The sequence below is a fragment of the Streptacidiphilus sp. EB129 genome (assembly GCF_041262645.1).
Lineage (GTDB): Bacteria > Actinomycetota > Actinomycetes > Streptomycetales > Streptomycetaceae > Streptacidiphilus.
Genome location: NZ_JBGCCS010000029.1, coordinates 1 through 56327 on the forward strand (window position 1 = coordinate 1; position 56327 = coordinate 56327).

Annotated in this window: 55 protein-coding genes and 1 pseudogene (1 of these 56 running past the window's edge); 31 read left to right on the forward strand and 25 right to left on the reverse strand. The window is 70.4% G+C overall.

All coding sequences use genetic code 11. The features are described from left to right. Positions 1-120: 120 nt before the first annotated feature. Positions 121-804: an MBL fold metallo-hydrolase gene (locus tag ABH925_RS28050; RefSeq protein ID WP_370152118.1), complete on the forward strand. Its 684-nt coding sequence runs from the start codon at positions 121-123 to the stop codon at positions 802-804. An 87-nt stretch (positions 805-891) separates the two neighbouring features. On the opposite strand, the gene ABH925_RS28055 is transcribed toward ABH925_RS28050, so the two are convergent. The 6 genes from ABH925_RS28055 to ABH925_RS28080 form a co-directional block, all read right to left on the reverse strand. Continuing rightward, a complete protein-coding gene (locus tag ABH925_RS28055; RefSeq protein ID WP_370152121.1) occupies positions 892-1212 on the reverse strand; it encodes a DUF4387 domain-containing protein in 321 nt (106 codons plus the stop codon). Continuing rightward, a complete protein-coding gene (locus ABH925_RS28060; RefSeq protein ID WP_370152123.1) occupies positions 1209-2579 on the reverse strand; it encodes an acyclic terpene utilization AtuA family protein in 1371 nt (456 codons plus the stop codon). Before ABH925_RS28060 ends, ABH925_RS28055 begins: the two co-directional genes overlap by 4 nt. 77 nt (positions 2580-2656) lie before the next feature. Continuing rightward, entirely contained in the window at positions 2657-3367 is a 711-nt protein-coding gene (locus ABH925_RS28065) for a GntR family transcriptional regulator (protein ID WP_370152125.1), read from the reverse strand. 31 nt (positions 3368-3398) lie between these two features. Then, positions 3399-4580: an ABC transporter ATP-binding protein gene (locus tag ABH925_RS28070; RefSeq protein ID WP_370152128.1), complete on the reverse strand. Its 1182-nt coding sequence runs from the start codon at positions 4578-4580 to the stop codon at positions 3399-3401. A 47-nt stretch (positions 4581-4627) separates the two neighbouring features. Beyond that, a complete protein-coding gene (locus tag ABH925_RS28075) occupies positions 4628-6370 on the reverse strand; it encodes an ABC transporter permease (protein ID WP_370152130.1) in 1743 nt (580 codons plus the stop codon). Positions 6371-6375: 5 nt separating this feature from the next. Continuing rightward, the gene (locus ABH925_RS28080; RefSeq protein ID WP_370152133.1) at positions 6376-7503 is read right to left on the reverse strand and encodes an ABC transporter substrate-binding protein; all 1128 of its coding nucleotides are present in this window, start codon (positions 7501-7503) and stop codon (positions 6376-6378) included. Between the two features lie 350 nt (positions 7504-7853). Between ABH925_RS28080 and ABH925_RS28085 the strand changes: the two genes are divergently transcribed. Both ABH925_RS28085 and ABH925_RS28090 read left to right on the forward strand, forming a co-directional pair. Further along, positions 7854-8531, forward strand: a complete 678-nt coding sequence (locus tag ABH925_RS28085; protein ID WP_370152136.1) for a response regulator transcription factor — start codon at positions 7854-7856, stop codon at positions 8529-8531. Beyond that, positions 8512-9960, forward strand: a complete 1449-nt coding sequence (locus ABH925_RS28090; RefSeq protein WP_370152138.1) for a sensor histidine kinase — start codon at positions 8512-8514, stop codon at positions 9958-9960. Before ABH925_RS28085 ends, ABH925_RS28090 begins: the two co-directional genes overlap by 20 nt. 18 nt (positions 9961-9978) lie before the next feature. On the opposite strand, the gene ABH925_RS28095 is transcribed toward ABH925_RS28090, so the two are convergent. Next, complete coding sequence (locus tag ABH925_RS28095; RefSeq protein ID WP_370152140.1) at positions 9979-10902, reverse strand: helix-turn-helix domain-containing protein; 924 nt, start codon at positions 10900-10902, stop codon at positions 9979-9981. A 164-nt stretch (positions 10903-11066) separates the two neighbouring features. On the opposite strand from ABH925_RS28095, the gene ABH925_RS28100 reads away from it, so the two are divergent. The 4 genes from ABH925_RS28100 (at position 11067) to ABH925_RS28115 (ending at position 15132) form a co-directional block, all read left to right on the forward strand. Then, on the forward strand, positions 11067-11843 hold the full coding sequence (locus ABH925_RS28100) for an SDR family NAD(P)-dependent oxidoreductase (protein ID WP_370152142.1): 777 nt from the start codon (positions 11067-11069) through the stop codon (positions 11841-11843). 182 nt (positions 11844-12025) lie between these two features. Then, positions 12026-12832, forward strand: a complete 807-nt coding sequence (locus ABH925_RS28105; RefSeq protein WP_370152145.1) for an alpha/beta fold hydrolase — start codon at positions 12026-12028, stop codon at positions 12830-12832. A gap of 45 nt (positions 12833-12877) precedes the next feature. Then, positions 12878-13624 carry an MBL fold metallo-hydrolase gene (locus ABH925_RS28110; RefSeq protein ID WP_370152148.1) on the forward strand — a complete coding sequence of 249 codons (747 nt, stop codon included), beginning with the start codon at positions 12878-12880 and terminating at the stop codon, positions 13622-13624. Between the two features lie 2 nt (positions 13625-13626). Beyond that, a complete protein-coding gene (locus ABH925_RS28115) occupies positions 13627-15132 on the forward strand; it encodes an MFS transporter (protein WP_370152151.1) in 1506 nt (501 codons plus the stop codon). A gap of 156 nt (positions 15133-15288) precedes the next feature. Here ABH925_RS28115 and ABH925_RS28120 read toward each other — a convergent pair whose 3' ends face one another. After that, on the reverse strand, positions 15289-15894 hold the full coding sequence (locus tag ABH925_RS28120; protein ID WP_370152153.1) for a TetR/AcrR family transcriptional regulator: 606 nt from the start codon (positions 15892-15894) through the stop codon (positions 15289-15291). Between the two features lie 201 nt (positions 15895-16095). Beyond that, positions 16096-16842, reverse strand: coding sequence for an SDR family NAD(P)-dependent oxidoreductase (locus ABH925_RS28125; protein ID WP_370152156.1), 747 nt, complete (start codon positions 16840-16842; stop codon positions 16096-16098). Between the two features lie 212 nt (positions 16843-17054). Here ABH925_RS28125 and ABH925_RS28130 point away from each other — a divergent pair, with 212 nt between their 5' ends. The 4 genes and pseudogenes from ABH925_RS28130 (at position 17055) to ABH925_RS28145 (ending at position 19298) form a co-directional block, all read left to right on the forward strand. Then, on the forward strand, positions 17055-17447 hold the full coding sequence (locus ABH925_RS28130) for a DUF427 domain-containing protein (RefSeq protein ID WP_370152159.1): 393 nt from the start codon (positions 17055-17057) through the stop codon (positions 17445-17447). Between the two features lie 151 nt (positions 17448-17598). Then, positions 17599-18381: a maleylpyruvate isomerase family mycothiol-dependent enzyme gene (locus ABH925_RS28135; RefSeq protein ID WP_370152162.1), complete on the forward strand. Its 783-nt coding sequence runs from the start codon at positions 17599-17601 to the stop codon at positions 18379-18381. A 6-nt stretch (positions 18382-18387) separates the two neighbouring features. Further along, positions 18388-18585: pseudogene (locus tag ABH925_RS28140) on the forward strand (MOSC domain-containing protein); the annotation flags it as partial. Between the two features lie 68 nt (positions 18586-18653). Further along, complete coding sequence (locus ABH925_RS28145) at positions 18654-19298, forward strand: LysE family translocator (RefSeq protein WP_370152164.1); 645 nt, start codon at positions 18654-18656, stop codon at positions 19296-19298. A 50-nt stretch (positions 19299-19348) separates the two neighbouring features. Here ABH925_RS28145 and ABH925_RS28150 read toward each other — a convergent pair whose 3' ends face one another. Next, complete coding sequence (locus tag ABH925_RS28150) at positions 19349-19825, reverse strand: DUF6069 family protein (protein ID WP_370152167.1); 477 nt, start codon at positions 19823-19825, stop codon at positions 19349-19351. A gap of 198 nt (positions 19826-20023) precedes the next feature. Between ABH925_RS28150 and ABH925_RS28155 the strand changes: the two genes are divergently transcribed. From ABH925_RS28155 to ABH925_RS28165, 3 genes are all read left to right on the forward strand, one after another. After that, positions 20024-20386 carry a YciI family protein gene (locus ABH925_RS28155; protein ID WP_370152170.1) on the forward strand — a complete coding sequence of 121 codons (363 nt, stop codon included), beginning with the start codon at positions 20024-20026 and terminating at the stop codon, positions 20384-20386. Between the two features lie 18 nt (positions 20387-20404). Then, positions 20405-21670 (forward strand): RNA polymerase sigma factor, encoded by a 1266-nt coding sequence (locus ABH925_RS28160; protein WP_370152172.1) that lies wholly within the window; start codon positions 20405-20407, stop codon positions 21668-21670. A 222-nt stretch (positions 21671-21892) separates the two neighbouring features. Beyond that, positions 21893-24433 carry a collagenase gene (locus tag ABH925_RS28165; RefSeq protein WP_370152175.1) on the forward strand — a complete coding sequence of 847 codons (2541 nt, stop codon included), beginning with the start codon at positions 21893-21895 and terminating at the stop codon, positions 24431-24433. Positions 24434-24535: 102 nt separating this feature from the next. On the opposite strand, the gene ABH925_RS28170 is transcribed toward ABH925_RS28165, so the two are convergent. Continuing rightward, positions 24536-24958 carry a DUF3291 domain-containing protein gene (locus ABH925_RS28170; RefSeq protein WP_370152177.1) on the reverse strand — a complete coding sequence of 141 codons (423 nt, stop codon included), beginning with the start codon at positions 24956-24958 and terminating at the stop codon, positions 24536-24538. Between the two features lie 226 nt (positions 24959-25184). On the opposite strand from ABH925_RS28170, the gene ABH925_RS28175 reads away from it, so the two are divergent. Together ABH925_RS28175 and ABH925_RS28180 are read left to right on the forward strand one after the other, a co-directional pair. Further along, positions 25185-25805, forward strand: coding sequence for a MerR family transcriptional regulator (locus ABH925_RS28175; RefSeq protein ID WP_370152180.1), 621 nt, complete (start codon positions 25185-25187; stop codon positions 25803-25805). 173 nt (positions 25806-25978) lie between these two features. Next, positions 25979-26404 (forward strand): hypothetical protein, encoded by a 426-nt coding sequence (locus ABH925_RS28180; RefSeq protein ID WP_370152183.1) that lies wholly within the window; start codon positions 25979-25981, stop codon positions 26402-26404. A gap of 112 nt (positions 26405-26516) precedes the next feature. On the opposite strand, the gene ABH925_RS28185 is transcribed toward ABH925_RS28180, so the two are convergent. Then, on the reverse strand, positions 26517-27119 hold the full coding sequence (locus ABH925_RS28185; RefSeq protein ID WP_370152186.1) for a TetR family transcriptional regulator: 603 nt from the start codon (positions 27117-27119) through the stop codon (positions 26517-26519). A gap of 120 nt (positions 27120-27239) precedes the next feature. On the opposite strand from ABH925_RS28185, the gene ABH925_RS28190 reads away from it, so the two are divergent. Next, positions 27240-27674 carry a nuclear transport factor 2 family protein gene (locus ABH925_RS28190; protein WP_370152189.1) on the forward strand — a complete coding sequence of 145 codons (435 nt, stop codon included), beginning with the start codon at positions 27240-27242 and terminating at the stop codon, positions 27672-27674. A gap of 16 nt (positions 27675-27690) precedes the next feature. Here the strand turns inward: ABH925_RS28190 and ABH925_RS28195 are convergent, their stop codons facing one another. The 4 genes from ABH925_RS28195 to ABH925_RS28210 all read right to left on the reverse strand — a co-directional run bounded on the left by ABH925_RS28195 (position 27691) and on the right by ABH925_RS28210 (position 31649). Further along, on the reverse strand, positions 27691-28302 hold the full coding sequence (locus tag ABH925_RS28195) for a TetR/AcrR family transcriptional regulator (protein WP_370152192.1): 612 nt from the start codon (positions 28300-28302) through the stop codon (positions 27691-27693). A gap of 92 nt (positions 28303-28394) precedes the next feature. Then, positions 28395-29192, reverse strand: a complete 798-nt coding sequence (locus ABH925_RS28200; protein WP_370152195.1) for an alpha/beta hydrolase — start codon at positions 29190-29192, stop codon at positions 28395-28397. Between the two features lie 163 nt (positions 29193-29355). Then, positions 29356-30606: a M24 family metallopeptidase gene (locus ABH925_RS28205; RefSeq protein WP_370152198.1), complete on the reverse strand. Its 1251-nt coding sequence runs from the start codon at positions 30604-30606 to the stop codon at positions 29356-29358. Positions 30607-30617: 11 nt separating this feature from the next. Further along, complete coding sequence (locus ABH925_RS28210) at positions 30618-31649, reverse strand: NAD-dependent epimerase/dehydratase family protein (protein ID WP_370152202.1); 1032 nt, start codon at positions 31647-31649, stop codon at positions 30618-30620. A gap of 56 nt (positions 31650-31705) precedes the next feature. On the opposite strand from ABH925_RS28210, the gene ABH925_RS28215 reads away from it, so the two are divergent. Continuing rightward, a complete protein-coding gene (locus ABH925_RS28215; RefSeq protein ID WP_370152204.1) occupies positions 31706-32173 on the forward strand; it encodes a MarR family winged helix-turn-helix transcriptional regulator in 468 nt (155 codons plus the stop codon). A gap of 147 nt (positions 32174-32320) precedes the next feature. On the opposite strand, the gene ABH925_RS28220 is transcribed toward ABH925_RS28215, so the two are convergent. The 4 genes from ABH925_RS28220 to ABH925_RS28235 form a co-directional block, all read right to left on the reverse strand. Then, positions 32321-32740, reverse strand: a complete 420-nt coding sequence (locus ABH925_RS28220) for an SSI family serine proteinase inhibitor (protein WP_370152206.1) — start codon at positions 32738-32740, stop codon at positions 32321-32323. A 350-nt stretch (positions 32741-33090) separates the two neighbouring features. Beyond that, a complete protein-coding gene (locus ABH925_RS28225) occupies positions 33091-33756 on the reverse strand; it encodes a DUF4097 family beta strand repeat-containing protein (protein WP_370152208.1) in 666 nt (221 codons plus the stop codon). A 407-nt stretch (positions 33757-34163) separates the two neighbouring features. Beyond that, on the reverse strand, positions 34164-36572 hold the full coding sequence (locus tag ABH925_RS28230) for a putative Ig domain-containing protein (RefSeq protein ID WP_370152210.1): 2409 nt from the start codon (positions 36570-36572) through the stop codon (positions 34164-34166). Positions 36573-36822: 250 nt separating this feature from the next. Further along, the gene (locus ABH925_RS28235) at positions 36823-37014 is read right to left on the reverse strand and encodes a hypothetical protein (RefSeq protein ID WP_370152213.1); all 192 of its coding nucleotides are present in this window, start codon (positions 37012-37014) and stop codon (positions 36823-36825) included. Between the two features lie 276 nt (positions 37015-37290). Here ABH925_RS28235 and ABH925_RS28240 point away from each other — a divergent pair, with 276 nt between their 5' ends. The 3 genes from ABH925_RS28240 (at position 37291) to ABH925_RS28250 (ending at position 38943) form a co-directional block, all read left to right on the forward strand. Beyond that, entirely contained in the window at positions 37291-37815 is a 525-nt protein-coding gene (locus tag ABH925_RS28240) for a SigE family RNA polymerase sigma factor (protein ID WP_370152373.1), read from the forward strand. 173 nt (positions 37816-37988) lie between these two features. Then, positions 37989-38621, forward strand: coding sequence for a hypothetical protein (locus ABH925_RS28245; RefSeq protein WP_370152215.1), 633 nt, complete (start codon positions 37989-37991; stop codon positions 38619-38621). Between the two features lie 16 nt (positions 38622-38637). Beyond that, entirely contained in the window at positions 38638-38943 is a 306-nt protein-coding gene (locus ABH925_RS28250) for a hypothetical protein (protein WP_370152217.1), read from the forward strand. Between the two features lie 58 nt (positions 38944-39001). Here the strand turns inward: ABH925_RS28250 and ABH925_RS28255 are convergent, their stop codons facing one another. Beyond that, positions 39002-40225: a DMT family transporter gene (locus ABH925_RS28255; protein WP_370152220.1), complete on the reverse strand. Its 1224-nt coding sequence runs from the start codon at positions 40223-40225 to the stop codon at positions 39002-39004. 237 nt (positions 40226-40462) lie between these two features. Here ABH925_RS28255 and ABH925_RS28260 point away from each other — a divergent pair, with 237 nt between their 5' ends. The 3 genes from ABH925_RS28260 (at position 40463) to ABH925_RS28270 (ending at position 43821) form a co-directional block, all read left to right on the forward strand. Further along, positions 40463-41383 carry a helix-turn-helix transcriptional regulator gene (locus ABH925_RS28260; RefSeq protein WP_370152223.1) on the forward strand — a complete coding sequence of 307 codons (921 nt, stop codon included), beginning with the start codon at positions 40463-40465 and terminating at the stop codon, positions 41381-41383. A 243-nt stretch (positions 41384-41626) separates the two neighbouring features. Beyond that, positions 41627-42322, forward strand: coding sequence for an MBL fold metallo-hydrolase (locus tag ABH925_RS28265; RefSeq protein WP_370152225.1), 696 nt, complete (start codon positions 41627-41629; stop codon positions 42320-42322). Then, positions 42319-43821, forward strand: a complete 1503-nt coding sequence (locus ABH925_RS28270) for a carboxylesterase/lipase family protein (protein ID WP_370152228.1) — start codon at positions 42319-42321, stop codon at positions 43819-43821. The genes ABH925_RS28265 and ABH925_RS28270 overlap by 4 nt, the downstream gene beginning before the upstream one ends. Positions 43822-43836: 15 nt before the next feature. Here ABH925_RS28270 and ABH925_RS28275 read toward each other — a convergent pair whose 3' ends face one another. Then, complete coding sequence (locus tag ABH925_RS28275; RefSeq protein WP_370152230.1) at positions 43837-44208, reverse strand: winged helix-turn-helix transcriptional regulator; 372 nt, start codon at positions 44206-44208, stop codon at positions 43837-43839. Between the two features lie 90 nt (positions 44209-44298). Between ABH925_RS28275 and ABH925_RS28280 the strand changes: the two genes are divergently transcribed. Continuing rightward, positions 44299-45138, forward strand: coding sequence for an SDR family oxidoreductase (locus tag ABH925_RS28280; RefSeq protein ID WP_370152376.1), 840 nt, complete (start codon positions 44299-44301; stop codon positions 45136-45138). A gap of 341 nt (positions 45139-45479) precedes the next feature. Further along, positions 45480-47546: an alpha-galactosidase gene (locus tag ABH925_RS28285; protein ID WP_370152233.1), complete on the forward strand. Its 2067-nt coding sequence runs from the start codon at positions 45480-45482 to the stop codon at positions 47544-47546. Positions 47547-47636: 90 nt separating this feature from the next. Here ABH925_RS28285 and ABH925_RS28290 read toward each other — a convergent pair whose 3' ends face one another. Beyond that, entirely contained in the window at positions 47637-48212 is a 576-nt protein-coding gene (locus tag ABH925_RS28290; RefSeq protein WP_370152236.1) for a winged helix-turn-helix transcriptional regulator, read from the reverse strand. A gap of 93 nt (positions 48213-48305) precedes the next feature. On the opposite strand from ABH925_RS28290, the gene ABH925_RS28295 reads away from it, so the two are divergent. Beyond that, positions 48306-49697 carry an MFS transporter gene (locus tag ABH925_RS28295; RefSeq protein WP_370152239.1) on the forward strand — a complete coding sequence of 464 codons (1392 nt, stop codon included), beginning with the start codon at positions 48306-48308 and terminating at the stop codon, positions 49695-49697. 269 nt (positions 49698-49966) lie between these two features. Beyond that, on the forward strand, positions 49967-51469 hold the full coding sequence (locus tag ABH925_RS28300; protein ID WP_370152241.1) for a hypothetical protein: 1503 nt from the start codon (positions 49967-49969) through the stop codon (positions 51467-51469). 324 nt (positions 51470-51793) lie between these two features. Here the strand turns inward: ABH925_RS28300 and ABH925_RS28305 are convergent, their stop codons facing one another. Beyond that, positions 51794-52297 (reverse strand): hypothetical protein, encoded by a 504-nt coding sequence (locus ABH925_RS28305; protein ID WP_370152244.1) that lies wholly within the window; start codon positions 52295-52297, stop codon positions 51794-51796. A gap of 205 nt (positions 52298-52502) precedes the next feature. Between ABH925_RS28305 and ABH925_RS28310 the strand changes: the two genes are divergently transcribed. Together ABH925_RS28310 and ABH925_RS28315 are read left to right on the forward strand one after the other, a co-directional pair. After that, a complete protein-coding gene (locus ABH925_RS28310; RefSeq protein WP_370152379.1) occupies positions 52503-53813 on the forward strand; it encodes a sensor domain-containing protein in 1311 nt (436 codons plus the stop codon). A gap of 53 nt (positions 53814-53866) precedes the next feature. Then, positions 53867-54511, forward strand: a complete 645-nt coding sequence (locus tag ABH925_RS28315) for a response regulator (RefSeq protein WP_370152382.1) — start codon at positions 53867-53869, stop codon at positions 54509-54511. A gap of 12 nt (positions 54512-54523) precedes the next feature. Here the strand turns inward: ABH925_RS28315 and ABH925_RS28320 are convergent, their stop codons facing one another. Further along, the gene (locus tag ABH925_RS28320) at positions 54524-55330 is read right to left on the reverse strand and encodes a hypothetical protein (RefSeq protein ID WP_370152247.1); all 807 of its coding nucleotides are present in this window, start codon (positions 55328-55330) and stop codon (positions 54524-54526) included. Between the two features lie 253 nt (positions 55331-55583). On the opposite strand from ABH925_RS28320, the gene ABH925_RS28325 reads away from it, so the two are divergent. Beyond that, positions 55584-56327, forward strand: partial view of a cytochrome P450 gene (locus ABH925_RS28325; protein ID WP_370152250.1) — the 5' portion only. It continues 633 nt past the right edge of the window; only the first 744 of its 1377 coding nucleotides appear in the window; its start codon is at positions 55584-55586; its stop codon lies beyond the right edge, outside the window.

The following is a 56327-nucleotide window of genomic DNA, read 5'->3' on the forward strand; positions in this document are numbered from 1 at the left end:
CTTCCGCACACCCACCGACATCGCGGCGTTCCTCAACCCTGACGCCGCCCAAAACAAGATCCAACAAGCGTGTTAATTACCTGCAAGCCCTAACTCCCTCGAACCTCCAGGAATCCAGTCATGCCCATGCTCGCCCCCGGCATCCAGATCGTCGCGACCACCAGGCGCGACAACGCCTTCCTCGTCGACGGCGAGGACGGCCTCACCCTCGTCGACGTCGGCTGGGCCGGCGCCCCCACCGCCCTCCTCGCCGCAGTCGCCGAACGCGGCCTGGTGCCCACGGACATCAAGCGGATCGTCCTCACCCACGCCCACCCCGACCACGTCCAAGGCGCCGCCGAACTACGGCGCCTGACCGGGGCCCAGATCCTCATCCACCACGCCGACCACGCCTGGCTCCAGGCCGGACGGGTACCCGCCCACGGGCGCTCCGGCGCCTTGGGACGCCTCATCGACCGGCTGCCCACACTCCACTGGGCCCCGCTCACGGCCGATCGGACCGTCAGCGACGGAGAACTGATCGAGGGCGCAGGCGGGCTGCGCGTCCTGCACACGCCCGGCCACACCCCCGGTCACATCGTGCTCCACCACGAGCCCAGCGGTACCGTACTGGTCGGCGACGCGCTGTTCCACCGTGGCGACCTCGCCCTCGGGCCGGCCGCACTGGCCGCCCACCCCAGCCTGCGCGCAGGCAGCCTCGCCCGCATCCCCGCCGATGTCAGTGCCGTCGGCTTCGCCCACGGCACGCCCCTCGACAGGAGCGGGGTCTCCGCGTTCCACGAGTTCGTCGGCCAACTGGCCTGACACCGAACAGTGCCGGGCGCCCGGCCGTAGCAGCCGATCCGCCAGGGCGCCCGGGGAGCTCCGCGCGACCTGGGCCGACGGCAACGGTCAACCGGGCGGCGCGGGGACCTGAAGGTCGACGAGCGGTGCGTACTGCTGGCCCCCGTAGCTGTCGGAGTCGTGGACATCGCCCTGGCGCACCGGGCGGGGGAAGGAGACCTTGACGGCCTGTGCCCGGTCGTGGTGGACCACTAGGACCTGCGCGGGGTCGGCCCCGTACAGGTCCGCGAACAGCTGGGGCGTGAGTACCTGCGCGGCGCGCAGCAGCTCGTACGCTTCCCGGTCGCGGCACATGAAATCGAAGGTCAGGACGAACGGTCCGGCGTTCTTGGACCGGATCAGGGAGCACAGGTCGAGCAGCCGGGTCACGGCGCCACCTCCTCGTGGACGGTGCGGAACATCTCGTACGGGTCGCCCGGCACGGCGACGTGGTTGAGGGTGAACTGGTACAGCGGCCCGCGATCGGTCTCCGGGGGAGAGAACGGGTAGGCGATGGTGCTGGCCAGGCCGTCGTACTGGGGGATCGGCAGATGCGCGCTGATGTGGGCGACGAACGTCGCCACCGCGTGCGCGATCGGCTGGGTGGGGGCGGTGACCGTGATCAGGACGCCGAGCTCGTGCGGAGGCCGGTCGCGGTCCGGATCGAGCGGGCCCAGGACGGCGTCCTGACCGTAGAGGCGGTAGTCGATGTCGACGTCGTCGGGGTCGACCCGGCCGCCGAACACGTCGCTGATCTTGGCGCGGAAGTAGTCCTGGGCCATCGGCAGCAGCTTGGGGAGCTGCTCGATCACGACGCGGTCGCGGATCCCGCCGACCGCGATGGTCTGGTAGCCGACCAGCCGGGCGCCCTCCAGTTTGACGGTGTAGGTGTCGCCGGGCCGGTACACGGCGCCGGTGACCCGCACCCGGCGTTCGTCCAGGGCCGTGTAGACGGCGTCGGTGGTGTCCAGGACGCCGGAGGGCTCGGTGATCAGGTACGGGTTCGCGTTCTCGTAGAGGGTGTGCGCGGCCACCGAGAGCGGGGTGAGCCTGGAGCTGGGGTCCAGGGGTTCGACGTCGAAGTGGTCCTCGCGCAGATGGACGAAGAGGCCGTCGGCGCCGGGCGGGATCGCGCACGCCGCCCCGCACTCGACGGTCTTGGCCATGTGCCAGGTCAGCCCGGGATCCGCGCCCATCGCGTGGGGGAGCGCGGCGAACAGGGCGGTGTCGCTGGCCCGGCCGGCGAGGACCACCTCCGCGCCCTGCGTCAGGGCTCGCTGGATCGGTTCGACGCCCATCATGCCGACCACCTGACTGCCGGTCAGCGTGTCGAGGTCCACGAACGGGGCCGGGTCGAGGGGGCGGATGCGGCCCTGCTCGTAGCGTTCGGTCAGGTACGCGGGGTCCTGGTCGGCGTAGACCAGGGCGAGCGCGAACCTCAGCCCCTCCTCGGCCGCGATCTCGCGGGCGATGCCGGCGACCAGGTCGACGCCCACGTCGCGGCCGCTGGTGCCGCAGGAGCCGATGATCAGCGGTACCCGCAGCGAGTCCCGGGCCTTGAGCAGCAGCCGCAGGTCCCGCTTCACGGCTTCGCGGGACAGCTTGGGCTCCCCGGTTCCCAGGTAGTAGGGGCCGCTGTCGGTGGAGCCGGCGTCGCAGGCGATCACGTGGGGAAGCATCGCCACCCCGCGCTCCAGGGATTCGGCGCGAAAGCCCGCGCCGAGGGCGCCGGTGGGCGCCAGGATCCTGATTTCCATGCTGAGTCACTCTCCGTCCTATGCTATTTGCTATGGCAGATGGGGCAAGGGCCACCCTTGGCGGGTGGAGGGGGTGGTCAGTGGTCCCAGCCGACGAGGTCGCTTGAGCCTGATGAGGCGTGGGCGCGGGCGAGTCGGTCGGCGAGATCGCCGTCGTGGTCGCGCAGCGCGTCCAGGATCTGACGGTGCTGGCCGTAGCGCTGGACCTGCCCGGGCGTGCCGCCGGCGTGGATCTGGGCGGAGGCGATCCGCAGCCGCTCGGAGCGGCTGAAGGCCCGGACCTGCTCCAGGGTGCGGGACAACTGGGCGTTGTCGGCCGTGAGTTCCACCTGGGCGTGGAAGTCCCGGACCGCGTTGAAGATCTGCTCGATCTGGTCGGGGCCCAGCTCCCGGCCCGCGTCACGGTCGGCGCGCAGCGACTCGGCGGCCTCGTCGGCCGCGTCCAGGAGGCCCTCCATCCGGTCGAGTTGTTCGGGGGTGGCCTTGTCGGCGGCCAGGCGCGCGGCGACGCCCTCCAGCGCGGCCTCGATGGTGGCGCTCTCGATGCGGGCCTGCGGGGACACCGTGACCACGCGCAGCGAGCGCGGCCCGGTGCGTTCGACCAGCTGTTCCTGCTCCAGGCGGCGCAGGGCCTCGCGGACGGGCGTCGGGCTGACCCCCAGGTCGGCGGCCAGGCCCCTTTCGGTGATCTTGTCGCCCCAGGGCAGGTCGCCGCCGACGATCGCGGCGCGCAGGGCCCGGTAGGCCTGGTCGGCCAGGGACTGGGCGCTGAGTTCGGGGAGATTCATGGCCTTATTTGATGTCTGCTACAGCAAGCTGTCAAACAGCCCGGCTGGTGGTGGACGGCTCCGGCGGTCCCGGCTCGGCGGGTACCGGACCGGTGTCCGCGAGACCGGAAGGTGCCGCGTCGTGGGGTGCCGTGTCGTCGGGTGCGGGGTCGTCGGTGACGACGGTGGCGGCGCCGGCGTCGAGGTCGACCAGCACGGCCGGGGTGGTCAGGTGCCGGGTGCCGAGGGCCTGCAGGATGTGGGGTCCCAGCTGCAGGGTGTGGAGGTAGTGGTCGCCGAGGAAGGTGGTGCGGGTGACCCGGGCGCGCCAGCCGGGGCGGGTTTCGTCCGTGTGGAGGGTGAGGGCCTCGGGGCGGACCGCCAGGGTGACGGCGCCGGGCGGCGGCGCGGTGTCGGCCCGGAAGGGGACGCCGCCGGGCAGGCCGGGGGCTTCCAGGGCGAAGGCGCCGGGGCCGGTGCGGCGGGCGGTTCCGGTCAGGAAGTTGCAGCGGCCCAGGAACTCGGCGACGAATCGGCTTCCGGGCCGGTGGTAGACCTCCTGCGGGGTGCCGGAGCGGACGATGCGGCCGCCGTTCATGACCAGGATCTGGTCGCTCATCGCCATGGCCTCGGTCTGGTCGTGGGTGACGAAGACGGTGCTGATGCCCAGGTCGCGCTGCAGCTCGCCGAGCCATTCGCGGGCGCGTTCGCGCAGCTTGGCGTCCAGGTTGGAGAACGGCTCGTCCAGCAGCAGCGCGCTGGGGCCGTGGGCCAGGGCGCGGGCCAGGGCGACGCGTTGCTGCTGGCCGCCGGAGAGTTCATGGGGGTGCGCCTTGGCCCGGTGCCCGAGCTCGACCAGGTCCAGGACCTCGGCGACCCGGCGCCTGGTCTCGGCGCGGTCGGTGCGGCGGATCCTGAGGGGGAATCCGACGTTCTGCTCGATCGTCAGGTGTGGCCACAGCGCGTAGGACTGGAACACCACCCCCAGCTCCCGCTGTTCGGCGGGGACGTTGCGCCGCCGCGCGGCGTCGAACAGGATGTGGTCGCCGTGGGCGATGGCGCCGCCCTGCGGGGTGTGGAACCCGGCGATCGACATGAGCGTGGTGGTCTTGCCGCAGCCGGACGGGCCGAGGAGGGTGACGAACCGGCCGTCGGGGACGGTGAAGCTCACCTCGTCCAGGACGCGGGTGCTGCCGAAGGTCTGGCTGAGCCGGTCGACGGAGATCTCAGGCATGTCCGTCCTCCGTGCGGAGGGCCGCGGTGAGCGGGCGGATCGGGATGTCACGCATGGTGCTGCCTCTTTCGTGCGGTCCAGCCGAGGCCCGCCGCGAGGGCGAGGGCCACCAGCAGGACCTGGATGAGGGCCAGGGCGGCCACGGGGCCGGGCAGTCCCTTGGACCAGGTCTGGAGCATGGTGGTGCCGAGCAGTTCGGTGCCGGGTTTGGAGAGGAACACGACCGGGTCGTAGTCGCTGACCAGGGTCACGAACATGAGCACCAGGGCGCTGATGATCGCCGGGCGCAGCAGTGGCACCGTGATGCGGCGCAGGGTGGTCCACCAGCCGGCGCCGGTGGAGGCGGCGGCCCTGGCCAGTTCGGGGCTGATCCGGGCGAGCGCCGGGGCGAGAATGATGTAGGAGAGGGTCATGTTGCGCACGCACAGGGCCAGCAGCTCGCCCCACAGGCTGGTGCGGAGCATGGCGCCGGGCCACGGGACGATCAGGAAGAGCCAGAAGAATCCGACGCCGAAGACGATGCCGGGGGTGGCCCGGGGGTAGACGAGCAGGGCCGGCAGGGTGCGGCGCAGCCGGAAGGTGGAGCGGCCCGCGATGACGGTCGCGACGGTGACCAGCGCGACGGTCACGACACTGCCGGCCGATGCGACGATCAGGCTGTCGGTGATCGCCCGGCGCAACGTCGGGTCGTCCCAGACCTGTTGCCAGTTGGTCGTGGTCCACAGGTGCCAGGGCGCGACCAGGGTGGTCAGGTCGGTGACGCTCGACATCAGCGCCAGTCCCAGGAGCGGGATGACGCAGGTGACGGCGACGAAGCCGGCCATGAGCGCGGCAGCCGGCCGGCGCCAGCGGCCCAGTCGCAGCAGGCGCGCGGGCGGGGTGGCCCGGGTGCCGGCGGTGTAGCGGCCGGCGTGACGCAGCAGCCTGCCGCGCACGATCAGCAGGGCGGAGGCCACGACCAGGAGCAGGATCGCCCCGGCGGAGACGATCGGCGGGTCGGGCAGGACGCTATTGGACCAGGTGTCGTACAGGTAGCTGGCGATGAAGCCGATGTTCGCGGGCCGGCCGAGGAAGAGCGGGATGCCCAGGACCTCCAGGCACAGGGTGAGGATCAGCATGCCGGAGTCGAGCAGCGCGGTGCGCAGCATCGGGACGGTGACGGTGCGCAGCACCCGCAGGGTGCCGCCGCCGGAGGCGCGGACGGCGTCCTCCAGGGTGCCGTCCGCGCCCTCCAGGACGGCCTTGCAGGTGACGTAGGCGATGGGGAGGGTGACCACGGCGCCGAGCACGGACATGCCGGGCAACGAGGTGAGGTTCCAGACGGGCAGGTGCAGGTTCTTGTGCCACAGCTGCGTCAGGTAGCCGGCCGGCCCGTACAGGGACTCCCAGCCGACGATCAGGCCGAGCGGCGGGATCAGCAGCGGGGCCAGCAGGGCCGGGCCGAGCCAGCGCCTGCCGGGCAGGTCGGTGCGGGTGACCAGGATCGCGAACGTGGCGCCGAGCAGCAGCGCCAGGGAGGTGGCGGTCAGCGCGAAGACGCCGGTGTTCAGGGCGGCCTGACGGAACGCCGGGTCGGCGAGGAGCTGCCGGTAGGCGTCGAGGCTGAACACGCCTCCCGGAAGGTAGTAGGGCTTGGACAGCAGCGAGGTGATGACCAGCGGGACCAGTGGGCCCAGGGCGAGCAGGGCGACCGCGGCCCACACCAGGTACTGGCCCGGGGCGGTCGGCAGGAGGCGGCGGCGCCGGTCGCGCGGGGCGACCGGAGCGGCGGCGAGCGTGTGCGGGGTCATGGTGCTCAGCGGCCCAGGGCCTTGTTCCAGCGGTCGGTGATGGTCTTCTGCTGGTTGACCACGTCCTGGGAGACCGGGACCAGGTACGTGGTGCCCGCGGGGACGTGCTTGGCCAGGTCGGTCAGATCGGCGGTACAGCCCGTCGCGGACTGGAAGTTGGTCATCGAGGCCTCCATACCGGCCGCGCACATCACCTGCTGCCCGGGGTTGCTGTAGACGAAGTCCAGGAACAGCTGCGCCGAGGCGGGAGAGGCGGCGCCGGCGGTCTGCGCGACCAGGCGCGGGGTGAGCGGGGTCGCGTCCTGCATGTAGCCGTACGCGGCCAGGCCCTTGTACTGCGGGATGACGGACTGCGAGAGCCCGGAGGCGAGCCAGCCGAACGAGGCGGCGCCGCCGACCAGGTGGTTCAGTCCGTCCAGCCCCTCGTCGAAGGTCTTGGTCCGCGGGCCGAGGGCGTCCAGGTCGGAGTAGGTCTGGTCCGCGCCCAGGACGTGGACCAGACCGTAGACCGCGTTGTAGCCGAGCGGGTTGGCGGGGGAGTAGCTGACCAGCGGGTACGTGGACGGGTTGGCCTTCGCGTCCGCGGCCAGCTGTGCGTAGGTGGTCGGCACCCGGGCGCCGGAGATCAGCCGGGGGTTCCAGGTCGCCAGCACCGGGTCCGGCGACATCACGTACATGCCGTGGCCCTGGTTGACGTACGCGGGGAAGTCCGCGAGACCCTGCGGGGTGACGTCGGCGATCAGCCCGCTGGTCTCCGCCTGCAGCGCCTGCGGGATCGAGTCGGAGATGAGCAGGTCCGCGGTGCGGGCGCTCTGCGCGTGCTCGGATTCGAACTTGGTGTACACCTGATTGTCCGACAGCTGCGAGTACTGCGGCCTGATCCACGGATAGGCCTTGGTGAAGCTGTCGAGCAGCGGCTTCATCACGGCGCTGGGCGTGTTGCCGTACATGATCAGTCCGGACTCGCTGTGCGACCTCGCGGTCAGGTCGGCCACGGACGCCGGGGCCGAGGGGGCGGCGGACGGGGCGGTCGTCGCCGGGACGGCGCTGGACGAACAGCCGGCCACAGCGGCACCCAGAGCCAGGGCGGTGACCGCGAGGGCGGCGGTGGAACGGGCACGTCGGGTGAGCATGTCGGGACCTCTCTCGGAGAAGTGTATTTGCTATAGCAATGCGCTCATCAAGGGAAGAAACCACCTAACCAGCCGGTAGGCATTTGCTATGGCAACACATGAGAGCATCGGCCTATCCGGATGTCAAGGGTCCAGAAACCCTCCCGTCATCTGTCACCAACGTGCACGAAACGCGGATGATCCGCGAGTCCGCGGCGTAAGCACAACGCAAGGTGGTCCCCTCTACCTTCGGGACAGCACGGCGGAGACGCGCCCGTCCCTGCATGCTTGATCCATGCCTGGCACAATCCGCCGGGAGCAGCCCTGATCCCTTCCCGCAGTGCTCCGCCACCGACACCAAGGCCTGACGCATGCGCATCCTCGTGATCGAAGACGACGAATCCCTCGGCGCATCCCTGACCTGGGGACTGCAGGCCGAGGGGTACGCCGTCCAACTGGCCGTCGACGGCAACGAAGGCCTGTGGGAAGCCACCGAGAACGCGTTCGACCTGATCATCCTCGACGTGATGCTTCCCGGCCTGGACGGCTACCAGGTCTGCTCCCGCCTGCGCGACGCCGGGAACTGGACCCCGATCCTCATGCTCACCGCCATGGACGCGGCCCTGGACCAGGCCGAGGGCCTGGACCTGGGCGCCGACGACTACCTCACCAAACCCTTCGTCTACCCCGTCCTCCTCGCCCGCATCCGCTCCCTGCTGCGCCGCACCGCACCACCGCGCCCCCCGCTGCTGCAGGCCGGCGACCTGACCATGGACCCCGCCACCCGCACCGTCCACCGCGCCGGCCAGGAGGTCACCCTGACGCCACGTGAGCTGTCCATCCTGGAGTACCTGCTGCGCGCCGACGGACGCGCGGTCTCCAAGACCGAACTGCTGGAACACTGCTGGAGCGACCACGTCCAGACCTCGCCGGCCGTGGTCGAGGTTCGCATCCACCACCTGCGCCGCAAGATCGACCAGCCCTTCCCCACCGCCCTGGTCGAGACGGTCCGAGGAACGGGGTACCGCATTGACCCGCAGCACGCCTGACCGTCCCGGACACCCGCGACCGCGCCGGTCCGGCCGCTCACTGCGCCTGCGCCTGACCGCGCTCGCCGCCCTGGCGATCACCGTGACCGTCGCACTCACCACCGCGGTCCTGGTGTTCACCCTCGTCAGCGCCGTGCGATCGAACGTGACGACCACGCTGAGCTCCTACGCCGACTCCCTGGCCCGCTCCGCCGGGACCAGCGGCTGGCCCCAGCCCCTGCCGGCCGCCCCCGGCGACGCCTCGGTGTGGGCGCAGGTCGTCGACTCCTCCGGCCGCGTCATCGCCGCCACCGCCAACGTGGCAGGCCAGCCGGCCCTGTACACCCTCCCGGCCGGCACCACCACACCCCGGCCCGCCCCCTCCTCGCCGGGCCGCGGCGACGAACGGATCGTGGCCCAGCGCTACGTCATCGGCACGACCCCGGCGGTCGTCTACGTCGGCGGCTCCACCCAACTGCTCGGCATCCTCACCAGCGACGTCCAGGGGCACCTGCTCTACGCCCTGCCGCTGGTCCTGCTCGCCGCGGTCGGCATCTCCTGGCTGCTGATCGGACGCACCCTGCGGCCGGTGGAACGCATGCGCGCCGAAGCCGCCGAGATCACCGGCAGCGACCTGCACCGCCGCATCCCCGAACCCGCCAGCGACGACGAGATCGGCCGCCTCGCCCGCACCCTGAACACGATGCTCGACCGCCTGGACGCCTCCGCCACCCGCCAGCGCCGGTTCGTCGCCGACGCCTCACACGAACTGCGCACCCCGCTCGCCGCCATCCGCACCTCCATGGAAGTCGGCCTCGCCCACCCCGACAAGGCACCCTGGCCCGAACTGGCCGAACGCACCGTCAACGAGACCACCCGCCTGCAACGCCTCGTCGAGGCGCTGCTGCTGCACGCCCGATCCGACGACGACACCCTGATCACCCGACGCGAACCCGTCGACCTCGCCGCACTCGCCCGCACCGCCATCGGTGCCGCACCCGCCCGGGTCCCGGTCGACCTCCGCACCGGCGACCACGCACCCGTCCTGGGCGACCCGGACCAGCTCACCCGCCTGATCCGCAACCTGCTCGACAACGCCGACCGCTACGCGGAACACCGCGTCGAGGTCACGGTCACCACCGACGGCCCCGCCACCGCCGTGCTCACCGTGGCCGACGACGGCCCGGGCATCCCTCCCGCCGACCGAGCGCGGGTCTTCGACCGCTTCGTCCGGCTGCAGGCATCCCGCACCCGCCACCCCGGCGATGCCACCGGCACCGGACTCGGACTCTCCATCGCCAAGGACATCGCCACCGCCCATGGCGGCACCATCACCGTCGGCCCGGCGATCCCGGACGCGGGCGACGCGGCCCAGGGCCAGGGAGCACGGTTCACCGTCCGACTGCCCGCGCACCCCCAGCCGGCCGACTTCGGCCCGGACGTCAGATGACGTAGTTCGCACCGGAGTTCAGCGTCCCGCCGACATCGTCGAGCGGGCGTACTCGGTGGGCGTCCGGCCATAGTGCTTTTTGAAGGCCCGGATGAAGTGGCTGCTGTCGGCGAACTGCCAGTGGGCGGCGAGTTCGGAGACGCTCAGCCGGCCGGAGGGTGCGGTGAGGGCGAGTCGGGCCTCTTCCAACCGCCGCCGGCGGACGTAGGAGGTCACCGACTCTCCGGCTGTGGCGAACGCGCGCTGCAGGTTGCGTACGGAGACGTTGAGTTCACGGGCCAGCATCGCCCCGGAGAGTTCCGGGTCGGCCAGACGGCTGTCCGCGAGATCCTTCGCGGCCCGGGCGAGCGCCGGTGCCAGCCGGGTCTCGGCGTCATCGACCCGACGCCTGGCAACCGCCTTGGCCAGTTCGATGAGCGTGCTGTGGGCGGCCTGCACTCCCGCCGGTCCGAGATCGGCAACGGTTTCGTAGATCATGTTCGAGTGGGCCACCAGTAGCCGCACCTCGGCGGCGTCGGCCGGCCCGCTGACGCTCTGTCGTTCCCCGAGCAGTGGTTTGAGCAGGGCGGCGGGCAGGACGAGGACTTTCGCCGTCGTGTCCGGCACCGTCTCGAAGTGCAGCGGCCGTCCGATGTGGCGGACGAGGAACTGCCCGGCCGCGATGGTCTGTTCACCCCGGGCGAGCGGGGCGCCCAGGGCCCAGGACCCGCGCTGGACCACGTACATGCGTACCTGGTCCTCGACGCCGGTGAGGGGGCCCTCGGTCCGGATGGCCGACGCGCCGTGGAGATCGGTGATCGCCACATCGCCCACGGTGGTGGCGCGGCTCCTGACCCGGAAGTCACGGGCTGTGGCCTCGCTGAAGGTCGGCAGCGGGAAGCCGTCGCCGATCTCCGTCTCCCAGCCGCTGCGAAAGGCGTCGAAGGCTCCACTGTTGTCCATCGCCGGTCGCCCCCTCGGTCGTCGCTCCGACGCCGCCTGGCGCGGACGTTCTGCCCGGATGGCGCTGAGGTTCAAGCCAGCGCTGTACCGATCTTCCTAGGCTTCCAGGGCAGGGACAACCCCCGGACAACAGCGCTTGATACCTGAGGGATTGGAGATTTCCGATGGCTGAGGACACGTTCACGGGCAAGGTCGTCATCGTCACCGGCGGTGGGTCGGGCATCGGCGCGGCCACCGCTCGCCTCTTCGCCGCCGGCGGCGCCACGGTGGTGATCATCGGCCGGACGCAGGCGAAGCTGGACGCAGTGGTGTCCGACGCGCCGGCCGGCTCGACGCTGATCGCCCGGCGTGGTGACGTCTCGGACGAGGAGGCGATCACCGGGCTGGTGGACGCCGTGGCCCACGACCACGGCCGGCTGGACGTCCTGGTCAACAACGCCGCGACGTGCGAGCCGCTGGGCTCCGTGTCCGACATCGACGCGGCGGGCTGGCGACGCGTCATGTCCACCGCCGTCGACGGGGTCTTCTTCGCTTCGAAGGCCGCGCTTCCGCATCTGCGCGTCGTGGGCGGCAGCATCGTCAATGTCGGATCGGCATCCGGGCTCGGCGGTGACTGGGGCCTGGCCGCCTACGACGCCGCCAAGGGCGCGGTGACCAATCTGACCAACGCGATGGCGCTCGACCACGGCGCGGAAGGCGTGCGGGTCAACGCCGTCCACCCCAGCATGATCTCCACGGACATGACCGCGGGATTCCTGCAGAGCGACGAGATCGTCGCCGCCGCGCTCAACCGGGTGCCGATGCGACGCTTCGGCGAGCCCGCCGAGGCGGCTTCCGTCATCACGTTCCTGGCCAGTCCGGCCGCGAGTTACGTGAACGGGGCCCACATCCGCGTCGACGGCGGGCTCGGCGCCTCGAACGGCAATCCGCACATCGCGTAACAGGCACGCCTGCGACCCGCGACCCACGTGCCAGGGGCTGCCATAGATAGTTGGCATTCATCATGAGAGTTGACTTGCATAAAGCGGGCGAGGCGCCTACTCTCATGAGAGTCAACTCCAATAACGAGATCTCTCTATACCTCCGGACCTGTCGGGACCGGTAGACGATCGAGGAGAAAGCCATGGGCACCACCACGCAGTACTCCGTCCCCCACGCCGGCATCGGCCCGGTCGAGGTGTCCGTCGCCGAATACGGGTCCGGGCAGCCGTTCCTGCTCCTGCACGGCGGGGCCGGCCCGCAGTCGGTGACCGGGTTCGCCGAGACGTTCGCCGCCACCCACGACGTGCGCGTGCTCGTCCCGACCCACCCGGGCTTCGGCGGCACCCTCCGGCCCGGGGCCCTGGACTCCGTCGCCGGTCTGGCCGCGCTCTACCAGGCACTGCTCGACCAGTTGGAGCTGAGCGACGTGACCGTCATCGGCAACTCGATCGGCGGCTGGATCACTGCCGAGATCGCGCTGCTGCAGTCGCCACGGGTCAGCGGCATCGTCCTGATCGACGCCGTCGGGATCGAGGTCCCCGGCCACCCCGTCGCCGACTTCTTCTCCCTGACCATGGATCAGGTCTTCGAGCTCAGCTTCCACAACCCCGACCCGTTCCGCTTCAACGCCGCCACCCTGCCCCCGGCGGCGCAGGCCGTCGCGGCCGGCAACCGGGACGCGATCGCCGTCTACGCGGGCGCCGCGATGACCGACCCGACCTTGGCCGCACGCCTGGGGACGCTGGAGATCCCGACCCTGGTGCTGTGGGGAGACGGCGACGGGATCGTGGACCCCGGCTACGGCCGCGCCTACGCCGCCGCGATCCCCATGGCCCGGTTCCAACTGCTGGTGGACACCGGCCACAACGCGCAGCTGGAGACGCCCGACCAGGTCGTGGACGCGATCTGGGACAGCGCGGAGACCGACTTCTCCGCCTTCGCCCGCTGAGCCGCAACCACCTGCCGACCCCCCACCGTTCAAGGAGATCCGACCATGCCCAAGACCGCAGTCACCCGCATCACCCACAGCTGCCACCTGATCGAGATCGGTGGCCGGACCTTCCTGACCGACCCGTGGTTCAGCACCCGTCCCGGCTACTACCAGGGCGAGCCGATCGCCGTAGGCATCCCCGATCTGCCCCGGCTCGACGGCGTGCTGATCAGCCACGAGCACTACGACCACTGCGACCTGGAGGCCTTCGCCTCCTACCGCGACCGTTCGGTCCCGCTGTTCGTCGCCGAGACCGTCGTCGACGCGGCGCGCAGGCACGGCTTCACCGATGTCACCCCCCTCAAGCCCTGGCAGGACCTGGAGGTCGGCGGTGTCACCATCACCGCGACCCCGGCCAAGCACGGCGTGTACGAGGTCACCTTCGTCCTGCGGGCCGGCTCCGAGGCGGTGTACTTCGCCGGGGACACCATGCTCATCCCCGAACTCGCCGAGATCCCCGACAGGTTGGGGCACATCTCGCTCGCGCTGCTGCCCACCAACGGCCTGCACATCCGGCCTGCCAACAACCTGCAGGTCGTCATGAACGCCCAGGAGGCGGCCGAGTTGACCGCGATCCTCAGGCCCGAGCTGGCCGTCCCGCACCACTACGCCTTCACCAAGGGCTTCCTGGGCGACCGGCTGATCACCCACAGCGACAAGAACCCGCAGCACTACCGAGACGCCTCCCGCGACCTGGCCCCGGAAACCAGCGTCCGCATCGTCGACCCCGGCATCAGAATCGAGCTCTGACCATGACCGACACCGAGGGCTTTCTCACGCCCACGACACCGACGGAGGGCGGCCGTCGACGGGCAGGGCTGGTTCTGGCGGTGTGCTGCCTGAGCCTGCTGATCACCGCCCTGGACACCACCGCCGTCAACGTCGCACTGCCCGCCGTCGGGCAGGACCTGCACGCCCCGGTCAGCGGTCTGCAGTGGACCGTCGACGGTTACACCCTGGCGGTTGCCGCGTTCATGCTGCTGGCCGGATCCACCGCCGACCGGATCGGGCGGCGGCGGGTGTTCCAGTTCGGACTGGCGCTGTTCACCGCCGGCTCGCTGGCCTGCTCCCTGGCCCCGACCCTGGACTGGCTGATCATTTTCCGGATCGCCCAGGGCCTGGGAGCGAGCATGCTCAACCCGGTCGCCCTGTCGATCATCACCCACGCCTTCCCCTATCCACGGGAGCGGGCCCGCGCGATCGGGCTCTGGGGTACCACGGTCGGCCTGTCCCTGGCCGCAGGACCGGTGGTCGGCGGCCTGCTGGTCGCCTCGGCCGGCTGGCGTTCGATCTTCTGGATCAACATCCCGATCGGCGTGGCGGCCCTCGTACTGGCCGCGGTGCTCGTGCCCGAGTCCAGGGCCGCGGCGGCGCGGCGGCCGGACCCGGGCGGTCAGGTGCTGGTGGTCACGATCCTGACCTCGCTGATCTTCGCGATCATCGAGGGCTCCCGCCAGGGGTACGGCAGCGCCCCCATCATCGCCCTGTTCGTCCTGGCCGCAGCCGCGACCGCGGTACTGCCCGGCTACGAACGACGCCGCGAAGAACCTCTGGTCGACCCGGTGTTCTTCCGTTCGGTCCCGTTCACCGGCGCCTTCGTCGTCGCCGTCACCGCGTTCATCGTCCTGTCCGGCTTCCTGTTCCTCAACACCCTGTACCTGCAGGAGGTGCGCGGCTACAGCGCGCTGCACGCCGGCCTGCTGACCGTGCCCATGGCCGCCGGCATCGCGATCGCCTCACCGCTGTCCGGGCGGCTGACCGCCGCGCGCGGCCCACGCCCGCCGCTGGTCGCCGCCGGGCTGCTGATCGCCGCGGCCGCGCTGATGCTGACCACGCTCACCCCGACCACGCCAGGGACGGTCCTGCTCAGCGCCTACGTGCTGCTCGGCCTCGGTTTCGGGCTCGTCAACACCCCGATCACCGACTCCGCCGTCGCCGGCATGCCGCGCGCCCAGGCCGGAGTCTCCGCCGCGATCACCACCACCGGCCGCCAGATCGGCAACAACCTCGGCGTCGCCGTCCTGGGCTCGATCGTCACCGCGCGCACCCGGGCCCCGGGCCACGCCGGATTCGCCGCCGCCAGCCACCCGGGCTGGTGGCTCCTGGCCGCAGGCGGCCTGGCCATCGCGGTCATCGGCCTGGCGACCACCACCCGCCGCGCCACCGCCACCGCCGCACGGGTCGCCACACGCTTCCCGGCCGACCCCGTGCCCACCTTGGGCGGCGCGCCCCGGCTACGCGGAGGCGCACCGGCGTGATGCGTCGTCAGGGCCGTACGGCGGCGCTGCCTGCGGGCGCCGCGCTGTCGGTGACCCTGTGCCCGTCCTCTGCGTGGCGGGAGCCGTGCAGGCCAGGCGGGCGGCGTCGGGGCTTGCTCGGACGTCGCGCTGCCGGACGATGGCTCGGGCCGGTTGCTACCTGGCGCCGGCCGCGGCCGGCTCCTTCGCTGCCGAGTCGAACAGGGCCGCGGCCGCCGCGCGGGCGGTCGTGGCCGCGGAGGGGTCGTGGTCCATGCGTGCCGACACTCCGGCGCCGTCGTAGAGCAGGTGCAGCTGCCTGGCCAGGCCTTCGGCGTCGGCGACCCCGGCCTGCCGCGCCAGGTCCGTGAACATGGCGCGCACCCACTGGCGGTACCGGTCCGCGGCGCACTCGGTGGGGCTACCGGGCTGCGCCTCCGCGCTGGCGGTCATGTGCGCACAGCCGTTGAAGCCGGGTTCGGTGAACAACTGGCCCTGCGCGTCGAAGACCCCCAGCAGGCGCTCACGCGGCGTCCGGAACCGGGTCAGGGCCCGCTCGACCTGTTCCCGGGTGTTGGCGTGCCGGGCGTCCAGGTAGGCCTGGACGAGCTGTTCCTTGCTGCCGAACAGGTTGTAGAGCGATGCCTTGGCCACGCCCGCCTGCTGCACGATGCGGTCGATGCCGACGCTCTGCACGCCCTCGCGGTAGAACAGGTCGTCCGCTGCGGCCAGCAGACGTTCACGCGCGGACGGCTTCGCGGCGGTGGTGACCTTGATCGGCATGGCTGCTTCCCTCTTCCAGACTGGCGGTACAGCCTACCGCTCCGCGTAGCGGCCTATCTGGCTGTTCACCCCACGAAACAAGCCTGGACCGATCAGTCTTCCCGGTGAAGCGCGCGGAGGCGGCCGCCGCCCTACGGTGACCGCCTCCAGCCCGCACTGCGTGCTTCTCCTTGAGCCGGCGTGCTGATGTGCGGTGGTTGATCAGCCGGCGGAGTGGCCGCCGTCCACGTTGAGGATGTGGCCGGTGACGTACGACGCCTGCTCCGAGGCGATGAAGACGATCGCGGCGGCGAGCTCCTCCGAGAGGCCGAGGCGAGCCAGCGGAACCTCCGCGGCAAGAGCGGCCTTGTTCTCCGGGGTGCCGGTGAAGCGGGTCAGCATGCCCGTGTCCGTGGGGCCGGGGGCGACGCCGTTCACCCGGATTCCCGACGCGGCGACCTCCAGGGCCACCGACTTGGTGATGCCTTCGACGGCGTGCTTGCTGCCGACGTAGACCGACGCCCCGGCCGCTCCCTCGTGCCCGTACGTCGAGGAGATGTTGACGATGCTGCCGCTGCCCTGTCCCTGCATGACCCGGACCTGGTGCTTCATGCTCAGGATCACGCCCAGGACGTTCGTGTCGAACGTCGCGTTGTAGGTCTCCGCGGTCTGGTCGGTGATCGGGCTGGGTCGGCCCTCGGTTCCGGCGTTGTTGACCGCGACGTCGAGGCGTCCGAAGCGTGCGACGGTCTGGTCGACCATGGCGCGGACGTCGTCCTCGTTGCGGACGTCGGCGTTGATGAACTCGGCCTCCGTGCCGAGCGCGCGCAGTTCCTCGGCCAGGGCCTTGCCTGCCTCGTCACGCCGCCCGGTGACGACGACGTTCGCCCCCTTCTGGGCGAAGGCGACGGCGGCGGCGCGGCCGATGCCGGTGAGCGCACCGGTGATCAGAACGACGGGCTGGTTCATTGTTGGACTCCCGGGTGGGTAGGTAGACTGGTCTGTCTAAGTTCTTCGTTCAGCTAAACAGGACGACCCTGTCTCGTCAATCGAACGCAGCCAATATGTTCAGAACAGCTTTGACTTGACGCATCCGAAGGGGCATGACTACGGTTGCAGTGGCCTTTAGACAGACTGGTCTGGCTTGCAGCTTGAATGAGAAGCAGGGAGAGGGTAGATTCATGGCGATTCGCGAACCCAAGGTCCCCGGGCCGGACCACCCGATCACGATCGAGAAGACCGGACGGCGCGTGCTGGTCCGGATCGGCGCGCGCATCGTGGCCGACACCACCGAGGCCCTGACGCTACGTGAGGCGGCCTACCCGCCCGTGCAGTACATCCCGCTGGACGACGTCGACGAGACGCTGCTGGCATCGAGCGACACCAAGACCTACTGCCCCTACAAGGGAGACGCGTCCTACTACAGCATCACCGTCCCCCAGAACCCGGACACCGAGGGCCGACTGGTGGACGCGGTGTGGACCTACCGCGAGCCCTACGAGTCGGTCGCGCCGATCGCCGGCCATGTCGCCTTCTACACCGACCGCGTCGAGGTCGTGGTCGAGGCACCCTAGAGGTGGATCGTGGGTCTGTCGCCTGAGACGCGGGGCTCGGCTCTGGCGTAGCGGAAGCCCGAGCGTGGGCTCGCCAAGGCCGGAGCGCTCCGCCGCACCGGCTGGGAAAACCGCTGTCGGGCAAGTGGATCAAGGTGGTAGAACTGCCGCTGTGCATAAGACTCTGGAGTTTCCCGATCTGCTGCGGCTGATCGACGAACGTGCGACCGCCTTCCGTGCCGCGATCGCCGCCGCGCCCAGCCTCGACCTGCCCGTGCCGACCTGCCCCGAGTGGACGCTGTCCGACCTGGTGCAGCACATCGGCGAGGGCCGCCGCCGCTGGGCCGCCACCGTCGCCGCCGGGCCGGACGCCACGTCCAGGACCCCGGCCCAGGGGGAGGCGGTCGCGCCGCAGGAGCGCGAGGCCGTGCTGGCCTGGCTGGCCGCCTCAACCGAGTTGTTGCTGGCGGCCCTGCGGGAAGCCGGTCCGGACCAGGGATGCTTCACCGGCTGGGGTAACACGCAGACGCCGCACACCGCCGGTGGCGTCGCCCGGCACCAGGTCCAGGAGATCGCGGTGCACACGTACGACGCTCAGGTCGCCGTGGGCGCCCCACAGCCGCTGCCGGCCGAGGTGGCGCTCGACGGTGTCGAGGAGAACCTGTTCATCACGGCCTTCACGACGAGCGCCTGGCCGCACAAGCCCACCGCCTTCGACTTCCACGCCACCGAGGGCCGCTCCTGGCGCCTCACGGTCGACGGCGACGGTGCACGGACCACCCGGCTGCCCGCTACCGGCGAGGACCCGGACGCGGCAGGCCTCTCCATTTGCGGCACGGCCAGTGATCTGGTCCTCTACCTGTACCAACGCATTTCGGTGGACTCCCTGCAACTCGACGGGGACCCGGAGCTGCTCGCACTGCTCCACGCCTGGGAACCGGAGGACTGGGCGTGACGACAGTATCTGCGCGTGATCGAGCCCGGTGATATCCGCGCAGCTGATCCGGTCGAGATCGTGCACCGACCCGACCACGACGTGACCGTCGCGCTCGTCTTCCGTGCGATGACCCTGGAACCGGACCTGCTGCCGCGGCTGCCGGTCGCTGAGGCGCTGCCGCTGGAGGAGAAGGAGCTGGCCCGCAAGCGCTCCATTGTGTAGGAGCGCTAAAGCGATGCCTGAAGATATGATCGCTGGTGCTTAACGCCAGTACCGTCGATGCTTGCCACATGATCGAAATGAACGCGGTCCTCGGCGTCTCGGCGGTGGCTCTGGGGATGGTGCTCACCCCCGGCCCGAACATGATGTATCTCGTCTCGCGAAGCATCACGCAGGGCCGCCGAGCGGGAGCGATCTCGCTGGCCGGTGTCGCCGTCGGCTTCCTCGTCTACCTCGGTGCGGCCAATCTCGGCCTGTCAGTGGTCTTCCTGGCAGTCCCAGGGCTGTACCTGACGGTGAAACTCGCAGGAGCCGCATACCTGGCCTGGCTTGCCTGGAAGGCGCTCAGGCCGGGCGGGATCTCCGTCTTCGATCCGCAGGTGCTGACGCCCGACTCGCCGCGGCGGCTGTTCTCCATGGGGCTGATCACGAACCTGCTGAACCCGAAGATCGCCGTCATGTACCTCTCCCTCATCCCGCAGTTCGTCGACCTCAGGGCGGGGAACGTGCTGCTCCAGGGGTTCGTCCTGGGCGGCATCCAGATCGCCGTCAGTCTGGCGGTGAACCTGGTGATTCTCCTGGCCGCGGGAACCATCGCGGCTTTCCTCACCCACCGCCCGGTATGGCTTCGGGTCCAGCGGTACCTGATGGGAACGGTGCTGGGGGCACTGGCCGTGAAACTGGCAACCGACCATGCGTCAGGGGCTCCCGCCTAGCTCTCCCGTCCAGCTCTCCCGCCGCCGCCGTCCAGGCCGGCGCAGGGCGGCTACGAGCGGGCCCGGGGGAGTCGCCTCGCGACCGTCGGGATGATGATCGCACCCGCGATCACATGGGCGAGCGCGAGGGTCAGCCTGGTTGATACGGCAGTGTCCGCCGCTGTGAGCGGCACGACGAGCGACAGGGCGAGCAGCGGCAGCGCGGTCCGGAGGTAGGTGCGCGCGGGGCGCTTCGCGACGCGGGCGATCAGGATCACGGCGAACGTGAACCAGAAGGTGACGATCATCGTCCCCATCGCGAACATCCCCACGGTGATGGACGTGGCGTGCTGCGAGCCCAGCCCGGCGGCACGCATCGGCACGCCGGCCGCGCGGGCAAGCAGCCCGCACGCCTCGACCGCGACGCACGCGGCCAGGGCGGAGAGGTAGCAGACCTGCCAGGCCGGGCGGCGCGCGAGGAGCGTCGCGGTCGGCGAGGCGTCCGATCTGGACGCGGGGGCGGACATAGAATCGGTCGGGCTGGTCATGGCGTCCTCCTGCGGTCTCGGGTGATGCCCTTACCCGGAAGACGGAGCCCGTCCGAGGTTCTCGACACCGGGGGCCCGAAGATTTCCGGGAAAGATCTCGCCGGGCGTGTCGAGAACGGCGCAGCGGCTCCGTCCCTTGGGTGGGAGCGCGTCGACCACGGCGCGCCGGGCGTGCCCTGTCGGAAAGAGGAACCCGCCATGAAGTACCTGCTCATGATCTACGGCAACCAGGAGAAGTGGGCGAGCCTCCTGGCCGAGGACTGGCCGCGCGAGATCGCCAAACAGGACGCGTACAACAAGAAGTACCAGGCCACCGGGGAGCTGCTCGGCGGGTACGGGCTGGCCGACGCCGCGGCGGCGAAGCTGGTGTCGCGCAGGAACGGGGCTCCGGTCGTCAGCGACGGTCCCTTCCTGGAGACGAAGGAGTACATGGCCTCCTTCTACCTCGTCGACGTCGAAAGCGAGGAGCGCGCCTACGAGCTCGCCGCGGAGATGCCGTGGGCGGACCAGAACCCGACCGAGGTCTGGCCGATCCTGCACGAGTCCGCCGCCGACGCCTGAGACGCAGGACTCCGCCTCATGACGGACGGCCTTCGGCGCGTCGACGACCTGCTGCGCGAGCTGGCGCCGCGGATCGTCGGCGCGCTGACGCGTCGTTACGGCAGGTTCGACGTCTGCGAGGACGCCACACAGGAAGCGCTGGTCAGGGCAGCACGGCTCTGGCCGGGGGAAGGGATTCCGGACAACCCGCGCGGCTGGTTGCTGACCGTCGCCTCACGCCTGCTGATCGACCAGTTGCGCAGCGAGGACTCGCGGCGGCGGCGAGAGGACGCGGTCTTCGCGGCGACGCCGCAGTCCGAACTGCTTGGCCGTCCCGCCGACGCGATCGCGGATCCCGATGCGGCGAGGAGCGACCGGGACGATTCCCTGAAGCTGCTGTTCCTGTGCTGTCACCCGTCGTTGTCCGTGCCCAGCCAGATCGCTCTGACGCTGCGCGCGGCCGGGGGACTGACGACGGCGCAGATCGCGGCGGCGTTTCTCGTGCCGGAAGCGACGATGGCGCAGCGGATCAGCCGCGCGAAGGCGGCGATCAGGTCGGCGGGGATACGGTTCGAGCTGCCGGAAGGCGAGGCGACGGAGCGCCTGCGCGCGGTGCGGCAGGTCCTGTACCTGGTGTTCAACGAGGGTTACACCGCCTCGTCGGGCGATGAACTCACCGCGCCGAGCATGTCGGACGAGGCGATCCGGCTCACCCGGCTGCTGCGCCGCCTGCTGCCCGACGACGGTGAGACGGCGGGGCTGCTGGCTCTGATGCTGCTGACCGACGCCCGGCGCCCGGCTCGCACGCGCCCCGACGGAGCCCTGGTCCCGTTGGCCGAGCAGGACCGGACGCTGTGGACGCAGTCGCTGATCGCCGAGGGTGTTGCGCTGATCTCGGACGCGCTGCCGCGCGGTGAGGTCGGACCGTACCAGCTGCAGGCGGCGATCGCGGCGGTCCACGACGAGGCCCCGTCGATGAAAGCCACCGACTGGCCACAGATCCTCGGCCTGTACGAGTTGCTGGAGATGGCTGAGCCGAGCCCGATGACGACGCTGAACCGGGCCGTCGCCGTCGCCATGGTGCACGGGCCCGGAGCCGGCCTGAGACTGGTCGAGTCGCTGGAGGCCGACAGCCGACTGGCACGCAGCCATCGTCTCCTCTCGACCCGAGCACATCTGCGGGAACTCGCCGGTGAGTACGACGCGGCCGCGTCCGACTACCGGGAAGCCGCGCGGCGCACCGCCAGCATCCCCGAGCGGCGGTATCTGACCGGCCGCTTCCTCGACCTGGAGTCCCGACGCTGAGTGCGTGCCGCTGACGTCGGAGGCCTGTTCCCTCGATACCCGTGGCCCGATTCAGGCCATCTGGACAGGTATGGGCTGTTCCACAGCAGGGTGCGGCCGAGATAAAGCATATAACATGTCACATCTTATTGATTTGGCGCCTGGTGCGTGGGACTGTGCCTGACAACGCCTCCACGATCCATACCTGAGGCGCATCTACCGGCCCCCCACCACGGAGTGACGATGCGTCAGCTATTTCGGCTGCCCGCGACGGTGGCTGTGCTCGCCGTCGCGAGTACGGTTGTCACCGGGTTCGCCGCCGCCCCAAGCTCTGCCGCCGCGCCGCTGAAGCCCGTTCAGCAGGTCAGCCAGGCCGCGAACACCAACCGCGGCCTGCCGCCGACCGGCGGCATGGCAAGCGCCGACGACCGGTCCGCCGTACAGAACGGCAGGCTCGCCCCCGCCCAACTGCCCCCGCGTTCCCCGCAGTCCACCGCCCCGAGAGCGCCCGCCCCCAGAGCGCCCGCGCCCAAGCCCGCCGCCGGGGCGGCCGGCCGGGCCGCGAACGCCGTCACCTCCTGCACCCCGGCCGACTTCAGCAGCCGCACCGGCTCTGCCCTGGTCGGCTACATCGAGGGCTCAACTCAGGACTGCATCAGCTCGCTCTTTCTCACCAGCGGCAGCGACGCCGCCGGTGTGTTCAAGGAGAGCCAGATGCTGGCCGTGGCGAGCGGCTTCCAGAGCGCCGCCTCCTCCTACACCGGCGACAACTCCACCGGCATCTACCAGTTGGAGTACTTCCTGCAGGCCGGGTACTACGTGCAGTACTACCTCCCCAACGACGTCGGCCCCTACGACGCCGCGCTCACCGGAGCCGTGCAGGCCGGCCTGGACCCGCTCGTCGCCGGCTCGCACTTCAGCGACGTGAGCGACAGCAACGGCCAGATCGCCGGCGAGGCGATGATCCTCAGCGACAGCGCCAACCTGCAGGCCCGCTACATCAGCACGTACAAGCAGGTGCTGAACGGCTACAACAGCTCGTACGACTCCTCCTGGTACATGGTGAACTTCGTCAACAGCGTGTTCACCCCGATCTTCCGCGGCCACCAGAACCCGGCCTACGTCGCCGCGGTCACCGCCGACCCGAGCCTGATCACCACGCTGGACAGCTTCGCGCTGAACCACAGGGACCTGCTGGGCACCGGCAACTCCTTCCTGACCTCCAACGCCGGTCTGGAGACCGCTCGGTTCATCGAGCACCCGGCCCTGGTGGCCACCGTCCGCCCGCTGATCAAGGGCCTGATGGACAACTCCTCGATCACCGGCCCGACTTCCGCGCTCTGGGTCGGCGTCGCCGGCATGGCCGCCTACTACGACCCGGCCAACTGCTCCTACTACGGCGTCTGCAACCTGCCGCAGCAGCTCAAGGCCGCCGCCCTGCCGATCAGTCACACCTGCGACTCGACACACAGCATCCTCGCCCAGAGCCTGACCCCGGCCGACCTGTCCGCCGTCTGCGCCAGCCTGCAGGGCCAGGACCCGTTCTTCCACAACCTGGTCAAGGACAACGGCCCGATCCCCGGCCAGTACGAGAACTCGCTGCAGATGGTGGTCTTCGCCTCCCCGCAGGACTACCAGACCTACGCGGGCGGGATCTACGGGATCAGCACCAACAATGGCGGCATGACCCTGGTCGGCGACCCGACCAGCACCACCAACCAGCCGATCTCGATCACCTACCAGAACGGCAACGACGGCTTCACCGCCGGCATCTGGAATCTCAACCACGAGTACACCCACGCACTCGACGGCCGCCTCGACATGAAGGGCGACTTCACGCAGCAGACCACCGTCCCGGACGTCTGGTGGATCGAGGGCGTGGCCGAATACGTCTCCTACAGCTATCGGAACATGACCGACGCCGGTGCGGTGGCCGAGGCGCCCAAGCACACCTACGCGCTCAGCACGCTCTTCCAGAACACCTACCAGAACAGCGACACCACCCGTACCTACCCGTGGGGCTACCTGGCCGTCCGGTACATGGTCGAGAAGCACCCGGACGTCGTCTCCGCCATGCTGGGCCACTTCCGCACGGGTGACTACAGCGGCGGCTACGCGGTCTACAACTCCATCGGCACCGCGTACGACGCCGACTTCACCGCCTGGCTGGACGCCTGCGCCGCCGGCGCCTGCGTGGTCGGCGGCAGCCCGACCGCCGCCTTCGCCGCCGCCCCCGCTGCCCGGACCGTCCAGTTCACCGACCGGTCGACCGAGGCCGGCAGTGGCAGCATCTCCTCCTGGGCCTGGAACTTCGGCGACGGCACCGGCTCCACCAGCCAGAGCCCGTCGCACACCTACAGTGCGGCCGGCAGCTACAACGTCAGCCTCACGGTGACCGACACCAACGGCAGGACCAGCAGCATCACCCAGTCCGTCACCGTCAGCGGCCTCACCGCCTGCGCTGCCGCCGACACCCGGGTCCTGGGTCAGAACTGCTTCCGGGCCGACCAGTCCGCGACCGCGGGCAACCTGGACTACTACTACCTCTACCTGCCGGCCGGCACCACCACCCTGAAGATCAACAGCAACGGCGGCACCGGCACCGCCTACCTGCTCTACAACCCCAACGCCTGGGCCACGCCGAACGCCTACACCAACGGCTCGCTCGTCAACGGCACCACCGACCAGAGCCTGACCCTCACCAACACCACCGCCGGCTACCGCTACATCAGCCTCTACGCGGAGACCACGTTCAGCGGCGTCACCGTGACCACCCAGTACTGACCACGACCACGCCCCAGCGTGCCGGCACGTGACAGTGGTGGCCCGAAGCCCCCCGGCTCCGGGGCACCTCTCATCCGACCGGGGGCGGGAAGGCGGCCCCGATCAGCGGCCGGAGCTGTCCTCGGCGGCGTCCAGTCGTGCCTGCTCGGCGAGGCGCCGCTTGGCGTTCTCCCAGGTGAGCGGCAGCTCCTCCACCGGCAGCTCCCAGAAGGTGAAGGTCGAGCCCCGCATGGTGGAACGCAGGCCGCTCATGATGCCGCGGTGCGGCTCCGTCCTGGCGAAGGCGTAGAGGGCGTCACGACCCTCCCAGGCGGAGAGCGTGAAGAAGGTCCGCTTCAGCGGCTGGGCGATCAGGGACGCGCCCAATGCGCCGGGCGCGGAACGCACCTGACGCCACGCCGAGAGCGACTTCAGGAAGAAGCGCGGCACGTCCTTGGCGGACCGCACCTCGAAGCGCGACGCCATGGCGAACGCCTGAGTGTTTGGCGTGGCCGGGTTCGGAATCGTCCAGGGAAGAGTTGGCACCGTTTGCCCCGCTTCATCGTTGGTGAGTAGCAGTATCTATATTAGACAGTCCAGGTATCCAATGCTAGTCGTCGAGTGTCACCAAGCTCCAGCGCCCCGGGTTCGGCCGGCAGCGCTCGCTCTCCCGCTTGGCGAGTGAAACTATCTACAGAGCGGGGAGTGTCAGCAGCGGAAGCGAGACACTGGCAGCAGCCAGTGGCCAGTGGCCAGTCAAGGGCAGGACGAATTGCGAATCTCTGAGTTGAGCCGGCGCAGCGGGGTACCGAGCGCGACCATCAAGTTCTACCTCCGCGAGGGGCTGCTGCCCCCGGGGCGGGCCACCGCCGCGACCCAGGCCGAGTACGGCGAGGCGCACCTGCGGCGGCTCCGGCTGATCCGGGCCCTGATCGGGGTACGGGGACTGACGGTCAACGCCACCAGGGAGGTGCTGAGCGCGGTCGCCGAGCACGAGGCCGACATGCACCAGGTGCTCGGTCTCGTGCTCGGCGCCATGCCGGTGGACAAGGACCAGGAGCCCGACGACGGGCCCGGCACCTCCGACGTGAACGCGCTGGTGGCACAGATGGGGTGGCAGGTCTCCGAGTTCGCCCCCGCCCGGCGCGTGATCGCCGAGACGTTGGAGTCGCTGCGCTCCCTCGGCGCGGACTGCACCTGGCGCACCCTGATCCCGTACGCGGAGCTCGCCCAGCAGACCGCGGTTCTGGACCTCGACCAACTGAAGGATGCGGACGACTCGCTCGCGCGGGCCGAGCGGGCCGTCCTGCTGACGGTCCTGCTGGAGCCGGCCCTGCTGGCGCTCCGCAGGATGGCCCAGGAGCACGAGTCCGCGGTGCGGCACGGCGGCTGACCGCCGCTGCATCCAGGGGCGTCCCGTTCGTGGCGGACGCATATGATCGGTTCGTATGCTGTTGCTTCACTGTGACGATCCCATGATCTGCTGTGGACATCCCCTTGGGAATCTTTGTGTGGCGCAAGCCGCAGGAGCCACTCACCGCACGACCGTCCCAAGGGGGATCCGCCATGTCTGCTCGTACACCTCTTCGTGCCCGTACTCTCGGTGCCGCCGCCGTCATCGCCGCTCTCGCCGGCGCGGCTCTGCTGCCCGCGGGCAGTGCCTTCGCCGCGGCTCCGACGGACGCTACGGCCAAGGCCGCCGCGACGGCCAAGGTGGCCGCCCCCAGCGTCACCGCGCACAGCAGCCGCTCGACCGTGGGTGCCTGGCAGCTGTTCCAGATCACCGGCCAGACCAGCCACATCAAGGCCGGCACCCAGCTGACGCTGCAGCAGTTCCGTGGCGGTCACTGGGTCTCGCTGCCCGCCGTGACCACGGTGACCCGCAGCGGTGCCTACTCCCTGCGGGTGGAGCTGGGCATCAAGGGCGCCAATCAGCTGCGCATCGTCGGTGGCGGTGCGGTGTCCACCACGGTGACCGTCTCCGTGCGCTGACCCGCGGTGCTGAATCCAGCCGACCACGCCCGGCCAATCCCCGGGCGTGGTCGGCCTGTCCGGTTTGATCACCCCCCGGCCGCCATGAGGATCCGAACCTCGAACGGCTTCTCTAGGGCCTAAGCGCCCTGATGGTGCGTGCGCGCCACTGGTCGATGCGCCGACGGAAGTCTTCGGCCGGGTCCACGGTCCACAGGAAGGCGGAGCCGACGCCTTCGACAACGATCGCGTGGGCGGTGTCCTCGGCGTCGAGGTCGCCGCTGACGCTGCCGTCGCGCTGCCCCTCCCGCAGGGCTTCGAGGATGTCACCGCGCAGCAGGCCGACCCAGCCGGCGGCACGGACGGCCATGCCGGATCCCTTGCCCGCCGCCTGGAACTCGACGGCGAACAACATCCGAAGCAGTTCCGGGTTTTCGTCGACGAGCCGTCCCACGGCGTCGATGCGGGCGAGCACGCGCTCCATGCCCGTCGCCGACCCGGGCGGGGGGACCGTCAGCGGCCCCTCGTACGCAGCCCGGATCACGGCATCGAGGAGCTGCTCCTTCGAGCCGAATCGCGCGCGCACCATGGACCGGCTGTAGCCGGCGCGGCGCCCGATCTCGGCGGCGGACGCGGCGTCGTAGGCCCCCTCGGCGATCAGCTCGGCCGCCGCGTGCAGGAGCCGCTGGGTCGATTCCTCAACACGTTCCTGCTGCGTGCGGCGGGGCTGGGGCATGGTGTGCATCATAACGGCAAGTTATTGTCCATCGACAACTAACTGCTCTATGGTGGTCGGCGGAGGCGGCGACGACCCCGCAGCCCGCACAGCGGCCTTCGCGCGACGCGATGCCGCCCGATGCACAGCATCAACTTCAACGAAGGGATGACCATGAGTGCCTCGGTAATCCAGTTCTTTTACGAAGCGATGAAGTCGCAGGACCCAGCCGCACTGGCCGCGACGCTCGCCGACGACGTCGTCATCACCGAGCCCTCGGGACTGCCGTACGGCGGGACGACCACGAGCCGCGACGAGTTCTTCCAGAAGGTTCCCGGCTGGCTGGATCAGTTCTCCACGTGGCAGTTCGTCGAGGGAGAGATCTTCGGGGACGGCGACCGGCTCGCCGGCCTCTGGAGCGCGGTCTTCACCGCGCGCGCCAGCGGTGAGACCTTCCGCTATCAGCAGTTCGAGCGGTACGAGGTGAGGGGCCGCACGATCAGCAAGGTGGACGTCTACCAGTCCGACACGCAAGGGCTGATCGACTTCTTCAGGAAGAACGGGCCGGCCTGGTAGGGAAGGACGATCTCAGCTACATGTGCGAGCTGATGACGGCTCGTGCTGCGCGGTAGAGGGAGCGGGAGACGGTTGCCGGGTCGCCGAGGTAGCCGCTGACCATCGCGCCGTCGCGGAGCAGGACGAGCTGGTCGGCGATGCCGGCCGGCTCGGTGGGGTGGAGCGGTGTGATCATTTCCTCGAGTACGGCTCTGAACCAGTGGCGGTGTGCGGCGACCGTCCGGCGGACCGGGTGGTCCTGGTCGGCGTACTCGGCGGCTGCGTTGATGAACGGGCAGCCACGGAAGCCGGGCGTGCAACTGACGGTGCCGATGGTCTCGGCGAACAGCCGGATCGCCTCGTTGGCGTCTCCGCCGGCCCGGGCCAGAATTGCCGCCACGTCAGCGCGTTCCCGTTCGGCCTGCCGTTCGAGGTACGCCACGACCAGGTCGTCCTTGGTGCGGAAGTGCCGGTAGAACGTCACCTTGGTGATGCCGACCCGCTCGATGATCTTGTCGGCGCTGACCGAGCGCAGGCCCTGCGCGTAGAAGAGGTCGGTTGCCGCTTCGAGGATGCGCTCGCGCGTGGACACCTTCGCCGGGCCCGGCTCGCTCATCTTGTCCCTCACCACCGTTGTGCCGTGTTCCACGTTCTCTGGCTCGCTTGCCTGTCGGTTGTCCGCCGAGGGACAAGGATGCGAGTGGCCATCCTATGCCGCGAGCCAGGTGGGCAGAGCCGGCATCAGAAGCCCTGGCGGTTGAGCCAGTTCAGGCTGTGCTCGGCGACGTCGCGCCAGCCGTGGTCGAGCACCATCGAGTGTCCGCGACCGGGGAACACGTGGTAGTCGGTGGTGGCGCGGCTGGGTGTGTACAGGTCGTAAGCGGCTTTGACCACGACCGGGGGGACGATGTGGTCTGCGCCGCCGGCGACGAGCAGCAGTGGGCCGCGATCGTCGCGCCGGGTGTCGACGGCGGCTGCCGAGGTGCGCCGGACGTTGGACGTGGCGACTTCGAACGCCGGTCTTCCGGGGCCGGGGATGGTCCAGCGATCGAAGAGATCCTGCGACTCCGCGGCCGAGAGCGTGTTGCCGAAGCCGAAGCGGAACTGCTTGGCGTTCAGCGAGATCGCACGGCGGCGGTTGCCGGGTCGGCTCAGTGCTGCGGATCCCGACCGGAGTTGGACGAGCGGGATCCGCAGCACGCCCTTGATCTGGCCGGGGTTGACCGCGATCGCTGCCGCGGCGGTTCCCTGGGCCAGCAGCTTCTGGGCGATCAGGCCACCGAGGGAGTGCCCGATGACGACCGGCCTGGCCGGCAGCGCGGCGATGACCTTCGCGTAGGCGGCGGTCAGATCCTCGATTCCCAGGCCCGCCAGTCGCTCCGGGTGGGCGCGCGTTTCCTGCACGCTCGCGGCGTCACCCGGATATCCCGGGGCTATGGGTTCGTACCCGGCGGACTCGAACAGCTGAAGCCAGTTCGCCCATCCTGTGGCATGGAGCCACAGGCCGTGAATGAACACTACGGGTGCCTTGGTGGTCACACGTTCTCCCGCGTCGCTAGGTAGGGTAACTAGTACGTCTACCTGAGAAACGTAGCGGTGACCGCCGCCCTCCGCAACCACCGCGCGACCAACTCCGCTCCACGTCAGCGCGGTTGACGCCGCGTCCGTCCCGATGCCGCGGTTGAGGATCGAGCCGACGGTGCTATCCGGCCCGCAGCAGTTCTGCGGTCAGTGGGCTGAGCTCGACCGGCTCGTCTTCGCCGACGAGAACCGTCCCGCCGAGGGTGACCAGGTGGTCGCCGATTCCACAGCTTGGCTCGAAGGCGAAGGACATTCCGGGTTCGAGGGTCATGTCGGCCAACGTCGCAGGCCGTGGAGCCGCTATCGGGTACAGGTCACCGCCTTCGGCCTGGACAAGTCCCCCGGGGATGCGACTGAAGGCGCCATAGGGATTCAGCCCGTGGATCTGAGGGCCACGGAACCAGGCACCGGCTGCCTCGGCGGGCGCCAGCATGGCCTCGGAGACTTCCCCGAAGGTCGCGCCCGCGCGAAGGGTGGCCAGGCCGGCGGCGTAGCACTCGTTCGCGATCCGGGCGACGTGCTCGATCATCGGGTGGACCTGGCCGATGGCGATCGCGGCCTGGTGCTGCGTCTGACGGCCACCGAAGTTGCTGAAGATCTCTGTGGCGATGAGGTCGCCTTCCCGCAGGATGCGCGGTGCCTGCGGCCGGTACCCCCACGTGGGCTGTCCGGATGCCGATGGTGCCGGGCCCGAGCAGAAGTGCAGGTGGGGCGCGAGAGTGCCGTGCCGGTACGCGGTGGCCATGGCTGCCGCGAACACGTCGGCTTCGGAGACGCCCGGTGCGGCCGTGGCCACCATGGCCTCTGCCATCGCATCGCCGACGCGGGCGGCATGACGCACCACGGCGATCTCTTCGTCGCTCAGCGCCATCATGAGGCGGGCGAACGCGTGCCCGACATTGCGGAAGTCGGCGCCGGGCAGCCGGTTCAACACGGTGTCCCAGAACGGGTACGGGATTCGCCCTTCGGGGTGAGCGGGAAGGTAGGGGTCAAGGCCCATGACCCCGATGGATCCGTTGCCGAGCCCCAGGTCCTTCAAGGCCTGGACGAGCTGATGCGACTGCCGGCCCAGACGCAGGTCGTGCGCGGCGAGCCACAGCTCGTCGCCTCGGTGCACCGCCTCTCGATGATCGAAGAGAAACGTCGGGATCGGCACGAGCGCTGTCGGTGTCCGGTCGCGGGGGAAGACCAGAAGGACGCCCGGTCGATCATTGGTGAACCAGTTGTCGAAGGCGAAGGGCGCCGGTCCGGCGTCTCCTTCGCCGAACACGACCAATCCGTCGAGACCCTCTGCTTCCATGAAGCTGCGAGCCAGGTTCCAGCGCCGGTCCCGCTCAGCCAGTGAGTAGACGGGAACGGACGTGCGCTGCACCGGTGGGAGCATCATGCTGTTCGCCCCTGTCGTGATGTGGCGATGAGCGCGGCGGCGGTGTCGGTGATCGTCTGTTCGGTGGGGCGGGGATGCCAGCCGAGTTGGGTGTGTGCCTTGCTGCTGTCGACGAGCCTGACGCGGCCGAGCTCGGGGCGCAGCACCGCCATCTGCGGGTTGCGCCGCGCGAGCAGCTTGATGACGATGTCGGGCATGGCGCGCGTGGGCACCTTGGCGGCTTCGTCCGGGAGCTTCTCGCGGAGGATTCGGGCGATGTCCCGGTACCACAGGAAGGTGCCCGATCCGAGGTAGCGCTGGCCGGCGGCGGCCGGGCTGGTCATGGCGAGGATGTGGAGTTCGGCGATGTCGCGGACGTCGACGACGTTCCAGCCGATGTTCGGCACGGCGGGAATCTCGCGGGCGAGCAGGCGGCGGATGATCTCGACCGTTCCCGGCCTGCTGCTGCCCAGCATGGGGCCCTGCATGAACGTCGGGAGGACAGCGGTCAGTTCGAGCCCGGTCGCGGTGGCGAGATCCCACGCGTCGCGCTCGGCAAGGATCTTGGAATCGGGGTACGCGCGAACCGTGGTGCCGGACGGCACGGTCCAGGTCGTCTCGGTCGCGGGCGTGTCCGGGTCGCCGGTGTCGGCCGTGACGCCGGACGAGGTGAACACGGCACGCCCGACCCCGGCACGCGCGGCGGCGCCCAGGACGCGACGGGTGCCCTCACGTGCGGTGGTGATGAGATCCACGCCCGGGCCGAAGGGCATCGGCGAGGCGGTGTGCAGCACGTAGTCGGCACCCGCGGTCGCCTCGTCCCAGCCGTCGTCGCTGAGGAGATCGGCGGCCGCGAACTCGATGGCCCCGGCTGCCTGCCCGCCTGCCTGCTCACTCACGGCGTCGCGCACCTGCTGCGCTCGGTCGAGGCTGCGCACGGTGGTGCGCACCCGGTAGCCGCGCTGGAGCAGGCCCGCGATCACCCAGCCGGCCAGGTAACCGGTTCCGCCCGTGACGAGCACCGTCTCGCCGACGTTACTGTCGGTCATCTACGTCCCCAATATCATTGAGTTTCTCATTGATATTGGGAAGGTATCATAGGTCCATGACCGCAAGCCATGACGTGAAGGCACCGACGGCCCGCCCTGCCGACGTCGAGCGGAAGGCCGAGATCGTCCGTGCTCTTGTGGAGGTGGGAAACGCCGCGGATGGGGTCGTGGCCCAGGTGCTCGGCGAGTTCGGGGTCCCGGCCTCCGTCGCCGGCACGTTGTGGGCGCTGGCCCCGGGAACCGAGCCGCCGACGATGCGGGATGTGGCAGCCCGCCTGCACTGCGACCCTTCCACGGTCAGCCTGGCCGCCGACAAGCTCCAGAGCATGGGGCTCGTCGCCCGTCAGCCTCACCCCGCCGACGGTCGCAAGCGCACCCTGGCCCTGACCGACCAGGGACACGAACTGTGGGAGGCGTTGAGAACGCGGCTGCACGCCTCCGGGCTGTTCGCCGGTCTCGACGCGCAGGAACAGGACACCCTGCTCGCGCTGCTGACGAAGATGCGAAACCCGCAACGTCCCTAGCGGATCCCTGACCCACAGTCAGGGGCGCACGGCCGGCGGCGGATCATTGGCTGGGTCGACGGAGCAGGCGGGCGCGCCGGCGCCAGGACAGGTGGCAGGTGCCCTGCCGCCGGGCGTCTTCGCCACCGGGGTGTGCCGGGGGCTGACTCAGAACGCGAACAGCGCCCCGGTGGCGCGCCACATGAGGCACGGGTTGGTGTAGGTCTGCTGGTAGAAGACCGGGGCGCCGTCCCAGAAGCCCTCGGCGGTCACGGTCACCGGCTGGACGATGTCGGCACAGAGGATCTGCAGCGCGGGCGGTGCGGTGAAGGACAGGCCGTCAGCCTGCAGCGTGGCACAGGCGCTGGCACCGTCGGGGTGGTCCCCTTCGGTTGCCGCGCCGCAGATCAGGACGGTCGAGCGGGGGGTGGTCTGCGCGTCCTGAGTCCCGTTGGCAACGGTCATGACCAGGAGGGAGGGCACGGTCGGGTCGGGTTCGGCTGCCATCGCCTGCGGGGCGGCCAGTGCCGTGAGGCAGGCCGCGCCAAGGACGGCGGCCGTGACGTGCCAGTTGCGGATGCGGCGCATGGGTGTCTCCTGACGGTGGTTTCCTGCGGCGTCCGAATGTTCGGACGGGCAATAGCTGGCGAGACTGCCACGGTGCATCCGTATACGCACGGAGGTGCCCTGCGAATCGGCCTTTCCATGCACATGACATATTGGCCGGATGGGGCCTTCCGATGCGGCCATGGCGGCAGGCGGCCACGGGCTGACCGACGACCCGACGCCGACCGCGGACATGGTTTCCGGGCAGGCTCGCCCTCATTACCCGCGCAACCCCCGTCGTCCGGCCACGCCAGGACGGCCGGATCGTGGGCGAGGGCCGAGAGGTTCTCGATCGCGGTGGGCCCGGCCGGACCGTCCTGGTCCTGTCGGCCCTACAGGCTGCGGGCGGTGATGTCGCCCTGACCGGTGGTGGCGCGGATGTCGAGTTCGGTGCTGCCGTCGTTCTTGAGAGCGTTGCTGACGCGGCCGTGGCCGGTGCCGGCGTCCAGGGTGGCGGAGACGCCGGGGGCGGCGCCGACCGAGATGTCGCCCATCTGGGTGCGCAGCACGACCTCGCCGCGCAGGGCCTCGGTGATCCGGATGGCGCCCCTGGCGGTACTGATCTGCGCGGGGCCGCCCAGTCGGCCGATCTCGACGTCGCCGTCGACCGCGGTCAGGCGGACACTCGCGGCCTCGTCGATCTTGATGTGCCGGTACGCGCCGTCGAAGGCGACATCGCCCAGGCGTCCGACGCCGCGCAGTTCGCAGCCGTCGGTGGTCGCCCGGATGCGGGAGCCGGCGGGCAGCTGGACGGTGACCTCCAGGGATCCGGAGGGGCCGAAGTACTGGTTCCTGGGCTCGGGGGTGTGGATCCGCAGGACGCCGTCGGCGAATTCGACCATGGTCTGCTCGGCGGCCTTGAGGTCGCGGCTCTTGGAGGGGTCGGCGGGCCGGATCTCGACGGTGGTGTCGGCCCGGTCCGCGGCGATGAACTGGACGCGTCCGGCGGCGATCTCCAGGACGGCGGAGATCGGGGCGGGGGTGGCGAACTTCTGCATGATGCTCTCCTGGTGCTTGCTCGTTGTTTCCGACACCAGAAACGCTACGTTGCGTTCGATGATCAGGCAACATGAATGATGCGCACTGGCCTTATAGCCACAGGTAGATGCCCACTTTTCGTTGCAATGGTTGTGAATCTAATGCAATGGCAGATGCTCCTATTCGTTGCATTGGATGCAGCGAACGCTACGCCGGCGACACCTTGAGGAAGCAGGGGCGAGATCACGGTGCCGGGGGCAGACACACCCGGCAGGACCGTCAGCCCAGTAGGTTCTCCACTGGCGGCGGTGTTCTCCTGGCCGCGCAGGGCAGGTTGTTGCGGGGGCGGGGCGGAACGGGGGCTCCCGTCGCGCTCGGGCGGTGGGGAGCCCCCGTCAGGTGATGATCCGTCAATTATGGTCTGACGTCAGGAGGCGTTCAGGGCGGTGTCGTCGACGACGAAGCTGGTCTGTGCTCCGGACTTCTCCACGCCGGTGAACTTGAGGGTCACGTTCTGGCCGGCGAAGGAGTTGAGGTTGAACGAGTACTGGTTGTACCCGTTGCCCGCGTTGAGGTTGGAGTAGGTGGCCAGGGTCGTGGTGGTGGAGCCGCTGATGACCTGGACCTTGAGGGTGTCGATGGCGGTGGTGTTGGTCTTGTTGGTGTCGACGTGCAGCCAGAAGGAGAAGCTGGCGTTGCAGCCGGCGGGAACGGCGACCGCCTGGGACATGGTGTCGGTGTGGCTGGCGCCGTAGCCGTCGAGCCAGGCGTCCCAGTTGCCGGAGTGGGCCGGCTCACTGACGGTGTCGCTGTTGAGCACGCCCGCGGTCATGGTCCACGGGGCGGCGCTGCCGGTCTCGAAGCCGGGGTTGCCGATCTTCTGGCCGGGGCTGGTGCAGCCGCCGGTGGAGCCGTTGACCGTCCAGCTGAAGGAGGTCGAGCCGGAGGCGGTGCCGGAGCTGGCGGTGACCGTGACGCTGCTGGTGGCGGCGCTGGTCGGGGTGCCGGAGATCAGACCGGTGGAGGAGATGCTCAGGCCCGCCGGCAGACCGGTGGCCGAGTAGGTGAGCGACTTGCCCGCCGAGTCGGTGGCACTGATCTGCAGCGAGGCCGCGGTGCCGACCGTGGAGGTCTGGTTGCCCGGGTTGGCCACCGAGACCGTCTCGGTGCTCTGGGAGTTCACGGTCCAGGTGAAGGAAGTCGAGCCGGACGCGCCGGTGCTGTCGGTCGCGGTGACGGTCACCGTGGAGGTGCCGGTGGTGGTCGGGGTGCCGGAGATCAGGCCCGAGGTGGAGATGGACAGGCCCGCCGGGAGACCCGTCGCGGAGTAGGTGAGGCCGGCGCCGCCGGAGTCGGTGGCACTGATCTGCAGGGAGGCCGCGGTGCCGACCGTGGAGGTCTGGTTGCCCGGGTTGGTGACGGTGACGGTGTTGCCGCCCGATGACTGGCCGACCGGCAGGCCACCGGTGGGTGCGTACATCGCCATGTCGAACGTGCTGCCGCTGGGGGCGTGGGCGACCGGGATGACGGTGACGGCGTTGCCGCCGGCGAGGACGGAAGTGGAGATGTAGTCGCCGAACATCCGGCCCTGGCTGGTGTTCGGCAGCCAGGCCAGCGTCATCGGGCCGGCCAGCTGGACGGCTGCGGTCCAGGTGGTGCCGCTGTCGGCGGAGGAGACGTAGCCCGCGTCGAGCTGGCAGGTGGTGTCCGTGCAGGAGGCGTTCGGGTAGTAGTAGTACGTCAGGCCGATGCGGGTGGTGCTGCCCGAGCTGGAGGGGTCCACGCCGATCCCCGGCGTGAAGTGGTCGGCCGTGCTGGTGGCCGCGTCGATCGGCACCCGTACCGGCGTGCTCCACGACGTGCCGTTGGTCGAGGTCGACATGATGATGTCGTTGCTCGTGCAGCCGCTGCGGAAGCGGCAGTCGGACCAGACCGCGAAGACCTTGCCGGAGGCGTCGATCTCGGCGGACGGCAGCGGGCTCTCGCGCAGGCTGTCCCGCGGGGGCAGCTTGGCCATGTCGGCGGCCTCCAGCCCGGCCACCGGGTGGTGCGAGATGGTGGCGATCTGCACGCTGGAGGTCCAGCTCGCGCCCCCGTTGGTGGAGGTGAAGGAGCGCTCGGCGTTCGAACTGGCCGATGAGAACGGCACGACGACGGTGCCGTTGGGCTGCACGACCGGCTGGCCGCCCAACCCGCTGGGGCTGTCGGCCGGGCTCTGCTCCGCGCCCCAGGTCGCGCCGCCGTCGGTCGAGGTGCGCATGTGCTCGGCGTCGCCGGCGTTCGCGTCGTCGTACTCGGTGTAGCAGTGGCCGTAGGAGGGGCTGGACGGGTGGTCGTCGCAGACCGACCAGTTCTTGTCGTCGAACGTGCCGGTGGAGACGGTGACCGGGTTGCCCCAGGTATGCCCGCCGTCGGTGGAGCGGCTGAGCTCCACGTCGACGTCGCTGCCGGCGGTGATGCCGAGCCAGGAGACCATCCAGACGCCGTCCTTGGCGTCGTAGGCCACCGAGGCGTCGCTGGTCGTGACGTAGGGGCCGCCGGTGTTGGCGGTGGTGGCGGGCATGAAGCCGTGGGTCCAGGTCTGGCCGCCGTCGGTCGTCGTCGCCCAACCGATGTTGGAGGCGCCGCCGCTGGAGACCCGGCCGACCTGGAAGGCGGAGACGACGGTGCTGCCGTAGCTGTAGGTGTCCGGCTCGACCTCGGTGGCGTGCTGCGCCTGCGAGTCGGAGTACGGATCACTGCTGACCTGGGTGAGCGTGGGCGAGGTGGCGTGCGGCGCGCGGGGGCCCTGGGAGCCCGCCGGGGCGATGGCGGATGCGGGAGCGGCGAGCGCCATCGCCGTGGCCAGAGCGCCTACGACGAATAAGGGTCCTTTTCGAGCCAGTCCGGACATGTCTCTCCTGACGCGCAGGGCGGTACCGGTGGTGTCGGCTGCCGCCGACACGGGACAGTCGAATGGTCGTGTCACCCCTGGAAGTTGTGAAAGACCGCCGTCATGGCGGGAACATGTCAGTTCGCCGTGGCGCATTCGCGCCAGATCCACCAGAAGGCCGCACACAAGCCCTGCTCGTGCTCGCCGGGACGGTTCAGGGCGGTGACAGGAGCACCAGGACGAAGCAGGCCAGCGCGACCATGCCGAGGAGGTAGATGGCGGCGGCCCAGCAGTAGTGCAGCAGGCCGACCGGGGCTGCGGCGCGCATCGGGTCGCGGACGTCATAGGTGACATCCACCGGGCCCTCGACGTCGCGGATGCCGGCGACCACGTCGCACCCGAGCACGGTGTGGCTACGTCCCTCCAGGGTGGTGAAACTGAGGCGTCGTCGGTAGGCGCCGCGCGGACCGGGCGGCTGCCCGGTGCCGACGCAGCGACCTGAGACGGTGATGCCGTGCCGCCGCAGTGCGACTGCTCGGAGAGCTGCGCGGTGGTCGCCCCATGACCAGGGGTCGTTCGTGAGGTGGCGAAAGGACTGGGGGCGCGGTGACAACCGGCACCCGACGCCGGCTCTCTATAGGGGGTGAGGCCCTGTGTCGGGGCCAGACCGGGGGTGGCAGTAGTGGGTTACGACGATCGACTGGCCGAATACATAGCCGGTCGATACGGGGCACTGCGTCGGAGCGCGTACCTGCTGTGCGGAGACGTCCACCAGGCCGACGACCTCGTGCAGTCCACGCTGGTGAAGGTCATGCTCGCGCACCGTAGGCTCGAACGGATCGACAGTATCGATGCCTATGCGCGCCGCACGATGCACAGCACCTTCATCAGCTCCCGGCGTCGGCTGTGGCACCGGGAGCGCCCGCATGCGCAGATGCCCGACACCGGTACGCCGGATCCGGACGTCGACCTGGGCCTGTCGGTACGGGCCGCGCTGCAGCTGCTGCCGGCCCGTCAGCGGGCCGTGGTGGTCCTGCGCTTCTGGGAGGACCTGAGCGTCCAGGCCACCGCCGACGTCCTGGGAATCAGCGAAGGGACCGTCAAGAGCCACACTTCGCGCGCCATGGCCACCCTGCGTACCGCGCTCGGTGAGGCGATCGTCGACCTGCCCGACACCACAGAGCCGCAGATCGGAGCATTGACATGACAGAGATCCAGCCGAGCCTCACCATCAGCCACGACCTGCTCGGGCGGGCACTGGACGGACTTCCGCCTGCGCAGGGAGACGTCGTCGCGGCGGTGCTGGCCGGGGTCCGGACACAACGGCGCCGGCGCCGAAACGGATACATCCTGGCCTCCGCGGCCTGTGCCGCTGTCGCCGTGGGAGCGTTCACCATCGCGGGGCGCATCGGCGCCGGACCCGCGACCAGCGCCACATCGCAGACCACGCACGTCGCCGGGAGCCAGATCCCCTACCCGCTGGCCGGACTCCTGCCTGCTGACGTCACTGACATCCACAGGATCAGCGATCCTGCGCCGACCGGAACAGCCGCTGCGACGATGGTGAGTTTGCCGGCCGTCCAGGGTGGCAATTTCAGCTTCACGCGTCACGGGCAGACGGGATACCTGCGTTACACGTCCTTCGACAAGCCGAACGCGCCCGCCTCCGAGCCGGGGTTCTCGACTGCTTCCCCTGCCTGCTCCCAGATCCTCCAGGACAACTTCCAGCATGGCCTGACCTGCACGATGACCGCTCTCCCGGATGGGGCGACCCTTGAGGTCCTCACGCAGGGGCCGGTCGGCGAGATGGGCTGGACGACTCCCCCCTGGGACGGCCCAAGCTACATCGCCACCGTGACCTACCCCGACGGCAGGCAGGTGGCCGTTTCGGTCATGTCCTCCTTCCGCAGTTCGACCAAGGTCACCCGCACGCCACCGCTGACTGTCGCGGAGGTCGCCGCCATGGCCACCAGCCCCGACTGGTTCGCGCCCGTGCCCACACCCACGCGTTGATTTCGGGGGAGACGCCGTGACCTGGCTGTACATCGCTCTGGGCGTGTCCGCCGGCCTCGTCGCGCTCGCGGCCCTGGCCCTGCGGTCGATGCGTGCCGAGTTCGAGGAGATACCCGCCGACGAGCGTGCCAGGTCCGAGTTCTGGTCCAGGCGGGGCAAGCAGGTCATCGCGGCGGAGAAGCGCCGGCGGCAGGCCGACGTGCTGCGCCGGTATGCCGACATCGGGTTCCCGGTACGCGGGCCCGACGGTGTGACGCTGACGGTGGAGCAGCTGCGGTTCGCGGCGCGGCTGATCGACGAGGACGGGCTCAGGCCGGACTGACCAGTGTGCTCGGCATCCCGGTCCGCGCCGGGATGCTTGCCGCGATCGGACGGGCGGTCTACCGCCGTCGGCGGCGGTCCTCCCGTGCCTCAGTGGGGCCGTCGAGGCCCGGGGCCTCTTCCGCCGCGTGCGGCATGCGCAGGAACAGGGTGTCGAACGCTCCCGCGGCGTGATAGGTGAGGACGAGTGTTGGGCTCTCGTCCTCGGTGTGCCGCGCCCAGTCCACTCTGGGGTCCCGTGTGACGGGGTGCGGGAACGTCAGGTGCTGCCGTGTGTACGAGGGCTGGAGTGGGTACGGGGGCTGAGGTGGGTACGGGGCGTGGGCCGGGTACGGCGGTGTTCCGGTGCGGCGGTGTCTGCCCTGCTGTGCCATGGCCTGCTCCACGCCGCTCGTCACCACGACCGTGACGCCGACGATGATCAGCAGGAGCCCGGGCACGGTCGCGGGCTTGATGCCCTGCCCCATGAACCACCACGCGGCGAGCGCCGCCACGGGGGTCTCCAGCAGGAGCAGGACGCTCATGGTCGTCGCCGATGTCCTGCCGAGGGCGAAGTTCAGCGAGCCGAGCCCCAGGATCTGGGGAAGGACGAGCAGCCCGAGCAGTGACAGTTGCGTGGATCTGTCGAAGCCCGTCAGCGGGATGTGGGCCAGCCCGCAGACGGCGAGGAGTTCCAGACCGCAGACCAGCGAGGTGAACGTCGAATACAGCGGTGTGCTGACATCCGCGCGCGACCGTTCGCTCAGTGCCGTGTACCCGGCCTGGGCGACGGCGCCGACCAGGGCGAGCTGGTCACCCGTCAGTGCCGTACCGCCGGACCTGATGTCGAGACCGCCCGCCGCGGCCGCTCCCACCACGGACAGCCCGAGACCCGCCCATGTCCGGCGGGACGCCCGGACGCCCTGGGCCGCGGCGATGAGGGCCTGCCAGACGGGCTGGGTGGCGACGAGCGCCGTGGACATGGCGACCGAGGTCAGCCGGGTGCTCGTCATGAACGCCGCGAAGTGGAGGGCGAGCGCGGTGGCCGCGAGGAATCCGAAGACCAGGGGCCGCCACTGTTCCCGGCGCAGGAGGCCGCGCTCGCCCCGGGCGACGCGCACCACCTCGCGACGGCGTACCAGCAGCAGGAGCGGCCCGAGGACGGCGAAGCCGAGGCAGTTGCGCCAGAAGGCCATGGCGAGCGGTGAGGCGGAGGCTGCGGCGGTGAGGGGGGCGGTGGCCGAGACGGAGATCACGGTGACCGCCATCGCCACCATGGACAGCGGATCGAGCCTGGACTTCACGCCTTCGCCCCGCCGTCCGCGGCGCATGGGTCGTCGGTGGTCTGACCAATAGTGATCACTGGGTACGCGGTTTCTGTGGTGTGGGAAGTGAACTCCCCGAGTTCAAGGGCGAGTTGAGGCAAGCCGAGGTCGGCACTGGCTTCTGCTCGTGGCTTCGAGTGTGCTGGCGTCGGCCGCTCGCAGCCTGCCCTTGCCAGGGGCAGGCTGGGTGGCGCACCGGTGCTGGATACTCGGTGCATGAACAAGAAGCCGCAGTTGGGAGAGTTCCTCAGGACGCGCCGGGCGCAGTTGCAGCCGGCGGATGTGGGGCTCCCGGATTTCGGAGAGCGCCGTCGGGTGCCCGGGCTGCGCCGTGACGAGTTGGCCCAGCTCGCCGGGGTGGGCCTGTCCTACTACACGCGCTTGGAACAGGGCAGTTCGCTCAACGCGTCACCCGAGGTCCTGGAGGCTCTGGCCCGCGCCCTCGGTCTCGACGAGGTGGAGCGCGCCCATCTGCACGATCTGGCCAGTGCACCACGCCGCAGCACCACCCGGCGCAGGCCCGCGCCGGAGCGGACCGGCGACACGACCCGGCAGCTGGTCGACGCGCTCGGCGACGCACCCGCGCTGGTGCTGGGCCGCCGCAGCGACGTACTGGCCTGGAACCGCACCGGGCACTCGTTGTTCGCCGGGCATCTGGACCCGCAGATCCCCGAGGAGCCCGACCGGCGCCCGAACATGGCGCGGCTGGTGTTCCTCGATGCGCACACCCGGGACCTGTTCGTGGACTGGCCGAAGAAGGCCAGGAACGTGGTCGGCAAGCTCCGGCTCGCCGCCGGGCGGCACCCCGACGATCCCCGGCTGGCCTCGCTCATCGGCGAACTGACCATGAAGAGCCCGGAGTTCGCCGCGATGTGGGCCGAGCACGGGGTCAGGAAGTGGGCCCTCGCGGCGTACCGCATGCACCACCCGGTCGTCGGCCGCATGGAGCTCAACCTGCAGTCCCTGGACGTCCCCCAGGAGGAGGGCCAACGCATCGTCGTGGCCACGGCGGGCGCCGACACCGCGTCCGCGGCGGCGCTCTCCCTGCTCGCCCGACTCGACACCCCGACCGCGCCGCGCACCGGGCACGCCGAAACCGAGGACCCCATGCCGACGGTCACCCAGAGCCCTCGCTGACTCTGGAAGCCCTGGAGAGAGGACGGCCTGTGGATTCCTTCAGTCTCGGTGGCGTCGAGGTGACGCGCGTGGTGGAGTTCGAGACCCCCACCCGCCCGCCGGCGGCCATGTTCGCGGACATCGGCCCTGAGGTATGGCACGACAACAGCTCCTGGCTCTCCCCGGACCACTGGGACCAGGACGCGGGGCTCCTGATGACCCGGATGCAGACGTTCGTCCTGCGCAGCGGGGGCGCGACGTCTCGTGGACACCGGTGTCGGCAACGACAAGTCACGCCCGGACACACCGGCGTTCGACCATCGCAGCACCGACTTCCTGGCCCGGCTGGCCGCCGTCCACGTCCTGCCGGAGGACGTCGACCTGGTGGTCAACACCCATCTGCACGCCGACCACGTCGGGTGGAACACCCGTCTGGTGGACGGGGAGTGGGTGGCGACGTTCCCCATCGCCCGGTACCTGATGCCTCGCGCCGACCACGACTTCTGGCACCCGGACAGCGCCCGTCGCGCCCGTCCCGCCCGGACGGCGGCGGCCAACGCGAACGTCTTTGAGGACAGCGTCGCGCCGGTCGTACGGGCCGGCCAGGCCGTGCTGTGGGAGGACGTCCACGACATCGACGGTGCCCTGCGTCTGGAGTACGCGCCGGGCCACACCCCGGGCTCCTCGGTGCTCACGCTGCGGTCGGGCGGGGAGCTGGCGGTGTTCGTCGGTGATGTGCTGCACAACCCGGTGCAGATCATCGAGCCGGACGCCAACAGTTGCTTCTGCGAGGACCCGGCCGCGGCGCGCGCGTCGCGGCGCCGCGTGCTGGACCGGGCCGCCGATCAGGGCGCGCTGGTCTTCCCGGCGCATCTGCGGGGCAGGTCGGGGGCACGGGTGCGGCGGACCGGCTCGTCGTACGCCATCCAGTCGTGGGCGCCGTTCGGGGAGCGGGTGTGAGCCGCGCGCCGGTAGTCCGTACCACGGGCGGACTGGTCCGCGGCAGACTCCACGCGGGCGTACGGACCTTCGCGTCGGTTCCGTACGCCGCGCCGGTGACCGGTCCCGCCCGGTTCGCCGCGCCCGCCCCGGCCCCACGCTGGGACGGGGTGCGCGAAGCGACCGTCCCCGGCGGAACAGCTCCCGCCCAGGCCCGTTCCGGTTTCGGCGGCCTGGACCTGTCCCCGGTGCTGGGACCCGGCTGGATCCCGGACCCCGGCTACCTCACCGTGACCGTCACCGCCCCCGCCGACCCCTCCGGCGGGCTGCCGGTGCTGGTCTTCGTGCACGGCGGGGGTCTCATCTCCGGAACGGGACAGGCACCGCTCTACGACGGGTCGTCCTTCGCCCGCGACGGCATCGTCACCGTCACCCTCAACTACCGCCTGGGGGTCGCGGGGTGGCTCGACGTCCCCGGCACACCGGCCAACCGCGGACTGCTGGACGTCATCGCCGCGCTCCGCTGGGTGGCCGAGAACGCCGCGGCTTTCGGCGGCGACCCCGGCCGGGTGACCGTCGCGGGCCAGTCCGCCGGGGCGATGATCGTCGCCGCACTGCTCGCCGGCCCCGACGCACGGCGCGAGCGACTGTTCAGCCGGGCGATCAGCCAGAGCGGCAGCGGTACGGCGGCGATCAGCGCGGAACAGGCGGCGTTGACCACCCGGGCGGTGGCCCAGGCCCTGAACGTTCGGGCAACGTCCGCCGACCTGGGTGCGATCGAGGACCGGTGGCTGACACAGGCACTCGGCACGATCGGCCCGACCGTCGTCCTACCGGACGGTCCTCTCGACACCTCACTCGGCGAGAGTCCCGTGAAGTGCGTCATCGACGGCCGGTCGCTGGACCGGCAGCCCGCCGAGGCCGTGTACGACGGCTACGGCACCGACGTGGATCTGCTCATCGGCACCAATCGCGAGGAGGCCAACCTCTACACCGTGCCATCGGGCGCGGCCATGACCGAGATCAGGCTTCTCGCACTCGCCGAACGGCGCCTGACCAACCCCCGGGAACGGCTCGCCGCGTACCGGACCGACGAACCGGCAGCCCACCCCGCCGAGTTGGCGAGCAGACTGATCACGGACAGCTTCGCCCAGGGCAGCCGACTCCTCGCCGACGCCCACGCCCGCCATCGGCGCGCCCGCACCTTCGCCTACGAGTTCGCCTGGCGCTCGACCGCCTTCGGCGGCGCGCTCGGCGCCTGCCACTGCGTGGAACTGCCGTTCGTCTTCCACCACACCGACCTGCCCGCCCTGTACGGCGACACCGCCCTGCTCGGCCCGCACCGACCGCCCGCCGACCTGGCGGACCGCACGCACGCGGCCTGGACCGCGTTCATCCGCGAGGGCGACCCGGGCTGGACTCCCTACGACCTCGCGGCCCGCGCCACCGCCGTCATCGACGAGCAGTGGAGCATGACCAGCACCGCCGGCCACGGTGACCGCATCTCGAACACCCCCTGAGCCGCCACCACCACGCTATCCGGCGTCGCGTGGCGAAAGCCGCCGGGTAATCCGGTCGAACAGCTCCGCCAGCGGCTCGCCGACATCCCGACCGAACTCGGTCAGCCCGTAGGTGACCTGAGGCGGCGTCGTCGGCTCGACCTCCCGCCAGACCAGACCGTCCTGGACCAGTGCGCGCAGGGTCTGGGCGAGCATCTTCTCGCTGATGCCCTGGATGCCGTCGCGCAGCTCGTAGAACCGGAGACTGTTGCTCTGCAAGGCGATCAACACCCAGACGCCCCACCTGCTGGTCACATGGTCGACCACATCGCGCGCGGGGCAGTCGGTGTGAAACACCTCATACTGCTTCCCGGCCTCGGCCCGTGTGTGCTGCACGCTTCCCGTCACGTGACGAACTTACCTCAAGGTATGTCCTTACCAGGAGTTAGCCCGGCTCCTAGCGTGAAGGCACAGAAGACAGGTGACAAGGAGCTGATCATGATCGTGGTGACCGGGGCTACCGGAAATGTGGGCCGGCCGTTGACGCGGGCGTTGGCCGAGGCGGGCCAGCAGGTGACGGCGGTGTCACGGCACGCGGCGGCGGTGCCGGACGGCGTCCGCCACGTGGCGGCCGACCTGGCCGGGCCGACCGGCCTGGAGCCCGCGCTGGCCGGGGCGAAAGCGCTGTTCCTGCTCCTGTCCGGCGACCTGCACGCCCCCGGAGCCAATCCGGCCGACATCATCGGCCAAGCCGAGGCCGGCGGGGTCCGCCGGGTCGTCCTGCTCTCCACGCAGGGTGTGGCGACCAGGCCCTTCGGCGGAACGCGGATCGCCATGCGCGCACTGGAGGACGTGCTGCGGGAGTCCGGTCTGGAATGGGCCATCCTGCGGCCGGGCGGCTTCGCCTCCAACGCCCTGTGGTGGGCCGAGTCCATCCGCGCGCAGGGGGTCGTCGCGGCGCCCTTCGGCGACGTCGGGGTACCGGTCATCGACCCGGCGGACATCGCCGAGGTCGCGGCGGCCTGCCTGCTGGATGACCGGTACGCCGGCGGCGTCTACGAGCTGACCGGCCCGGAGGTGATCACGCCGCGCCAGCAGGCGCAGGCCATCGCGTCCGCGCTGGGCTCGCCGGTGCGGTTCCACGACCTCACCCGCGAGGAGGCCAAGGCCGCCATGGCGCAGAGCATGCCGGCGGAGCTCGCCGAGGACACCCTGACCATCCTCGGTTCCCCGAACCCGGCCGAACTGCGCATCAGCCCGGACGTCCGGCGGGTCCTCGGCCGCGCCCCGCGCCCGTTCAGCGAGTGGGCCACCCGCAATATCGCCGCGTTCCGCTGAAAGCCGGTCAGCGCGGGTGATGGTCTGTTGTGTTGACTCTTGTGGGTTATGGATCGGTGCCATATCGTATGGCATCACCGTCCAGGCCAGACGGACCAGTGATTCCCCCACGTCGGTGCCCCGCTGACGGTGACGCACCGCGTGAATGTCTGTCATACCCCCCACCTGCAGGGCTTGTGGGCGCCGTGGTGCTCCTGATCGATGCCACGGCGCCCACGGCTCAGAGTCGCCCACCCCCCGCCGGCCGTTGTCATGCCTGCCCTTCGGGCGGACGCGGCCTCCGACCCACCCACCACCCGGGAAGCCCCCACATGCGCACATCGCCACATCGCCTTGCCGGCATGCTCGCCGCCATGGCCCTGGCCGTCTCCGGCCTCGGTGCCACCACCCTGGTCGCCGCCGCTCCGGCCGCCGCCCTCGGCAACGGCAACGCCCTTACCCCGCCCATGGGGTGGAACTCATGGAACAGCATGGGCCCGTCCGTCACCGAAGCCGAGGTCAAACAGACCATCGACTTCATGGCGGCCAACGGCCTGGTGCAGGCCGGCTACAACACCGTCACCGTGGACGACGGCTGGTCAATGCGCCACCGCGACGGCCAGACCACGGACTTCGCGAAGACCGCCGACAACGCCATGCAGCTGTACGACAACTACGGCAACCCGGTCTCCGGCACCGACGGCACCGGCAACGACCCCACCAGCGGCCACCTGGTCCCCGACCCCGGCCAGTTCCCCCCGCAGACCGTCAACGGCCAGAGCCTGAACGGCATCCAGTACCTGACCTGGTACGCGCACAGCAAGGGCATGAAGTTCGGCCTGTACGCCACCGACACCTACACCACCTGCCAGGGCCACCCCGGCAGCCTGGGCCACGAGACCACCGACGCCAACGACTTCGTCTCCTGGGGCGTCGACTTCGTGAAGTACGACGACTGCCCCTACGGCCCCACGATCGTGGGCCCCGACGGCTACAGCTACTACCCGCAGGGCGAGGGCAAGGAACTCACCGAGTCCATCTACGCCCGTACGCAGACCTTCCAGCGGGCCCTGGACGCGGCGACCGCCGCCGCGGGCAGGCCGAAGGTCACCCTCAGCCTGTCCGCCCAGCCCGCGCACACCGGCATCCCCTACCTGCTCAACGCCAACGACCCGGCCCGCACCGACCCGCTGATCGTGGCCGCCGGCACCCAGCCGCACCAGGCTCCCGGCTACTACCCCACCGGCGTGTGGTGCGGCCAGGTCGCCAACATGTGCCGCATCGGCGGTGACCGGGACAGCGAACTGGACGGCGTGCTCTACAACGGCCAGCTCCAGACCGCTCTGAAGTACCCGGGCAACGTCCACCCCGGCAGCTGGAACGACATGGACATGATGTTCGCCGGCTGGCAGGACCCCAACGGCGTCTGGGGCGTCACCGACACCTACAAGGGCGACAAGCCGTTCACCGACGACGAGTCGCGCACCGAACTGTCCGTCCTGTCGATGATGGCCGCCCCGCTCATCTCCGGCGCCGACCTGCGTGCCACCGCCGACGCCCAGCACACCGCGAACGGCTACACCTGGTCCACCGGGATCAACACCTCCGCGCTGGGGCTGCTGAAGAACCCCGACATGATCGCCATCGACCAGGACAGCCTCGCCAAGCCCGCCACCCTGGTCGGCAACCCGCCCGCCTCCCCGACGGCGCCGGTGATCCTCAAGCGCCAACTCGCCAACGGCGACCTGGCCGTCGCGCTGATCAACCAGGACCCCAGCAACTGGGCCATGCCCAGCGCCAGCTTTGCCGACCTCGGCCTGACCGGCTCCAGCTACTCCTACCGGGACCTGTGGACCGGCGCGACCGGCACCCTCGCCGGCACCGTCGGCGGCAGCTGGATCCCCGCGCACGGCGTCACGCTCCTCCGCATCGCCGGCGGAGCCATCGGCATGGGCGGTGGCGGCACCGGCGGCACCGGGGCGAGCATCGTCGGCGACGGCAAGTACCACGCCATCAGCGCGGGCGGCACGGGCGGCCAGGCGCTCGAGGTCCAGGGCGGCTGCTACGCCCCGGTCGGCGGCAACTCCGACATCAACGCGTACCAGAGCGGCAACGCCGCCCAGCAGTGGCTGTTCACCCCCAACGCCGACGGCACCGTCCAGATCACCGACAACTGCTACACCTCCGCCCAGACACACACCGTGCTGGCCGGCGGCGGGGGAGTCGGCAGCGCCTACCTGCTCAACCCCTCGACCAACAACCCCTGGCAGAAGTGGCACGTCACCCAGAACAGCGCCGGCGCGCTGACCATCACCAACGTCGGCAACGGCCTGGTCCTGGACGTCGCCGCCGGCACCGCAGGCTCGACCGGGATGACCAACCCGCCCAACCCGGCCGCAGCAGGCCAGAGCTGGACCGTCCTGTCCTGACCCCTCCTGGACCCTGAGTCGACCACGGACGGGCCCGGCACGGAGCGACACCGTGCCGGGCCCTTCGCCGCCGCAAGGGGGAGGCGGTGTTCAGGGCGCGGCCTCGGGTCCCGGGACGGTCGGGCCCTGGCGGTCCCAGCCCGGGGAGAGGATCTCCAGGCTGACGTCCGGGCTGCGCACCTCCATCCCGCAGGTACGGCAGGTCCAGGCCACGTCCAACGGGTGGTCGGGGTGGTCCGGGTGGCCTGCCGGATGGTGCCGCAGCACCACTGGCGGGTCGGGTGTCACCCAGCGGTCGCCCCAGGCGAGCAGCGCCTGGGTGAGCGGGGCGAGGTCCCGTCCGGCCTCGGTGAGGTGGTACTCGTAGCGCGGCGGACGCTGGCTGTAAGCGCGGCGTTCGACCACCCCCGCCTCCTCCAGGGCGCGCAGCCGGGCAGTGAGCCGGTCGCGTGGGGCACCGGTGTTGCGGACGATCCGGTCGAAGCGGTGATTGCCGTAGAAGATCTCGCGCACGGCGAGCAGCGCCCACTTCTCGCCGAGGATCTGCAGCGCGGCGGCGATGGAGCAGGGGCGGCCCGGTGGCGGAACGGCGGCAGAACGGTCCGCGGCAGGCCGGGTGCCGGCGGGCCGGCCTTCGGTGTCCTGGGCGTCGGTGTGCTGGGTCACTCCACCAGCCTGCCACAGAGGGTTGTGCTTTCAAACTCACTACCGCTAGCGTTCCCGGCCATGGAGATAGTTGGAATATCAAACCCTGTGTCCGTGTCTGCCGACCGGGACCGGCCGCACCGTCGGGCCGCGTTCCTGGTGGTAGCCGCCGCGGTGTTCGTCTCGAACCTCGACCTGTTCATCGTCAACGTCGCCCTTCCGGCGATGCAGCGGCACTTCCACGGCAGCACCCTGGCCACCCTCTCCTGGGTGCTGAACGGCTACGCCATCGTCTTCGCCGCCCTGCTGGTCGCCGCCGGACGGCTGGCGGACCGGATCGGACACCGCAGGGTGTTCCTCGCCGGGCTGGCCGTCTTCACCGTTGCCTCCGCACTCTGCGCGCTCGCCCCGGCCGTCGGCTGGCTCGACGCCGCCCGGGTGGTCCAGGCGGCGGGTGCCGCCGCACTGATGCCGACTTCCCTCGTACTGCTGCTGGACGCCACGCCCCCGGCCGAGCGTCCCGCCGCCATCCGGGCCTGGGCCTCGATCGGCGGCATCGCCGCCGGGCTCGGACCGGTCCTCGGCGGGCTGCTGGTCGAGGCCGACTGGCGCTGGGTGTTCATCGCCAACGTCCCGGTCGGCGCAGCCGCCATCGCCGTCGGCGCCCGCGTGCTGCCCAGGCTGCGCGGCAAGGAGGACGGACCGCTGCCGGACCTGTTCGGCGCGGGACTCCTCACCGCCGCCATCGCCGTTCTCGCCGTCGCCCTGGTCAAGGGGGACGACTGGGGCTGGGACTCGGCCCGGGTCCTCGGCGGCCTGCTCGCGGCCGTCCTGCTGACCGGCTGGTTCCTGCGCCGCTCGGCACGCCACCCTGCTCCCATCGTCGAACTGCCGCTGCTGCGGGTGCCCAGCTTCGCCGCGGCCAACACCGCCGCGCTGCTGTTCACCGTCGCCTTCGCCGGGATGCTGCTGACCTCGGTCCTGTGGTGCCAGCAGGCATGGGGGTATTCGGCGCTGCGCACCGGACTGGCCATCGCCCCGGGCCCGCTGCTGGTGCCCCCGGTCGCACTGGGCAGCGCCGCGCCGGTGCGCAGGCTCGGCCCCGGGCGGCTGGCCGCCCTCGGAACCCTGCTTTTCGCTGCAGGCATCGGCTGGTGGGCGGCCACCATCGGAGTCCGGCCCGGCTACGCCACCGAACTGCTGCCCGGGATGCTGCTCACCGGCCTGGGCGTGGGACTGACCCTGCCCACCCTGATCGGGTCCGCCGCGGCGGCGCTGCCGCCCACGCGATTCGCCACCGGCTCGGCGGTCACCACGATGGCCCGGCAGATCGGCGCGGTGGTGGGCGTGGCGCTGACGGTCAGTCTGATCGGCACCCCGCACGGACCGCAGAGCGCGCTGGACGCCTTCCGACGCGGCTGGACGGCGGTGATCGTGGCGGCGCTGCTGGCCTCCGCGGCGTCCCTGGTACTCGCCGCCGCCCAGCGCCGGGCCGCGGCGAGGTAGCCAACCGCCCCTTCGGGATCAGCGCTCTTTTCAACCGCAGCAACCGCAGCAACCGCAGCAACCGCAGCAACCGCGGCAACGGCGGCAACGGCGGAAATCGCTCGCCGAGCGGAATGCACTGATCTGCGATTCTCCGGGAAAAGCCAGGGCGCGGGTTTTCCTGACGTGGAAGAGGCTCCATTACCGCTGTCTTACGCAATGCCCCGGGGTCGGACTCCCAGGCCTCCGGCAGGGCAGTCTGTATCTCGCCCAAGCGAAAGGGAGCAGAAATGTCCGGCATGCGAATCAAAGTCAGGGATCGTGCGGCGCGGCGCAGGCGCCGACTCGTGATCGGCATCCCGCTGGCGCTGGCACTCGCCGCGGCCGGCGGGCTGGCCTTCGCGGATGTCACGCCGCAAGCGACTCCGGTCAACGGGACCACGGCCAACACCTCGGCCCCGACCGGCGGGGCAGCCCCCGCCCCCGCCGCTGCGGCCGTCACCGCGCCCACCATGATGAGCAGCAGCGTCCTCGCGACGAACATCTCCGTCACGGCGGTCAGCCTCGGCTCCGCCTTCAGCTACCTGTCCCCGTCCACCAACGGGATCCCGACCTGGACGCGGACCGTCACCGCGGTCGCGCCCAACGGCACCCTGGAGGTGGCCTGGCAGGCGTCCAACTCGATCCACGTCACGCCCGTCAACCGTTACCTGCAGCGGCGCGGGCCGGACGTGGTGATCAACGGGGCCTGGGAGATCGGCGGTCTGGTCGCCTTCAACGACGGCTTCACCCTGCTCACCCGCGTCGCCGATCACAACAGGTACGGCGAGACCGCCGCAGCGTTGATCCGGGTCGCCAACAACCACGTGGCCTTCGTCGTCAGGCTGACCGGTTCCTCCAGCCACGACACCTCACCGGCGCTCAACGGCCAACTCGCCTGGAACGGCAGCCAGTACACGACGTACTTCACCGTGCACGGCACCAGCGGCTCCAGCGCCGGGCAGTGGGGCGACAAGATGGTCCCCGTCAGCGGCTCCGGGCGGGTCCTCTCCGGGGGCTGGGAATGGGGCTGCCGGGGCGACGTCGGACGCTCCCTCTCCTCGGGATCCAGCTCGTCCTACGCGACCTGCTACGACGACGGCGGTTCCGGATCCTCGAAGAGCAGCAGTGTCGACCAGATGAAGACCGCCAACGGCAACCAGGTGGTCGCCCTGTCCGCGCGCGGCCCCGTCACCTACAAGAAGAACAGCCTCACCTGGAGCGTGAGCCCGCGCTGGAGGACCAACCAGGTCGTCGTCGTCTTCCTCAGCGGCAGCCACTGGCGGAACGCGCAGTCGGTCTTCCTGACCAGCGATCAGTCCACCCAGAACCTCAACGTGCACATCGCGCCCTACGGCCAGAGTGCCATGCTGGTCACCTGGGACGCGTACCGCAACGGGCAGTACACGGGCACCCACTTCCGGCTGATCGACTCCCAGGGGCGGTTCCTGACGGCGGATCTCGTCCTGACGATCCATGTCTCCGGCACCATCGCGGTGCTCGGCAACGGGGACCTGGTCTGGGCGTTCGTCCAGCAGACCCCGGCCTCCTACCACCACGGCGGCAGCTGGCCGACCACCACGCACCTCTTCCTGGCCCGTCTGCGGGTCAGCTTCTCGGGCTCGTCCTCCTCGCCGACCTCCTTACCGAGCATGTCGGTGTCACCCACACCCTCGCCGATGACGAGTGGGGGGCCGACCCCCACACCCTGGCCCACCGCCTCGGCCGGTACCACTGCCGGCTCCCACTGGTGACCTGCTGACCAGCGGTAGGCAGCAGCACAGGACACGACACCGGGTCCCCCGAGCAGACGCTCGGGGGACCCGGCTCTGTCACGGGCCCGCGTCCGGGGAAAGCAGGTGCGGCGGAACAGTGCGCGAGGAAATTTCGTCTCCGCATGAGTGGAAATAACCTGGGGCGCACTGTTTCAGCATCCCTCGTTCGACAGAATCCGCACCGAATTGACAATCCACGCCTTGGTCGCCGGGGTGCAAGGTGATCCGAAGGGTCAGGCAGAACTTCGACGCCGTATACGTACCGGCATTTGCAGACAGAGCCGCTCCGGACGCTTTTTGATGTCAGGCACTGTGCCGACGGGGATGGGAGGAGCCGGCGTACAAGAGCTGGGGCGGATCGTCTCCCACGCGCTGCCACTGGTGCCCGTGCAGGTCGGTGAACCGGAAGGTCACCACGAGTTGGTCGCCGTCGACCACGGTGCGGGGCTCGCCGTGCCGCAGGTACGGTCCCGACAGGGCGCAGCTCCACGCATCCCCGGCGCCGAGCTCACCACGATAGGGCGGCCCGCCGGGCAGTACCGCGACCCACTCCCGGCCCTGGCCGTCGAGTGCGACGACGCACGTGATCTCGACGGCCCGGACCGGATCCCCACCCCCGTTGGTGATCACCGCCCCGGGTGCGTGGGGGAGCTGTCCACTGTGGAGACTCCACACCACCACGACCGCGCGTGCGCGGGCCTCGTCCTCCTCGCGCCGCTGCTCATGATCTCTGACCCTGACATGCACGAGGACGACCAGGGCCACCGCGACGGCGACTGTCGCGACCGCGATCCACAGCCCGTTCATAAGTCCAGGAGACTCCCCAGGCGACACCACTGCGACCTGAGCGGCCTCCGCCTTCCTGACCGGGAAGAGCGTCGAGTACTGCGGCACCGGCGAGAACGACGCGGGCAGCGGAAGGAGACGCCCCTGTGGTACGAACGGCGCGCCCAGGTAACGCCACAGTGCTGCTCCGCGTTAGCCTCCGTGGATGGTTGAGTCGTTGCCTTCCATGGTCGCGGGCCGGTGGCGGCCAAGTGCCGGGTCTGCCGTTCGCGTCGGGCGTCGCGCGCTCGTGGAATCGCTGTATCTCCTTACCGCGCCGTTGAGCGCCGCTGTCGGTCTGCCGCTGGTGGTCGGCGGTTTGTGTGTCGCAGCGGTCGGTTCGTTGGCGCCGGGCGGTTCGCCCGTCGCGGCCCGGGCTCTGGCTCTGGCGCGTTGGCCCGGCGACCTGGAGTGGTGGCGGATCGGCCAGGTACGTTCCCGGGCCGGCGGGGCAAAGGACACGGGCGGGCGGCCGAGGTCGAAGGAGACGGCCGACGGGGCGGACCTGTGGCTCGACCTGGCGCATGCGGTGACGGTGCTTCCGGTCGTGCTGGTCACCACGGTGGTGACGGTGCTGTGGTGGTTCGTGGGAGTCGCGATTGCCACGTACCCCCTGCGCAGCCGGGTCGCGCCGGGGTCCCTGCGGCCGATGACCCTGTACGCGGGCAGCGGCCGGTCCCACATCGCCCTGAGCCTGGGGCTGACGTCGCCGGCCGCGCGGCTCGCCTTCGCGATCACAGTCGCCGTGCTGTTGCTGTTCACCCTGCCTGTCGTGACCCGGGTGTGCGTCGTGGCCCAGGCCGGACTCGGGCGGGCGCTGCTGTCCAGCATGTCCGCGTTGCACCGCAGGATCAGTGGACTGGAGCAGGAGCGCGACACCGCCCGCGCGCAAGCCGTCGCGGTGGTGACGGCTGAGGCGGCTGCCCTGCGCCGGCTCGAACGGGACATCCACGACGGGCCCCAGCAGCAGTTGGTCCGTCTGGCGATGGAACTGGGACGCGCGCAGCATCATTTCGACAGCAGGCCGGAACTCGCGCGGGCCGCACTCGCCGACGCCGTCCTCCGGGCCCAGGATGCGCTGGACGAGCTGCGGGCGCTGTCGCGGGGCATCGCACCGCCGATCCTCGTCGACCGCGGACTGCGGGAGGCGCTGTCCTCTCTTGCCGCGCGCTGCGTCGTACCCGCAGAGCTCGACGCCGGTCCCCTGGGTTGTCCGCTGGACGCCGCCGTCGAGACGGCCGCGTACTTCGTGGTCGCCGAGGCGCTGACCAACGTGGCCAAGCACAGCCACGCCCGCCGGTGCACGGTCGGAATGCGTCATGCTGAGGGAATGCTGCGGGTCCGGGTGACGGACGACGGGGTGGGCGGCGCGGCCCTGGCCAAGGGACATGGACTGCAGGGGTTGGCCGACCGGGTGCAGGCGGTCGGCGGCCGACTGCGGGTCAACAGTCCCGAGGACGGCCCGACGACGGTCACCGCGGAGCTGCCATGTCGCTGACCTCGGACGGAACAGTGCCCGGAACGCCGTCGGACCCCACGGCCCGAGAGCCGCTGCGGATCGTCGTCGCCGATGACGCGGTGCTGCTGCGCGAGGGGCTGGTCCGCCTGCTCGCCGAGGACGGTCACGAAGTGGTGGCGGCGGTCGGTGACGGCCCCGGGCTGGTCGAGGCGGTGCTCGCACACCGCCCGGACGTGTCGGTCGTCGATGTGCGGATGCCGCCGACCCATACCGACGAGGGGCTGCGGGCGGCGATCACCGCCCGCGGACAAGTTCCCGGTGCCCCGATCATGGTGCTCAGCCAGTACGTGGAGGTGTCCTACGCCGCCGACCTGCTCGCGGACGGCTCCGGCGCGGTCGGCTACCTGCTGAAGGACCGGGTCGCCAGGGTCGAGGAGTTCCTGGACGCCCTGGACCGCGTCGCCCGTGGCGCGACGGTGCTCGACCCTCAGGTCGTCGCCCAACTCCTGGCCGGACGGCGGCGGGACGACCCGCTGGGCGCACTGACCGCCCGTGAACGGCAACTGCTGGCACTGATGGCCGAGGGCCATTCCAACAGGGCCATCGCCCGGCGGCTGGTGCTCTCCAACAGCGCGGTGGAAAAGCACATCGGCAACGTCTTCGCGAAGCTCGGCCTGCCGCCCGACGACGCTCAGCACCGCCGGGTGCTCGCGGTCCTCGCCTACCTCAACGCCTGACGGGGCGGCTCCTCACCATCCGCCGTGGAAGAAGGCCAGGAGCGCCGGCGCCGGATCGGCTGCGGTGGTCAGGTTCGCCACAGCGACAACGATGACGGCTGACGCCAGCAAGGCCGAGAGAAGACCGAACAGCCTGAACACGCGCCTCGTTCGCCTGTCGGACGCCGCTGTGCTCGCGAACCTCCTCCACGACACCACACTCATACCGAGAAGGACGGCCGCCACCATCGTGGCGGCCACGGCGATCACCGCGTGGTACCGGGAAAAGTCGCTGACCATCACCTCGACCGCAGGCGGAGTTCGGTCACCGGAATTCGGGTAGTCGGCCAGGCGCCGCCTGACCTGATCGAGCGTATCGGCGAGCTCTCCGTGGGGCGCGTGCATCGGAAGCATCGACAGCAGCGAGGAGAAGGGCGCTGTCGCCCCCTGGATGTTGGCCATGACCGCCGTCAACGAGAACAGCGCGAGCGCCGTGACGACAACGCCGGCCGACGCGAGAGCGGCCCTGCCTCCCGCCCTGATCCCGCCGGCCCGCAGAAAGGCCTTCCAGAGCAGAACGCCGAGCGTTGTCAGCACGGTGAGCAGGGTCGCGGCGATCACAGCCTTGACCACATGGAACTGGAGCCAGTAGTCGACAACCCGCTCCAAGCCCGGGGGAAAGTTCCGGTCGCCGGAACTCCAGTAGTCGACGAACGACGTGGAGAGGCCGTCGACGAGGACTCGCTGATCGCCGAAGCCGCCGCCGGACATGCTCGCCGCCCATGGGCCGGGGGCGACGATGAAAGCCGGGACGAGGGCCACGGCGAGGGCGACGAGCACGGCGAATGCGCGACCGGGGATACCTGAGGATCGGGATCGTCCGTGCGCGCTGGTGGGTCGCGATGTTGATGTCATGCGGATGACCATGGCGCACCGGCGTTCGCCCGGTCACTGCGGTCTGCCATCCAGTCGGGGTGTGGCCTGCCACACCCCGGCCGTGAACCGCCCGACAGCGCCGTGTTCGCCCGGTAGCGCCCGCTCTCGGGGCGAACTGCCCCTTGAGAGCTGAGGCCGGTCCGGTCACCATGGCCGCGTGACGTCAACTCTGGCTTCTGCGAACGGAACCACACCTGCCGCCCGCGGCCCGCGCGGGCTGCCGCTGCTGGGCAACCTGCCGGCCTTCGCGCGCGATCCGCTGGCCTTCTTCTGTCACCTGCGCGACGTCTACGGCGACTGGGTGCCCTGGGCGCTGGGCCCGCGCAAGGCGGTGTTCGTCTCCCGGCCCGAGGACGTGGGTGAGCTGCTGGCCCAGGTCGAGATCGGCTTCAGCCCCGCCGAGTTGGGCTGGGCCTTCCGTCATGTGCTGGGCGACGGCGTGGTCACCAGCACCGGCCCCGACTGGCGTCGCAAGCGCGCCCTGGTCCAGCCCTCGGTGCGCCCGCGTCAGGTGCGCTCCTACGCGGCCACGATGGTCGAGTGCGCCGACGCGATGGCCTGCGGCTGGTCGGACGGCCGGTCGGTCGATGTGGCGGCAGAGATGACCGCGCTGACCCAGCGGATTGCCGTGCGGACCCTGTTCGGCGTGGAGACGGCCGGGCGCGAGCAGGTCATCGCGGACGCGATGGCGGTGGCCCAGCAGGAGATCGGCGCGGAGTTCCGCGGGGTCACCGTCTTCCTCCCGGCGTGGCTCCCCACCCCGGGCCGACGCCGGCTGCGCACGGCCGTGGCGACGCTGGACTCGGACATCCACCGCATCATCGTCGATCACCACCAGGCGGCGGCGAACGGCGAGGAGCGCGACGACCTGCTCAGCCGGCTGCTGGCGGCCAGGGACGAC

Bases quoted from the DNA above. Each gene is read 5' to 3' on its own strand.
- ABH925_RS28050 (WP_370152118.1), top strand. From the start codon at position 121: ATGCCCATGCTCGCCCCCGGCATCCAGATCGTCGCGACCACCAGGCGC.
- ABH925_RS28080 (WP_370152133.1), bottom strand. From the start codon at position 7,503: ATGCTCACCCGACGTGCCCGTTCCACCGCCGCCCTCGCGGTCACCGCC.
- ABH925_RS28130 (WP_370152159.1), top strand. From the start codon at position 17,055: ATGGCGATTCGCGAACCCAAGGTCCCCGGGCCGGACCACCCGATCACG.
- ABH925_RS28095 (WP_370152140.1), bottom strand. From the start codon at position 10,902: ATGGACAACAGTGGAGCCTTCGACGCCTTTCGCAGCGGCTGGGAGACG.
- ABH925_RS28125 (WP_370152156.1), bottom strand. From the start codon at position 16,842: ATGAACCAGCCCGTCGTTCTGATCACCGGTGCGCTCACCGGCATCGGC.
- ABH925_RS28165 (WP_370152175.1), top strand. From the start codon at position 21,893: ATGCGTCAGCTATTTCGGCTGCCCGCGACGGTGGCTGTGCTCGCCGTC.
- ABH925_RS28230 (WP_370152210.1), bottom strand. From the start codon at position 36,572: ATGGCGCTCGCCGCTCCCGCATCCGCCATCGCCCCGGCGGGCTCCCAG.
- ABH925_RS28190 (WP_370152189.1), top strand. From the start codon at position 27,240: ATGCACAGCATCAACTTCAACGAAGGGATGACCATGAGTGCCTCGGTA.
- ABH925_RS28070 (WP_370152128.1), bottom strand. From the start codon at position 4,580: ATGCCTGAGATCTCCGTCGACCGGCTCAGCCAGACCTTCGGCAGCACC.
- ABH925_RS28180 (WP_370152183.1), top strand. From the start codon at position 25,979: ATGTCTGCTCGTACACCTCTTCGTGCCCGTACTCTCGGTGCCGCCGCC.
- ABH925_RS28285 (WP_370152233.1), top strand. From the start codon at position 45,480: ATGCTCGCCGCCATGGCCCTGGCCGTCTCCGGCCTCGGTGCCACCACC.
- ABH925_RS28085 (WP_370152136.1), top strand. From the start codon at position 7,854: ATGCGCATCCTCGTGATCGAAGACGACGAATCCCTCGGCGCATCCCTG.
- ABH925_RS28280 (WP_370152376.1), top strand. From the start codon at position 44,299: ATGATCGTGGTGACCGGGGCTACCGGAAATGTGGGCCGGCCGTTGACG.
- ABH925_RS28305 (WP_370152244.1), bottom strand. From the start codon at position 52,297: ATGAACGGGCTGTGGATCGCGGTCGCGACAGTCGCCGTCGCGGTGGCC.
- ABH925_RS28060 (WP_370152123.1), bottom strand. From the start codon at position 2,579: ATGGAAATCAGGATCCTGGCGCCCACCGGCGCCCTCGGCGCGGGCTTT.
- ABH925_RS28220 (WP_370152206.1), bottom strand. From the start codon at position 32,740: ATGCGCCGCATCCGCAACTGGCACGTCACGGCCGCCGTCCTTGGCGCG.
- ABH925_RS28075 (WP_370152130.1), bottom strand. From the start codon at position 6,370: ATGACCCCGCACACGCTCGCCGCCGCTCCGGTCGCCCCGCGCGACCGG.
- ABH925_RS28155 (WP_370152170.1), top strand. From the start codon at position 20,024: ATGAAGTACCTGCTCATGATCTACGGCAACCAGGAGAAGTGGGCGAGC.
- ABH925_RS28310 (WP_370152379.1), top strand. From the start codon at position 52,503: ATGGTCGCGGGCCGGTGGCGGCCAAGTGCCGGGTCTGCCGTTCGCGTC.
- ABH925_RS28115 (WP_370152151.1), top strand. From the start codon at position 13,627: ATGACCGACACCGAGGGCTTTCTCACGCCCACGACACCGACGGAGGGC.
- ABH925_RS28185 (WP_370152186.1), bottom strand. From the start codon at position 27,119: ATGCCCCAGCCCCGCCGCACGCAGCAGGAACGTGTTGAGGAATCGACC.
- ABH925_RS28100 (WP_370152142.1), top strand. From the start codon at position 11,067: ATGGCTGAGGACACGTTCACGGGCAAGGTCGTCATCGTCACCGGCGGT.
- ABH925_RS28260 (WP_370152223.1), top strand. From the start codon at position 40,463: ATGAACAAGAAGCCGCAGTTGGGAGAGTTCCTCAGGACGCGCCGGGCG.
- ABH925_RS28105 (WP_370152145.1), top strand. From the start codon at position 12,026: ATGGGCACCACCACGCAGTACTCCGTCCCCCACGCCGGCATCGGCCCG.
- ABH925_RS28225 (WP_370152208.1), bottom strand. From the start codon at position 33,756: ATGCAGAAGTTCGCCACCCCCGCCCCGATCTCCGCCGTCCTGGAGATC.
- ABH925_RS28160 (WP_370152172.1), top strand. From the start codon at position 20,405: ATGACGGACGGCCTTCGGCGCGTCGACGACCTGCTGCGCGAGCTGGCG.
- ABH925_RS28145 (WP_370152164.1), top strand. From the start codon at position 18,654: ATGATCGAAATGAACGCGGTCCTCGGCGTCTCGGCGGTGGCTCTGGGG.
- ABH925_RS28300 (WP_370152241.1), top strand. From the start codon at position 49,967: ATGTCCGGCATGCGAATCAAAGTCAGGGATCGTGCGGCGCGGCGCAGG.
- ABH925_RS28065 (WP_370152125.1), bottom strand. From the start codon at position 3,367: ATGAATCTCCCCGAACTCAGCGCCCAGTCCCTGGCCGACCAGGCCTAC.
- ABH925_RS28110 (WP_370152148.1), top strand. From the start codon at position 12,878: ATGCCCAAGACCGCAGTCACCCGCATCACCCACAGCTGCCACCTGATC.
- ABH925_RS28215 (WP_370152204.1), top strand. From the start codon at position 31,706: ATGACCGCAAGCCATGACGTGAAGGCACCGACGGCCCGCCCTGCCGAC.
- ABH925_RS28150 (WP_370152167.1), bottom strand. From the start codon at position 19,825: ATGACCAGCCCGACCGATTCTATGTCCGCCCCCGCGTCCAGATCGGAC.
- ABH925_RS28210 (WP_370152202.1), bottom strand. From the start codon at position 31,649: ATGACCGACAGTAACGTCGGCGAGACGGTGCTCGTCACGGGCGGAACC.
- ABH925_RS28120 (WP_370152153.1), bottom strand. From the start codon at position 15,894: ATGCCGATCAAGGTCACCACCGCCGCGAAGCCGTCCGCGCGTGAACGT.